Source organism: Mucilaginibacter sediminis (assembly GCF_051903035.1).
Classification (GTDB): Bacteria; Bacteroidota; Bacteroidia; order Sphingobacteriales; family Sphingobacteriaceae; genus Mucilaginibacter.
On record NZ_CP170602.1, the window covers coordinates 7,031,332 to 7,089,002 of the forward strand.

General features: G+C 43.5%; 52 protein-coding genes (2 of these 52 only partly in view). 31 read left to right on the forward strand and 21 right to left on the reverse strand.

The window, feature by feature from the left end:
* The 6 genes from lysA to ACFGVS_RS29410 all read right to left on the reverse strand — a co-directional run.
* On the reverse strand, nt 1-911 hold the 5' portion of the coding sequence (gene lysA, locus ACFGVS_RS29385) for a diaminopimelate decarboxylase (protein ID WP_439696668.1). It extends 289 nt beyond the left edge of the window; the window shows 911 of its 1,200 coding nt (coding positions 1-911); the start codon lies at nt 909-911; its stop codon lies beyond the left edge, outside the window.
* 98 nt (nt 912-1,009) lie between these two features.
* Nucleotides 1,010-2,320 (reverse strand): aspartate kinase, encoded by a 1,311-nt coding sequence (locus tag ACFGVS_RS29390; RefSeq protein WP_439696669.1) that lies wholly within the window; start codon nt 2,318-2,320, stop codon nt 1,010-1,012.
* A gap of 856 nt (nt 2,321-3,176) precedes the next feature.
* Entirely contained in the window at nt 3,177-3,968 is a 792-nt protein-coding gene (locus ACFGVS_RS29395; protein ID WP_274209037.1) for a DUF3575 domain-containing protein, read from the reverse strand.
* A gap of 314 nt (nt 3,969-4,282) precedes the next feature.
* Entirely contained in the window at nt 4,283-6,208 is a 1,926-nt protein-coding gene (locus ACFGVS_RS29400) for an ATP-binding protein (RefSeq protein WP_439696670.1), read from the reverse strand.
* A gap of 449 nt (nt 6,209-6,657) precedes the next feature.
* Complete coding sequence (locus ACFGVS_RS29405) at nt 6,658-7,359, reverse strand: NUDIX hydrolase (RefSeq protein WP_090644847.1); 702 nt, start codon at nt 7,357-7,359, stop codon at nt 6,658-6,660.
* Between the two features lie 220 nt (nt 7,360-7,579).
* On the reverse strand, nt 7,580-8,002 hold the full coding sequence (locus ACFGVS_RS29410; RefSeq protein WP_274209034.1) for a secondary thiamine-phosphate synthase enzyme YjbQ: 423 nt from the start codon (nt 8,000-8,002) through the stop codon (nt 7,580-7,582).
* A 168-nt stretch (nt 8,003-8,170) separates the two neighbouring features.
* Between ACFGVS_RS29410 and ACFGVS_RS29415 the strand changes: the two genes are divergently transcribed.
* The 6 genes from ACFGVS_RS29415 (at nt 8,171) to ACFGVS_RS29440 (ending at nt 14,927) form a co-directional block, all read left to right on the forward strand.
* Nucleotides 8,171-10,756: an ATP-binding protein gene (locus tag ACFGVS_RS29415; RefSeq protein WP_439696671.1), complete on the forward strand. Its 2,586-nt coding sequence runs from the start codon at nt 8,171-8,173 to the stop codon at nt 10,754-10,756.
* 537 nt (nt 10,757-11,293) lie between these two features.
* Complete coding sequence (locus ACFGVS_RS29420; protein ID WP_439696672.1) at nt 11,294-11,818, forward strand: RNA polymerase sigma factor; 525 nt, start codon at nt 11,294-11,296, stop codon at nt 11,816-11,818.
* A 4-nt stretch (nt 11,819-11,822) separates the two neighbouring features.
* Complete coding sequence (locus ACFGVS_RS29425) at nt 11,823-12,641, forward strand: zf-HC2 domain-containing protein (protein ID WP_439696673.1); 819 nt, start codon at nt 11,823-11,825, stop codon at nt 12,639-12,641.
* Nucleotides 12,642-12,652: 11 nt separating this feature from the next.
* Nucleotides 12,653-13,504, forward strand: a complete 852-nt coding sequence (locus ACFGVS_RS29430; RefSeq protein ID WP_439696674.1) for a hypothetical protein — start codon at nt 12,653-12,655, stop codon at nt 13,502-13,504.
* 11 nt (nt 13,505-13,515) lie between these two features.
* The gene (locus ACFGVS_RS29435; protein WP_439696675.1) at nt 13,516-14,328 is read left to right on the forward strand and encodes a DUF4097 family beta strand repeat-containing protein; all 813 of its coding nucleotides are present in this window, start codon (nt 13,516-13,518) and stop codon (nt 14,326-14,328) included.
* 332 nt (nt 14,329-14,660) lie between these two features.
* Entirely contained in the window at nt 14,661-14,927 is a 267-nt protein-coding gene (locus ACFGVS_RS29440) for a hypothetical protein (RefSeq protein ID WP_439696676.1), read from the forward strand.
* Between the two features lie 171 nt (nt 14,928-15,098).
* Here ACFGVS_RS29440 and ACFGVS_RS29445 read toward each other — a convergent pair whose 3' ends face one another.
* Nucleotides 15,099-15,416, reverse strand: coding sequence for a hypothetical protein (locus ACFGVS_RS29445; RefSeq protein WP_090644867.1), 318 nt, complete (start codon nt 15,414-15,416; stop codon nt 15,099-15,101).
* Between the two features lie 441 nt (nt 15,417-15,857).
* Complete coding sequence (locus ACFGVS_RS29450) at nt 15,858-16,670, reverse strand: 3-keto-disaccharide hydrolase (RefSeq protein ID WP_439696677.1); 813 nt, start codon at nt 16,668-16,670, stop codon at nt 15,858-15,860.
* Between the two features lie 258 nt (nt 16,671-16,928).
* Between ACFGVS_RS29450 and ACFGVS_RS29455 the strand changes: the two genes are divergently transcribed.
* From ACFGVS_RS29455 to ACFGVS_RS29475, 5 genes are all read left to right on the forward strand, one after another.
* On the forward strand, nt 16,929-17,516 hold the full coding sequence (locus ACFGVS_RS29455) for a plasmid pRiA4b ORF-3 family protein (RefSeq protein WP_439696678.1): 588 nt from the start codon (nt 16,929-16,931) through the stop codon (nt 17,514-17,516).
* Between the two features lie 152 nt (nt 17,517-17,668).
* Nucleotides 17,669-18,040 carry a hypothetical protein gene (locus tag ACFGVS_RS29460; RefSeq protein ID WP_439696679.1) on the forward strand — a complete coding sequence of 124 codons (372 nt, stop codon included), beginning with the start codon at nt 17,669-17,671 and terminating at the stop codon, nt 18,038-18,040.
* A 225-nt stretch (nt 18,041-18,265) separates the two neighbouring features.
* Nucleotides 18,266-20,605, forward strand: a complete 2,340-nt coding sequence (locus ACFGVS_RS29465) for a TonB-dependent receptor domain-containing protein (RefSeq protein ID WP_439696680.1) — start codon at nt 18,266-18,268, stop codon at nt 20,603-20,605.
* A gap of 3 nt (nt 20,606-20,608) precedes the next feature.
* On the forward strand, nt 20,609-22,054 hold the full coding sequence (locus ACFGVS_RS29470) for a PepSY-associated TM helix domain-containing protein (protein WP_439696681.1): 1,446 nt from the start codon (nt 20,609-20,611) through the stop codon (nt 22,052-22,054).
* A gap of 2 nt (nt 22,055-22,056) precedes the next feature.
* Nucleotides 22,057-22,263: a heavy metal-binding domain-containing protein gene (locus ACFGVS_RS29475; RefSeq protein ID WP_090645296.1), complete on the forward strand. Its 207-nt coding sequence runs from the start codon at nt 22,057-22,059 to the stop codon at nt 22,261-22,263.
* Nucleotides 22,264-22,718: 455 nt separating this feature from the next.
* Here ACFGVS_RS29475 and ACFGVS_RS29480 read toward each other — a convergent pair whose 3' ends face one another.
* Nucleotides 22,719-23,261: a YceI family protein gene (locus ACFGVS_RS29480; protein WP_090645299.1), complete on the reverse strand. Its 543-nt coding sequence runs from the start codon at nt 23,259-23,261 to the stop codon at nt 22,719-22,721.
* A 203-nt stretch (nt 23,262-23,464) separates the two neighbouring features.
* Between ACFGVS_RS29480 and ACFGVS_RS29485 the strand changes: the two genes are divergently transcribed.
* Nucleotides 23,465-25,114, forward strand: coding sequence for an FMN-binding glutamate synthase family protein (locus ACFGVS_RS29485; RefSeq protein WP_439696682.1), 1,650 nt, complete (start codon nt 23,465-23,467; stop codon nt 25,112-25,114).
* Between the two features lie 2,210 nt (nt 25,115-27,324).
* Nucleotides 27,325-28,476, forward strand: a complete 1,152-nt coding sequence (locus ACFGVS_RS29490) for a hypothetical protein (protein WP_439696683.1) — start codon at nt 27,325-27,327, stop codon at nt 28,474-28,476.
* 56 nt (nt 28,477-28,532) lie between these two features.
* Here ACFGVS_RS29490 and ACFGVS_RS29495 read toward each other — a convergent pair whose 3' ends face one another.
* Entirely contained in the window at nt 28,533-30,029 is a 1,497-nt protein-coding gene (locus tag ACFGVS_RS29495) for a hypothetical protein (protein ID WP_439696684.1), read from the reverse strand.
* Between the two features lie 451 nt (nt 30,030-30,480).
* On the opposite strand from ACFGVS_RS29495, the gene ACFGVS_RS29500 reads away from it, so the two are divergent.
* A complete protein-coding gene (locus tag ACFGVS_RS29500; protein WP_090645318.1) occupies nt 30,481-30,969 on the forward strand; it encodes a cytidine deaminase in 489 nt (162 codons plus the stop codon).
* A 3-nt stretch (nt 30,970-30,972) separates the two neighbouring features.
* On the forward strand, nt 30,973-31,632 hold the full coding sequence (locus tag ACFGVS_RS29505; RefSeq protein ID WP_439696685.1) for a GDSL-type esterase/lipase family protein: 660 nt from the start codon (nt 30,973-30,975) through the stop codon (nt 31,630-31,632).
* A gap of 401 nt (nt 31,633-32,033) precedes the next feature.
* Here the strand turns inward: ACFGVS_RS29505 and ACFGVS_RS29510 are convergent, their stop codons facing one another.
* The gene (locus ACFGVS_RS29510) at nt 32,034-32,462 is read right to left on the reverse strand and encodes a nuclear transport factor 2 family protein (RefSeq protein WP_090645324.1); all 429 of its coding nucleotides are present in this window, start codon (nt 32,460-32,462) and stop codon (nt 32,034-32,036) included.
* A 167-nt stretch (nt 32,463-32,629) separates the two neighbouring features.
* On the opposite strand from ACFGVS_RS29510, the gene ACFGVS_RS29515 reads away from it, so the two are divergent.
* The 4 genes from ACFGVS_RS29515 (at nt 32,630) to ACFGVS_RS29530 (ending at nt 35,175) form a co-directional block, all read left to right on the forward strand.
* Nucleotides 32,630-33,142: a YdeI/OmpD-associated family protein gene (locus ACFGVS_RS29515; protein WP_439696686.1), complete on the forward strand. Its 513-nt coding sequence runs from the start codon at nt 32,630-32,632 to the stop codon at nt 33,140-33,142.
* 130 nt (nt 33,143-33,272) lie between these two features.
* A complete protein-coding gene (locus ACFGVS_RS29520; RefSeq protein WP_439696687.1) occupies nt 33,273-33,638 on the forward strand; it encodes an RNA recognition motif domain-containing protein in 366 nt (121 codons plus the stop codon).
* Between the two features lie 111 nt (nt 33,639-33,749).
* Nucleotides 33,750-34,190 carry a hypothetical protein gene (locus tag ACFGVS_RS29525; RefSeq protein WP_439696688.1) on the forward strand — a complete coding sequence of 147 codons (441 nt, stop codon included), beginning with the start codon at nt 33,750-33,752 and terminating at the stop codon, nt 34,188-34,190.
* Nucleotides 34,191-34,209: 19 nt separating this feature from the next.
* Nucleotides 34,210-35,175: a hypothetical protein gene (locus ACFGVS_RS29530; protein ID WP_439696689.1), complete on the forward strand. Its 966-nt coding sequence runs from the start codon at nt 34,210-34,212 to the stop codon at nt 35,173-35,175.
* Between the two features lie 20 nt (nt 35,176-35,195).
* Here ACFGVS_RS29530 and ACFGVS_RS29535 read toward each other — a convergent pair whose 3' ends face one another.
* The 4 genes from ACFGVS_RS29535 to ACFGVS_RS29550 form a co-directional block, all read right to left on the reverse strand.
* Complete coding sequence (locus ACFGVS_RS29535; protein WP_439696690.1) at nt 35,196-35,603, reverse strand: DUF2251 domain-containing protein; 408 nt, start codon at nt 35,601-35,603, stop codon at nt 35,196-35,198.
* Nucleotides 35,604-36,023 (reverse strand): type II toxin-antitoxin system VapC family toxin, encoded by a 420-nt coding sequence (locus ACFGVS_RS29540; protein WP_439696691.1) that lies wholly within the window; start codon nt 36,021-36,023, stop codon nt 35,604-35,606.
* The gene (locus ACFGVS_RS29545; protein WP_439696692.1) at nt 36,013-36,255 is read right to left on the reverse strand and encodes a DUF6364 family protein; all 243 of its coding nucleotides are present in this window, start codon (nt 36,253-36,255) and stop codon (nt 36,013-36,015) included. Before ACFGVS_RS29545 ends, ACFGVS_RS29540 begins: the two co-directional genes overlap by 11 nt.
* A gap of 65 nt (nt 36,256-36,320) precedes the next feature.
* Nucleotides 36,321-38,192, reverse strand: a complete 1,872-nt coding sequence (locus tag ACFGVS_RS29550) for a patatin-like phospholipase family protein (protein ID WP_439696693.1) — start codon at nt 38,190-38,192, stop codon at nt 36,321-36,323.
* A 327-nt stretch (nt 38,193-38,519) separates the two neighbouring features.
* On the opposite strand from ACFGVS_RS29550, the gene ACFGVS_RS29555 reads away from it, so the two are divergent.
* The 6 genes from ACFGVS_RS29555 to ftcD all read left to right on the forward strand — a co-directional run bounded on the left by ACFGVS_RS29555 (nt 38,520) and on the right by ftcD (nt 46,483).
* Entirely contained in the window at nt 38,520-38,900 is a 381-nt protein-coding gene (locus ACFGVS_RS29555; protein ID WP_439696694.1) for a VOC family protein, read from the forward strand.
* A 581-nt stretch (nt 38,901-39,481) separates the two neighbouring features.
* The gene (locus ACFGVS_RS29560) at nt 39,482-39,991 is read left to right on the forward strand and encodes a MarR family winged helix-turn-helix transcriptional regulator (RefSeq protein ID WP_439696695.1); all 510 of its coding nucleotides are present in this window, start codon (nt 39,482-39,484) and stop codon (nt 39,989-39,991) included.
* Nucleotides 39,984-41,543, forward strand: coding sequence for a histidine ammonia-lyase (gene hutH, locus ACFGVS_RS29565; protein WP_439696696.1), 1,560 nt, complete (start codon nt 39,984-39,986; stop codon nt 41,541-41,543). The genes ACFGVS_RS29560 and hutH overlap by 8 nt, the downstream gene beginning before the upstream one ends.
* Nucleotides 41,521-43,194: a urocanate hydratase gene (gene hutU / locus ACFGVS_RS29570; protein WP_439696697.1), complete on the forward strand. Its 1,674-nt coding sequence runs from the start codon at nt 41,521-41,523 to the stop codon at nt 43,192-43,194. The genes hutH and hutU overlap by 23 nt, the downstream gene beginning before the upstream one ends.
* 189 nt (nt 43,195-43,383) lie before the next feature.
* Entirely contained in the window at nt 43,384-44,610 is a 1,227-nt protein-coding gene (gene hutI / locus ACFGVS_RS29575; protein WP_439696698.1) for an imidazolonepropionase, read from the forward strand.
* A gap of 187 nt (nt 44,611-44,797) precedes the next feature.
* Complete coding sequence (ftcD, locus tag ACFGVS_RS29580) at nt 44,798-46,483, forward strand: glutamate formimidoyltransferase (RefSeq protein ID WP_439696699.1); 1,686 nt, start codon at nt 44,798-44,800, stop codon at nt 46,481-46,483.
* A 51-nt stretch (nt 46,484-46,534) separates the two neighbouring features.
* Here ftcD and ACFGVS_RS29585 read toward each other — a convergent pair whose 3' ends face one another.
* From ACFGVS_RS29585 to nagB, 3 genes are all read right to left on the reverse strand, one after another.
* A complete protein-coding gene (locus tag ACFGVS_RS29585; RefSeq protein WP_439696700.1) occupies nt 46,535-46,918 on the reverse strand; it encodes a helix-turn-helix domain-containing protein in 384 nt (127 codons plus the stop codon).
* 8 nt (nt 46,919-46,926) lie between these two features.
* The gene (locus ACFGVS_RS29590; RefSeq protein ID WP_439696701.1) at nt 46,927-47,097 is read right to left on the reverse strand and encodes a hypothetical protein; all 171 of its coding nucleotides are present in this window, start codon (nt 47,095-47,097) and stop codon (nt 46,927-46,929) included.
* 142 nt (nt 47,098-47,239) lie between these two features.
* Nucleotides 47,240-49,162, reverse strand: coding sequence for a glucosamine-6-phosphate deaminase (nagB, locus tag ACFGVS_RS29595; protein ID WP_439696702.1), 1,923 nt, complete (start codon nt 49,160-49,162; stop codon nt 47,240-47,242).
* A 773-nt stretch (nt 49,163-49,935) separates the two neighbouring features.
* Here nagB and cysC point away from each other — a divergent pair.
* Complete coding sequence (gene cysC, locus ACFGVS_RS29600; RefSeq protein ID WP_090645371.1) at nt 49,936-50,487, forward strand: adenylyl-sulfate kinase; 552 nt, start codon at nt 49,936-49,938, stop codon at nt 50,485-50,487.
* A gap of 37 nt (nt 50,488-50,524) precedes the next feature.
* Entirely contained in the window at nt 50,525-51,355 is an 831-nt protein-coding gene (locus ACFGVS_RS29605) for a sulfotransferase (RefSeq protein WP_274209000.1), read from the forward strand.
* A gap of 224 nt (nt 51,356-51,579) precedes the next feature.
* Here ACFGVS_RS29605 and ACFGVS_RS29610 read toward each other — a convergent pair whose 3' ends face one another.
* Entirely contained in the window at nt 51,580-52,131 is a 552-nt protein-coding gene (locus tag ACFGVS_RS29610) for a cupin domain-containing protein (RefSeq protein WP_439696703.1), read from the reverse strand.
* A 312-nt stretch (nt 52,132-52,443) separates the two neighbouring features.
* Between ACFGVS_RS29610 and ACFGVS_RS29615 the strand changes: the two genes are divergently transcribed.
* The gene (locus tag ACFGVS_RS29615) at nt 52,444-55,296 is read left to right on the forward strand and encodes a DNA gyrase/topoisomerase IV subunit A (RefSeq protein ID WP_439696704.1); all 2,853 of its coding nucleotides are present in this window, start codon (nt 52,444-52,446) and stop codon (nt 55,294-55,296) included.
* Between the two features lie 56 nt (nt 55,297-55,352).
* Here the strand turns inward: ACFGVS_RS29615 and ACFGVS_RS29620 are convergent, their stop codons facing one another.
* Nucleotides 55,353-55,670: a hypothetical protein gene (locus ACFGVS_RS29620; RefSeq protein ID WP_439696705.1), complete on the reverse strand. Its 318-nt coding sequence runs from the start codon at nt 55,668-55,670 to the stop codon at nt 55,353-55,355.
* A complete protein-coding gene (locus ACFGVS_RS29625; RefSeq protein WP_262713487.1) occupies nt 55,670-55,792 on the reverse strand; it encodes a hypothetical protein in 123 nt (40 codons plus the stop codon). The genes ACFGVS_RS29620 and ACFGVS_RS29625 overlap by 1 nt, the downstream gene beginning before the upstream one ends.
* Before the next feature lie 200 nt (nt 55,793-55,992).
* Here ACFGVS_RS29625 and ACFGVS_RS29630 point away from each other — a divergent pair, with 200 nt between their 5' ends.
* From ACFGVS_RS29630 to ACFGVS_RS29640, 3 genes are all read left to right on the forward strand, one after another.
* Nucleotides 55,993-56,376 carry a TraR/DksA family transcriptional regulator gene (locus ACFGVS_RS29630; RefSeq protein WP_090645387.1) on the forward strand — a complete coding sequence of 128 codons (384 nt, stop codon included), beginning with the start codon at nt 55,993-55,995 and terminating at the stop codon, nt 56,374-56,376.
* Between the two features lie 229 nt (nt 56,377-56,605).
* Nucleotides 56,606-57,250 (forward strand): hypothetical protein, encoded by a 645-nt coding sequence (locus tag ACFGVS_RS29635; RefSeq protein WP_439696706.1) that lies wholly within the window; start codon nt 56,606-56,608, stop codon nt 57,248-57,250.
* Nucleotides 57,251-57,342: 92 nt separating this feature from the next.
* A protein-coding gene (locus tag ACFGVS_RS29640; protein WP_439696707.1) for a DUF1304 domain-containing protein crosses the window boundary here: on the forward strand, nt 57,343-57,671 show its 5' portion. Its footprint extends 37 nt past the window's final position; only the first 329 of its 366 coding nucleotides appear in the window; the start codon lies at nt 57,343-57,345; its stop codon lies beyond the right edge, outside the window.

The window sequence follows — 57,671 nt, forward strand, 5'->3', positions numbered from 1 at the left end:
GGGCGTATCAGTTCAGTCATGCCGGCATCCAATACCAGGAAGTTTTTCTTTTTGCCATTTTTTACATACAGTACCCTCGATATCAGCGATGCGCTTTGGGCTACCAAAGCACGGCCAAGCTCAAAGTGTACTTCCTGCCCTGGTTTTACGTTCAGGAAGTTTTTAAATACCTGGAAATAGTTTTCAAAATCGGCAATGTTGGTGTCCGGGCTGTAATAATCAACACCTAAGCCACCGCCGGTGTTTAGTACTTTAACCGGGAAACCATGATCTTCAAACCAATCCTGCATTTCGTTAATGCGTGTGCAAAGGCTTTTATAAACCTCCAGATCGGTAATTTGTGAGCCTATATGGAAGTGAATGCCTAAAAATTGCAGGCTGGCGCATTTGCGCAGGGCTGTAGCCACATCGGGCAGCTGCCATATATTAATGCCAAATTTATTTTCATCTAACCCGGTAGTAATAAAATGGTGTGTATGCGCATCAACGTTAGGGTTAATGCGGATGGCTACATTGGCCTTTTTACCTTTGGCAGCCGCCAACTCATTAATTACTTCCAGTTCCTGAACCGACTCGACATTGAAACAAAAAATATCAGCATCAAGCGCATAGTTTATTTCACGGTCTGATTTTCCTACCCCTGCAAAAACTACTTTGCCTTTGTCAAAACCATGTTCAATAGCTGCCCTAACCTCGTTGCCGCTCACACAATCGGCACCAAAACCAAAAGATTGAATCATATCCAGCACCTTCGGGTTAAAGTTTGCCTTCATGGCATAGTGCACATGAAAGCCATGTTTTGCCGAGGCATCCCGGCAGGCTTCCAACGTTTGGCGCAATACGCCCATGTCATAGTAATAAAACGGGGTATCTAATTGATTAAAGGTATTTATGGTATTGGTTGTAAACATTTTTTTAATTCAAAAGTCAAAATTCAAAAGTCAAAAAACTTGGCGGTGGCAAATTAGGAATCGAAAATAAATCCGCATCGAAATTTCCAATTCCCCAATTAAAACAGCCGGTTATGCAAGCTTCTAAGCGTTTCCACCTTATCATCTGTTTTAACCAGTAATGACAGGTTGTGGTCGCTGCCGCCGTATGATATCATTCTTAACGGGATGTGTTTTACGGCTTCCAGCACCCGTGCTGCATAGCCATGTTTTTCGGCACCAAAATCGCCTACTACGCAAATGATAGTATGGTTTACATCCAGCTCTACCGAGCCAAAAATGTTAAGCTCGCTGGTAATCTCGCCAAGGTAAGTGGTGTCGTCAATAGTTAAAGATACTGCCACCTCTGATGTGGTAATCATATCTATTGATGTTTTATATCGCTCGAAAACTTCAAATACCTTCCGCAAAAAGCCATGTGCCAGCAACATCCGGCTGCTTTGAATTTTGATGGCCGTAATGCCATCTTTGGCAGCAATAGATTTGATTTTGTCCTTTTCGCTTGTGTTGGTTATCAGCGTTCCTTTTGCCTGCGGATCCATAGTGTTTAACAGGCGTACTGGTATTTTATACTTTTGCGCCGGGAACACGCTTTGCGGGTGCAATATTTTGGCGCCAAAATACGCCAACTCGGCTGCTTCATCAAATGATAGCTGGGCTATAGGCTGCGTGCCTTTCACAATCCGCGGGTCGTTATTATGCATTCCATCAATATCTGTCCAAATCTGCACTTCTTCGCTGCGGATGCCGGCGCCTATCAACGATGCTGTGTAATCGCTGCCGCCGCGGCGCAGGTTATCAATTTCGCCAAAAGCATTCCGGCAAATAAACCCTTGTGTTATAAATAGGTTAACCTCTGGTTGTTTATCCAGTAACGGGGTTATTTTTTCGGTGATATAATCAACAATAGGTTCGTTATCCTCATCTATCTTCATAAAACTCAAAGCAGGCAGCAATGCCGATGGCACACCTATCTCTTTTAAGTAAACATGATACAATGTGGTCGATAACAGTTCGCCCTGGGCTAAAACTATTTTCTCTTCTATAGTAGTAAAATTATTATTGGCCAGGTTATTAAGTAATGCAAAGTGATAGTCAATTACTTCCTTGCCTTGCTTTAAATATTCGACGTTGGTAAAAAGTTCATTTATAAATAATTCGTATTTATCCTTTAGCGCACTTATCAGGATTATGGCTTTCTTTTTATCGCCTGTAAGATAAGCCTGTCCAATTTCAACCAGGTTGTTTGTTGTACCTGATACCGCCGAAAGCACAACGATTTGTCTTTCTGTAGGGTCTATAATGTCAAGCAGTGCTTTCATGCGGGCCGGACTGCCCACAGATGTGCCGCCAAATTTTAAAACTTTCATTGCTATTTTGTTAACCTAAAATAACGGGCGGGTAGGTGCCCTTATTTGCGGCGTTAAAAATAGGGTTTTAAAATGCTTATAGCTAATAAAATTTAGCTGGTTTTCAGAAACGCCCTTTTTTATAAAATTGGCGAAATTTGCTTATGCATTTCAATCACAATGATGAACGGTTAGTTTATTAACCACCTTGCTGTTGTTTATCAAGATTTATTACCAACTGCCGAATGTCATAAATTTTTTGCTGCAAATTTTGCAATGGTAAATCCTTATGGGCAGCCAAAACAAAAGCCACTTAACTAACAATGGGCGTTGCTTTCTTTGGCCGCCGTTACTTTTGCACTTTGGGCACAGGTGTAATTTGCGTTTTTTCTTTGGTGTATTCGTGTTTATATCTACTATGCGCATATTACAAACAAATTTTGTATGCTTATGATAGGTAGTAACGAAGTTGCATTTTTTACCGCAACTTCGTTTCAGCTAATATAGTAATTATTCTGTTTTAACCTTTCACCGCACCCGGTATAGATTGCCCGGCGCATTGGTTTTTATTAAACGGTTTAACTCTTTAACACCAATTGTTCCGTTTGGTGTTGCTAAACAGGAACAATTTGACTGGTGCCTTGCGCAATAACCATATTCATTTGCTTTAACCATTTGCACTACACCTGCAATGTTACCAGACTGATAACCGATATTTATCCGGTAGGATATAAAGTGAATATTTTACAAAGAAAAACCAAGTAAAAAAATGTCAAAAAAGGATAGGGGCGGATGTTATCATTAAAGGTTTTAGGATCACCCATAAATTTTTATGGTGTTTTGCTTAAAAAATGCCTGTAACAAGGTACAAATATAATTAAAATGAAAACCCTAAGTTAATACCCAGGCCCCTGATACCGGCAAAAGGGCCGCTGGCATGCGCGGTAACGCCGCTATTGGTAACGGTAGAACTTTTAATATAATTATGGTTTAATAAAACAAACTTGCTGTCAATATCGTCTTTAAGCTGCTGTTTATCATTGGCCGATAAGGCACTTAGGTCTGTATTACCAATTACATCGCCACTCATATTGCCGTAGTGTAAACCCAGTATATACACATCTAATGATATCTTTTGGGCTATAAGCCATTTGGCGCCAATCATGGCACCACCGCCTATTCCATTTAATGTAGTAGTTAAAGGCACATTTACATTATTGCCGTTGCCAACTGTATAAACATATGGATAGTTAACTTTCATGCTGTTATACCTGCCATATAATGAAACATAAAACCCACGGGGTCCATCGTGTTTGCCGGTATAAAAACGTGCTTCGGCGGTAAACGTTTGATTTGAGGTGCGGGTATTTTTGTAATCAATATTGTCGCCGTCATCTGATATTTTATCACCTATGGATTTTATTAAAGATACATCGCCAATGCGGGTATCTGGCATAAATTTATATCCTGCTGATATAGTGATCTTACGGGCAACCGAACGTTCATAGTTAAAACTGTAATTATGCAATACTAACGACGATAAGTTAACCTGGATATTGTTTTTTTTATAATCGCTGTTTTGAGCCGATACGTTGCCGATACAGAAGCATAGTAAAATGCTTAAAAATACAGTAGTTGTTTTTAAAAATGATGGTAAGTTTTTTTGCATACTGTTTGTGGTTAATAGTTTGGATTTGGTTGGTTTACCTGGTGAAATTACAAAAGTGTTTTAGCTTACACAATATTCATGTTAAAGTGTAATTATCTTATTTTTAAGTTATTATATTGATAGTCGACATTGATCGGTTAATTTATTATTTTTTTTCTTAAGCTTAATCAGCCACATGAATAGCCAAGGTATTTACTGAAACTGCCGAGATATACGTTTGGTGATAAACGGTCCGGAACAAAAGCCCAGCAAAATAGCTGTGGTGTTTAAGATTGATGATGTTGGATAAAACTTTTCGGGAGTAATAAAAAGGTTTATAAATCCGGAAGTGCATTGGCGGCAACAGGTGTATTTGAAATGGTTCTTTTTGATGATTTTTGAATAACTGGCAGTGCATAGCAAAATGAAGCGCCTTTGCCTTTGTTATTTTCAACCCAGATGCGTCCATTCATTTTGTCGATAAAATCGCTGCATATCATGAGGGCTACACCTGCGCCTTTTTCTTTTTCGCTGCTGTATTTCATGTCTATCTTGAAATTGAAAATCCCCGGTAGTTTTTCTGGCGAAATGCCTTTGCCCTCGTCCTGTACACAAACCGTTACCTCATCGGGGGCGCCAAAACCGGTAATTGTGATACAAGAATTCTCTGGCGAAAATTTGATTGCATTATGTATAAAATTGCGATGGATAAATTGTACAAGTTCTTTATCAGCATCAATATGAATGTTGCTATCTACATTGTTTATTAATGTAATCTTATTTTCCCGGGCTATAATAGCAAATGGCTGTAAAGCCTCGTCTATAAGTTCCCTGAGTGGTAGTGCAACGGGGCTATAGCTAAAGCCGGATAGTTGTTGCTTTATCCATTGTAAAATATTTTCAAAAATCTCCAGCGCTATGTCTGACGAACGTTCCATGGTTTCTACCAGCATCATCAATTCTTCGTGGGTAAACGCATCTGCATCCTTTAAAACAGTAGCCAGGGTTTTTAATGAGCCAAGGGGCTGCCTGAAATCATGCGCGAGGATAGATACCAGGCGGTTGTTAAATTCATGATCAACTTCCAGTTTTTGGTTGCGCAGTTGCACTGTGCGGTTCAACTCTTCCAGAGTTTCGTTATGCCGGCGTTTAAGTCTGTATAGGCGGTAAAATATGCCTACCGAAAGCCCGGTAAGCAAAAGCAAAAAACCAAAAACCAACATCAGGGTATAGCGGTTTTCGGCCCTTGTTGTTAGCGCCTCAATTTGCTGATCTTTTATGGCGTAGTCAATATAATCAAGTCCCGACGTATTGTTAAATACTTCTTCGGCTTCATACAGTTCCAGCAGTTTGCTACTATAACGTTGCGCCTCGCGCAGGTTGTCTTGCTTGTAGATATTGTACAGGCTTTTGCCAAAAACTTTGCCGTAAAAATGATAACCCTTTAACTCCGATATTGCCAGCCCCTGTTTATAGTAGTAGATAGCTTTTGTACTATCTGTAAGGATAAAAAGGTCGCCGAGGCTTTTTAGTATATCAAGGGTTACATAGTTTACATCTAATGCTATGCCCTCGGCGGCGGCCTTTTGCAATTGTATTATGCCTTGCTTGCGTTTGCCATTTTTGAGGTAAATGTTTGCCTGTACCTGGTCGGTTACCAACAATACCCGTTCATCTTTATACTTAGTAGCAATGCGGCGCGCCCGGTCAAGGTATATCCTGGCTAAATTTTCACTAACCGAATCGGGGTACAACAACAGATAGTTACAGTACAGCAAAGAGATGATCGAATCTTTTTTAAGGCCCGCTCCCCGGGCTAACGCCTGCTTTAAAGCGTCTATAGCTTTTTTGTCTTCTTTTCGTTCGTTAAAAACAAGTGCAATGTTCATTAAGGTCTGAACGATATTGGCCGAGTCGCGTAAAACCACGTAATGGTTAAAGGCATCGTTATAATACCTAAGGGATAGCTGAAGATTGCCTCGCAGGTCATAAACAATTCCTATTACGTTAAGGGCATCGGCCTCACCTTGCTTGTATTTTAACCTTGTAGAAATAGCCCTGGCAAGCTTTGCGTAGTAAAAGGAGTTATCAATGTTCCTTTCATACATCAACATCCCCAAACGGTTAAGGGCGTCAACGTATTTTATACTATCGGTTATTAAAGGAAGTTGTTTTTGGATCTTGTCAATATCTTTTAATTGGCAATAGCCAGCTTTACCCGCAAATATCAGCAACAATAAAAGGCTTAAGTGCTTCTTCATTTTATAAATCAAGCTGTGCAGGGAAATAAATCGACAGGATGAATATATGTAAAATTTTTAGTACTAAACAATATCCCGATATATAAAATACCTTGCCAATATTGTCTTTTTTTACAGTTGTTGGCTATTTATTGATAATTTTCCCTATTTTTTTGATTTTTTGCTTTAGGTACTTCAAATATTTTTTATCATCAAATTTAACTAATAATACATGGACCACTTTTTTATACCGGTAATAATTGGCATAAGCGGCAACTGTGTTTTCAAATGAGTTGTTGAAATAGCTGATGCCGAAGCAATTTGCCTGTTTTTCATAGCGCATTTGCTTAAATGCCTTAGCGGGATTATATAATCAGTTGCCTTGCCAGGAATTGCCCGGCATAATTAACCATAAAGTTTTAAACGTTGTTGCGATATTCAGCGATAAAAAACATCAAACAAATTTACCTTTACAAGCTATCAGGGTTCGGAATAAAATTCATGAACGCCTGGAATTTGGCATAATAATTTTGCATGTTAAGCTGATAGTAGTAAGCGCCTCGTTTGGAGCCGGCTTTATCTTTATCGGCCAATTTAATAAGCAGGCCTGTAGCCAGTACTCTTTTACTAAAATTACGCTTATCAATAGTGGTATTAAAAACACTCTCGTACAGGATCTGTAATTGTGGTATAGTGAATTTTGTAGGCAGCAGCTCAAACAGGATGGGATGCATAGCTGCTTTGTAACGGATACGTTTGCGCGCCTGTTCAACCATTTCCTGCTGATCGAATATCAGTTTTGGCACCCGTTTTAGCTGAAACCATTCGGCGTGATAATCAGCGCTTATCTGGGTTTCATATTTATGAATGTCAATCAAAGCAAAATAAGCTACAGAAACGGTGCGCTCCAGTGGGTCGCGGTTTGGATCGCCAAAGGTGTATAATTGTTCAAGGTACACGCCTTCAAGGCCTGTAAGCTGTTTAAGGATACGGTTGGCCGCCTGGTCAAGGCTTTCATCGTTCTGCACAAAACCACCCATTAAGCTCCAGTTGCCCTTTTCGGGCTGAAATCCTCTTTTGATCAGCAATATTTTTAAAACCTCCCCGTCAAAGCCAAAAATTATACAATCTACAGCTAATAATAACCTGGTTTGTTTCGAATACTTCTGCATTTTTATTGTAAAGGTTTATAACAAAAACAAATATATAATAACATTTGGGATATGTGAAGTCTTGGTTAATCCCTCGCTTGCGTATAAGGTTTAATTAGTGTGTTTAAGACGGTAATTTGACAAAAAATAAGGAATATTTGTATTTGATTTTTTTTAGCAACACTAAATACTCCCATACAAATCAAAAACCTTCTTCTTTGGAGAGGGTTTGGTGAGTCGTCTATTCTCCCCAGGCGGTAATTACCAAATCGCGGCTGCCGCCATAATTACGGTGTTCGCATAAATAAATACCTTGCCAGGTACCAAACGCCGGCCTGCCGTTGCGGATTGGTACTGTTACTGAACTACCCAGCATGGCGGCTTTTAAATGGGCTGGCATATCGTCTGGCCCTTCATCATCGTGCCGATAGTCAGGATCGTTCTCGGGTACGGCTTTGTTAAAATACATCTCAAAATCCATGCGTACAGTTGGATCGGCATTTTCATTAATGGTGAGCGAGGCCGAAGTATGTTGAATAAAAACCTGTAACATACCTACCCTCATACTGGCTATTTGAGGAAGCGCCTGTAGTACCTCGGCGGTAATTAAGTGAAAACCTCGTTTGCGTTCGCGTAGTCGGATAGCTTGCTGATGGATTTGCATTTTTAAAACTGTAGTTAGGTAACAAATTTAGGGAGTATTAAGTTAAGAATGTATTATTCTGAATAGCTATAATATTGTTTTGCCAAAACAAATTAATCTTTAGGTTTATTTTAATTATTACTTTAAATTTCGCAAAACGCAAAGTAAATTGCGTCTTATAACCTATTTATGTCAGCAAATATTGGTCCGTCTGCCCAAACGCTTAAAGCATTGGAAACCGTTCCGGTTTCTATAGCTATCCTGTCGCCGCAATTGCTGATACTAACCGCCAGTGATCAATATTTAAGGGAAACAGAAACCATCCGCGAAAACATAGTGGGTCGCAATGTTTTTGACGTTTTTCCGGATAATCCCGATACACCGGAGGCTATGGGGGTATTTAACTTAAATGCCTCGCTGCAATCGGTGTTGCTTAACAAGCAGCCACATAAAATGGCCATACAGCGTTATGATGTGCCGAACCCTATGGTTGCAGGGCAGTTTATAACACGATATTGGGAACCTTTAAATACACCTGTTTTTGACGATGCCCATCATATCCAGTACATTATTCATATGGTTACCAATGTAACCGATAAGGTATTGGCCGATGAGCATCTTGCACTATCAAAAGAAGAACTTATATCGCTTAATCATAAATTGAACGAGGCCAATCATGAAATACAGGCAACGGTAGAAGAGTTGGAGGCCAGTAACGAAGAGCTATCGGCAATACGGGAGCAATTGCAGCACACCAACATATTATTAGAAGAGCGGGTAACCAGGCGTACCAAACAGTTATTTGAAAGTGAATTGAATTTACGTACCCTGATAGCAACTGCACGAAACCCGCTGGCCATATTAAGGGGGCGCAACTGGACAGTTGAAATAGCAAACCAGGCAATTGCCGATATTTGGGGTAAAGTCAATGGTGACATTACGGGGAAACAGTTGCTGAAAATACTGCCCGAATTAGAAGGCCAGCCCTTTGCGGCTTTATTGGCCAGGGTTTATGATACCGGTGTTAGCTACGGCGAGGATGAGGAAATATTTTACCTGGATACGCCGGACGGTACTGTTGTTAAATATATAAGCTTTTACTACGACCCTTTGTTTGATACAGATGGAAATGTAACGGGTGTAGTAGTTGCCGCTAACGATATTACAGGGCTTGTTGAAGCCCGGCAGTTGTTAGAAAAAAGTTATGACGAACAAAAAGTGCTTAATGAAGAGATTGGCGCATCAAACGAGGAGTTAGCTGCTGCAAATGAAGAGTTGCTGGCCACCAACGAGGAACTGATACAAGCGAAGGCGAATTTAAGCGCTAACATTGTTGAACTGGCCGAGCGTGAGGCTAAGCTAAGCTATATGCTGGCCGATGCCCCTGTTGCAATTGCTGTGTTGAAAGGCCGCGACTTTATTGTTGAATCGGCCAATAAAAAGGTTTTAGCGGTATGGGGGAAAACCGACAATATTATTGGTAAGCCCCTGCAAGAAGCAATACCAGAGTGGATTGGAAGGAAGTATTTGAAGTTGCTTGAAAATGTATACGACAGCGGCAAACCTTATTATGGCAATGAAGTTAAAACCTTGTTGGAGCAGGATGGGAAAATTGAGGAAGTATACTCCAATTTTGTCTATCAGCCGTTAAAAAACCCGGCAGGTAAAACTACCAGCATTATGCTGCTTGCCCACGTAGTAACCGAGCAGGTAAAAGCCCGCAAAGCCATTGAACTGGCCGAAGAGAAGCAACGTATTGCCGTAGAGGCTGCCGATATGGGTACCTGGTATATTAATGCAACTACAAGAGAATTAGTTACAAATGGCCGGCTTAGGCAGTTGTTTGGTTTTAATGCCGACGAGGAAATGCCATACGAAGCAGCTGCCCTGCAAATACCCGAGCCATATCGCGAAAGGGTGCTCGGCTCCATCGAGCATTCTATAGCAACGGGTGCGCTGCATCAGATTGAGCATCCGATTATTGGTTATCATGATAAGCAAACAAGGTGGGTAAAAGCCACCGGTAAGTTGTACGAAGCCGAGCCTGGCAAGCCCCCGCATTTTTCGGGCGTAATGTTTGATATAACCGACCGCCGCGAGCAGGAACAACGTAAAGACGATTTTATAAGTATTGCCAGTCACGAGCTTAAAACGCCAATTACCAGCCTAAAAGCATCATTACAACTGCTGGAGCTTATGAAAGATAATCCATCGTCGCAGATGCTGCCTAAGCTAATAGAGCAATCCAGCAGGAGTATGAATAAAATAAGCGCGTTGGTTGAAGACCTACTGAATGTGAGCCGGATGAACGAAACCAAACTGCAGCTTAATAAAGCCCCGTTTAATATTGCCCAAATGCTGAATGTTTGCTGTAATCATGTACGCATTACAGGCAAGCACGAACTGGTTGTTATAGGCGACGAACAATTAGTAGTAAATGCCGATGAGCACCAGGTAGATCAGGCTGTAGTAAACCTGGTAAACAATTCAGTAAAATATGCACCCGAGTCAAAAAAGATTTACTTTGTTATTGAAAAACTGGATGGGTTTGCCAAAATATCGGTAAAAGATACCGGTCCCGGGATGTCAAAAGAAAAGATAGGCCATCTTTTTGACCGTTACTACCGGGCCGAGCCTGCCAGTTACCAAAACGCGGGCCTTGGCCTTGGGCTATACATCAGTTCAGAAATTGTAAAACGCCATGGTGGCGAAATTGGTGTAGAGAGTGAATTAGGGCAAGGGAGCACGTTTTGGTTTACATTGCCGCTGGAGTAGGTATGGCGGTAGTTAGGCGGACAAACTGAGTCGTCTTGAGTGATGAAATTTGCGAAATTATAAAGGGGGGAATGACGTATATCGCATGGCGGCTACGACTCACCCCGGCCAGCGCAGCGATGTCGGGGTGAGTCGTAGCCTGCGTTCAAGCCGTTGTTTAGTACTTTACGTTTTGGGTTAACATAACTTAACATATTTCAGATAGGATATTGGTAAATATTTGATAATCAACATTTTGTATTTTATTATGGTTAACACTGGAAAGACAATCTTTTGGCTCTTTTTATATGGATTACCAATTGCAGCTGTCAAATACTTAAAGTACCAGAAATATCCGCCGCGTTGTTTATTGACTTTTTAAGGATTGACTATTTAGACGCGTTTGCCCTGCTTTCATCTTTAACCTTTTACCTTTCGCCTTTCATCTTTTCCCTAAAAAAAGTTTAAATTCCCTGTAACCAATTAAAATTACGGCGGTCTCCAATATATAACTAACGCAACCAGGCCTTTTTGAACGCACTAAGTGATAACACGATCATGCTCCGGGTAAAGGCCGGAGATTTGGATAGGATGGGGCTGCTGTTCCAAAGGCATTACCGTGCCTTATACGGCTTCCTGTTTCACATGACTTATCAGCGCGAGGCCAGCGAGGATATGGTACAAATCGTGTTTTACAAAATGCTCAGGTATCGTAGCAGCTTTACAGGCGAGGGCGAGTTTATGGCCTGGATGTACCAGATCGCCCGCAATGTGTTAAAAGATAATGCCAAAAAAGGTGGCAAACAAGGCGTATACCAGGACATAAGTGAATTGGCCGACAGGTTGCCGGGAGGCACCAGCGCCGATGAGCACCTGGAAAAAAAGCAGGCCAATGCGGGGTTATATAACGCTATGGAAAAGTTGAGCGATGATAACCGGGAGATACTAACGCTCAGTCGTTTCCAGGAGCTGAAGTACCAGGAGATAGGGCAAATTTTAGGTATTACCGAAGGGGCCGCTAAAGTACGCGCCTTTAGGGCTATGCAGGAGTTAAAAGATATTTACGCCAAAATGGAACGTTAAACAGATGAAGATGAATTGTGCGCAATACGAAGAAAAATTTAGCGGCTATATAAGCAATGAGTTAACCGCTGCCGAGCGTGATGAGTTTGAAAAACACGTATCAGACTGCCAGGATTGTATGCGGGAACTTGCCGAAATGCAGCAGGTTTGGGCTTTAATGGGCAATATGCAGACACCGGAACCGGGTGCCCACATAGAACTAAAGTTTAAAGCCATGCTTGATACTTACAAGGAATCGGTTGAAGAAAGCAAGCCAGCCTTTAGCATAAAAGAACAAATTGCCCGCTTATGGCAATGGCAACAGCGCCGGCCGCTGGCTTATAGCCTGCTTATAGTACTGGTTAGTTTTGGCGCGGGGTACCTGGCTTTCAGGGGAAGCACCGCGGGCAAACAAGATGAGCAGTTGAAAGACCTTACATCGCAGGTACATGAGCTAAAACAAACTATGATGCTGGCAATGCTCGAAAATCCATCGGCATCTGAACGGATTAAAGCGGTAAGCTATACCAGCGAGATTAAACATGCCGATAAGGAGGTTATTGATGCTTTATTTGCCACCCTTAACAACGATCCGAATGTGAATGTACGCTTAAGTACGCTTGATGCTTTAACCCAGATGGCCGCGCACCCGGAAGTGCGGCAGGGGCTGATAGCATCCATCGTTCAGCAGGATTCGCCGCTGCTGCAATCGGCCATTGCAGATGTGATGCTGAAGCTGCAGGAAAAAAAGTCGGTTAATTCGTTTAAAGAGTTACTGAAACAAAAAGGACTAAACCCCGGTGTAAAAGACAAAATCAAACAAACCATAACACAACTCATTTAAAAACAACCATTATGAAACCAGTTTTACTTGCCGTTTTTGCGGCACTCGGGCTATGCCTTGCTCAAAACGCCGCGCAGGCACAGGAGTATAAAGAGCATATTACCAAACAATTTACAGTGAGCGGCGGCACAATAGCAGTATACAACATTTGGGGAACCATTAAGGTTGAAGGCTACAGCGGCGATAAAGTATTGATGGAGATTGACGAAACCATCAAAGGCAAAACCCAGGCCGATGTCGACGTTGCTAAAAAAGAAGTTAAGCTGGGCTTTGACCAGAAAGCTGATAGCGTGATTGCGTACACAGCCGAACCTTATGATACCCGGCCGCATACCTGGAACCGGAATGATGAAGGCCACCGGAGAGATTATATTGTACACCTGGATTATACCATCAAAGTGCCCTTTAATGCAAGCCTGGCAGTATCAACAGTAAACGATGGCCACATTACCGTTAAAGATGTATACGGATCATTAAAAGTGAACAACGTAAACGGCTCGTTAGAGATCATCAACGCTAAAGGTACCACAGTTGCCCGTACCGTAAATGGCCCGGTAACAGTGAATTATTTGGCCGTGCCTCCCGGCGAATCATCGTATCACACCATCAACGGGCAAATGAATATTACCTATCCTGCCAACCTATCGGCCGACCTGACCTTTAAAAGCATGAACGGGCAGTTTTTTACCGATTTTCCTGATGCCCAGGTAATGCCGAGCAAAGTGGTTAAAACCGAAGCAAAAAGCGGAGCCGGTACTACCTATAAACTCAGTTCAAATTCCGATGTCCGCATTGGTTCGGGCGGTAAACTATTCAAATTCGAGACCCTTAACGGGAATATTTATATCAAAAAACAACAATAACAAACGATAAGATGAAAACGATAAAATTTTTAAGTGTATTCGCGGTAGCTCTGTTGGTAACTGGCCGATTGTGGGCACAGGAGCAACTGACTGTTCCGCTAAGCGATCCTGGCAAACCCTTTAAATTAAATGTAGGTTTGATAGACGGATCCATCACGGTGATAGGCTACGAAGGTAAAAGCATTGTAGTTGAAGGCCAGGTGGACGAAAAACGTAAGGACCGTGATAAAGAAAAGGAAAAAGTAGCCGGGATGCACCGTTTAAACAGCAGTGGCATGGATATCAGCGCCCAGGAAAATAACAACCAGGTAACGGTACACAGCAGCATGGGCAAACAGGTTAACCTAATCATAAAAGTACCTAAAACCACATCCACTTTTAAAATATCAACAGTAAATGGCGGCGATATTACAGGAAGCAACCTGGATGGGGAGTTGGAAGTGAGCAACGTAAATGGTTCTATAAAACTTACAGATATCTCCGGTTCAGTGGTAGCCACAACCGTAAACGGCCCGGTAATAGTTACCTTTAAATCCATCGACCCAAAAGCAGCGATGGCATTTTCGACCCTGAATGGCAAAATAGATGTTACCTTTCCGGCAAGCCTGAAGGCCAATGTAAAGCTAAAATCAGACAGAGGTGATATTTTTACCGATTTTGATGTAGCCACCGAACAACAAAAACCCAACGTAACCCGCACCAATAAAGACGGCATGTATGGCCTGAAAATTGACGAATGGGTATACGGCAAAATAGCCGGCGGCGGCCCCGAACTAATGATGAAAACCACCTTTGGCGCGGTGTATATCAGGAAAGCGAAGTGAGGTTTTTAGTTGATTGGGTGAAAAAAGTTTAAAGCGAAAGACAAAGGGTGAAAGGCAAAAGGTATGCTTTTCACCCTTTATTTTGCCCTTTCCACAAGCAGTAGTTAAAATAAGTCATGCCGAGTGGTAAAATTTTGCGAAATTCTGAAGGGTGGATGACATTCAAAATAAAAGACTGTGATGCTGAGTGGTAAAATACGCGAATTCTGAAGGGGGAATGGCGTGTATCACCTGGTTGCTAAGACTCACCCGGCGAGGCTACGCCCGCCACCCTCTCTTCACCTGCGGTGGCTGTTGCACAACCAAGCACATAAATTGCAAGGCTTGAAATCTTGCCGATCAATCATCTGAGATTTAAATATTCAACAATTGATAGAAACAAGTTTGCCGGTATTGAAATCTCAGCATGTCAAACGACTACAAAAAGTGTATTTTTTTTCGCGGCTAAGTTGTGCAACAGCCACCTGCGGTGGAAAGAGGGCTTGAACGCGGGATATTCAATTGAAAAAGGCACAAACCAGATGATGAATTTTCAAGCCCCTCTTTCCGGCGAAGCCGAAGAGAGGGTGGCGGGCGCAGCCTCGCCGGGTGAGTCTTAGCCAGCGTTCAAAGCCAATGTTTATGTAAATATTAAACTTGTCATGCTGAGGAACGAAGCACTATTCACCAACATTTATGTCGGTTATGCATAGCTAATAGATACTTCGTTACTCAGGATAACAGGGAAATTGGATATGTCATAAGTAAAACTAATGCATGTGATTGCCGCTCTAAATCAATACCGTTTTCATACCAACAGGTTCTGTCACAAACCATCTGTTAATAAACCCGCGGATCAAATCAAGCAGCCCCTGTTTTTTTACCGGCTCAATAGCTGCTTTTTCAACAGGCAGTGCATGATCGTCAGGTGCATCGCCTTCCTGCATTTCTACCAGGATACTTTCTCGGATGGCGGGGTCGCGGTTTACAATATCGTCAAGTTCGGTAAGTTCATTAAAGGTAGCTGTACCATTCTTTTGTCGTTTAATTAAAATGTCGAAACGGTCTTGCAAAAATGTACGCCGTTCCAATTGTTTGTGGTGCTTCATGGTACTTTCACTTTATTAATCTACATGGAGCAAATCAAATGCCATGCTTTTATTTATCTGTATATCAATAATTTATGTTGATTTCGGCGTTCAATATTCGTTTCGTTTTGATACATCAGATGTACGCTTTCGGGCAGTATGATCTGCCCTGAATAGGTATACAGATTTGTGAGTAAATCCTGTGAATACTATACAAGTACATACCCACGTGTGATTGTAGGGGCAAAATTCCCCGAAACTATCGAAGGCGGAATGATGTATATCCCTGGCGGCGAAGACTTACCCCGGAAAAAGGTCTTTTAAAATTACTATTGAATAAATAGTTAATTGTCAAATTATTAACTATAAAAACCCTCTTTCCTGGCGCTTTCGTCGTTGAAGGCATTTTTGTACCCACAGCGACCTGCGGGTACAAAAATGCCTTGAAGTTCCGCTTGTTTTTTACCGGTCTGAACCGCGAAATTGTTTAATCTCTATATTCCTGAAATCAACCGGCTGACCCTCACTTTGCAGGGCAATAAAGCCGCTGCTTAATAATTTTCCATCTTGTTTGTACTTTGGATCGTAACCATTGGCTACGCCGCCTCCAATGGACGGTTTTGAATATTGTAACACAGTATCGCCGTTGATGATATGTGTAACTAATTTGTTGCCATCAACTATGAGTTCGCCCTTTACCCATTGGTCGCCATCATAAGTTTTTGAGGTCGAACTGATGCAATGGTCGGGCCAAACCCTCCCTTTGTAAACCACATCGGTACCTGGCGAGCACATATTGCCCGTCGGTCTCGGTTTTCCGTCGCCAAGGCCGCCTAATAACTGCATTTCTATTGATATTGGCCAATCCTGGTCTTTTAGCATGGTCCTGGGGTCCTGCGAATGAAACATAACGCCGCTGTTAAGCAGGGTATAGTCGGGTGCGCCTTTTTGCTGTTTACCAACAAAACGGTACTCAAACCGCAGGCGAAAGTGCGAAAACGGGGTTTTGTAATACAGGTGGCCAAATTGATTGTCAAAATCGCCATACTGATCATACCTGATCTTGATTATGCCATCTTCTACCCTAAATGTATTGCCATAGTTTTCGCCAACCAGGTGATGATTGATCTTCACAAACCAATCCTTAATGTCGGTGCCGTTAAACAGCTTTTTCCAGCCTTTACCGTCGTTACCGGCGTCGGCCAGTTTTTTTGCCCCGGTACAGCCAAGTACCAGGAAGCAGGAAAATATTAAAAAATAGTGTGTTTTTTTCATGGCAGGTATGTGTTGTGGTTTGTTAACAGGTTGCTGTAAGGGCACCAAAATAGTATTAAATTTAATAGCTATTTGTCGCCGGTTATGTTTTGGTTTGTCTAAAGATAGTATAAAAGGGTTAAATCTTTTGGTTCCCTTGGGTATCTGTTGAAATATCCCGGGCTTGGTTGTTAAAAAGTAAACGCCCGGGTATTATTAAACCGTTGTAAAGAGTTCGTTTTTTTTGTTGATGTTTGACATTTCTTAACACTACAGACCATGAAAACTTTCCAATTTAAAATCCAGCTCACTGGCACCGAAAACCCTGTAGTTTGGCGGCGGCTGCTGGTACCCGAAGACATTAGTTTTGATGAATTTCATATGGCGATACAGGCTGTATTTGGCTGGGATAGCAGTCATATGTACCAGTTTTCGGCAAAAGGATGGGGATCGAAGCCGTATTATCAATTGCTTGACCATTACAGCGATAGCGGTGATGAGCGCGACAGTGAAGATTACCTGATTGGCGAGGTGTTTAAGCGGGCCGGGCAAAAGTATACCTACATTTACGATTTCGGCGACGATTGGAAACACGAGATTTTGTTAGAAAAAACTACAGGAGAACAAGTGTTTGCACCGCATTGCATCGGCGGCGAGGGTGCCTGCCCGCCCGAAGACTGCGGCGGGGTTCACGGCTACTACCGCATGGTAGATATTGTGAACGACCCCAGCCACCAGGAACATAAAGAAATGCGCGGATGGATGGGCATACCTAAAGGTGGCAAGTGGGATGTAAACGCCTTTGACCTTGAAGCGGCCAATAAGCGTTGCGCCCGCCTGGTAGGCGATGATGACGACGAAGAATAATTTTTGGTGTCGAAATTATAATTGATCCTAACGCTTAAGTTATTGTTATTTAGATAGTTAATTGTGTTCACCTCCGAACACCCTTGCATTCCCACAAAAAACCGAACACTCTGGTTGCTTCTTAACCATACAGCGGTTACCTTTGCGGCATTATGCTGCAACGTGTAACAGCCTATTTATTGATCTTTTCGCTGGTATCGGTTAATTTTTCGCGCTTTTTTGTATACGCAGGATTTGAACTGAACAGGAATTACATTGCCACCAAGCTTTGCGAAAACCGGGCCAGGCCCTGGATGCATTGCGATGGCAAATGTTACTTCATGAAAAAGATAAAACAGGCTGAGGATAAGCAGGCCAGCGACGAAAGGCAGTCGCAAAAAAGCCTCTTCCAGGAGGTGTTTGTTATCAGTAGTACTGATGTTAAATTCCATTCCAGCCTGTTGCAAGTAATTGATACCCCGTATGATGACTGCCTGCCACCCACCCCGGCCGCAGTGATCTTCCAGCCCCCGCAGTTAGGATAAATTCCACCCGATTTTTCCCGGATGTTTTTTGATTGATAAGGCTTTGCTGCATGCTTTTGCGCAGGATAACTATGTTATTGCGAGGCACAAAGCAATGGCGAACTATGCAGTGCGCTTTGCTTCCGTGCAATTGCCTCTTGTGACTAAAGGATACTAATGCCTTCATTAAGCCTTCATCCGGTACAATCTATTTATCCACCGGAGGCAACTCCTCACACATTATACATGAAGAAATTTTTCTCTCTCTCTATACTATTTTTTATATTTAATACCTTGGCTTACAGCCAAACCAATATCCAGGTTATAGTTGTAGATGCCAATACCCATGAAGCCATGGCTGGCGCCGTTGTTGCCAAAACCAATGGCGAAAAGCTGGGCGCTACCGATGCCAAAGGCCAGTATGTTATTACATCGCCCGGAACTTTTGAAATCAAGGTAACTATGGTTGGTTATGGTACGCAGGTAGTTAGTGTTACTGAAAATAAGCTCGACGTTGCTTTGTCCCCCTCAACTTTAGATCTGGCGCCTGTGGTAGTAACCGCCAGCCGCGAGGGCCAGGCCAGGCAGGATGCGCCAATCGCTATCAGCAAAATAAACTCTACCCAGATAAAAGATACCAAACCAACTGCCCTATACCAATTGCTCAACAAAGTAGCAGGCGTTTATATGGTCGACCTGGGGAACGAGCAGCATACTATGGCCATACGCCAGCCCATTACCTATAATGCACTTTATTTGTACATGGAAGATGGTTTGCCGATACGTCCAACGGGGATTTTTAACCATAACTCGCTGTATGAAATCAACGTGTCGGGCGTTAAAGATATCGAGGTAATTAAAGGCCCGGCATCGTCGCTTTACGGCAGTAACTCCATTGGCGGTGCTGTAAACTTCATCACCCAGGGGCCACCCTCGGGCTATGCAGGCAACGTTTCTATCCGTGGCGATAACTATCACTACCGTAGGGTTGATGCGGATGGCGGCTTTAGCAAAGGCAAATTTGGCCTATACATAGGCGGCTACATCGGTCATCAAAAAGATAGCTGGCAAGATTATTCTGATTTTGATAAGTACTCGGCCAACTTTAAAACTACTTATGATTTTAACGCCGGTACACGGTTAACAACTTCTGCTGCTTATAATTACCTGAATACCCAGACGCCGGGAAGTTTGGATAGTGCCCACTTTTACAACAGAAGCTATGGCGCAAATCAGCGTTTTACCTATCGTAAGGTGGAGTCGTTCAGGGCCAGCACCAGGCTGGATCATCAGTGGAATGAAAAGAATGCGACGTTTGTTACTTTATTCTTTCGCCACAACTCAACCGCGCAGCTGCCAAGCTATTTTATATCCGACGTTAGGGATAATCCAGGCAACTACCTGAGCAGTAACGGGCAGGTGAATGATCAGCGTTTTCACAGCTATGGATTGCTGGCGCAGCACAGGGTTAACTTTGATTTTCTGCATTCCAGGCTGATAGGAGGGGTTTACGTAGATGATAGTCCAAGTTCGTACTATGCTCAATACCTTGATATTGATAAGGATGTACAGAATAACTACTACACCGGCTTTACAAACACAGGTAAATACATCGATGATTATCGTATCAAACTGTTTAACACAGCTACTTACATGCAATATGAAGTAAAGCCCACCGATGCGCTGCGCATAGTGGCCGGTTTGCGGTACGATAGGGTGCATTACGATTTTACCAATGGCCTGCCTGCCGGCAGCACAAAATACAAACAGCGGGAAACCAATAACTTTAACATTGTGGCGCCTAAACTGGGCCTGACATATGATTTAGGCCATAACAAAGGTTTTTACGCCAATTACAGTGTAGGCTTCCAGCCCCCAGAGACAGGCGACTTGTATAGTTCAAGGCAGCTAACTCCCTTAAGGCAAGCTACTTTTGATAACTACGAAGTAGGTGGCTGGTTCTCGGCCTTTAACAAAATGCTGTACTTTGAAATGAGTTTGTTTGACCTGGAAGGCCGTAACGAAATCATCAGCCAGCTTTTGCCAGATAACACTACGCAGAACCAGAATGCGGGTGCTACCCGCCATCGTGGCATTGAGTACTCTTTAACACTGGCACCAGTTAATGAGCTAACCTTCAGGTTTAGCGGCACCAATGCCAGGCATACGTATGTGCATTATAGCGAGGTGGTTGCAAACTATAGCACAGGCAGCAACACTGTGATTAAATACGATGGCAATCGCATGAGTAACGCGCCTGCCTGGATTGCCAATTCCGAACTTACCTACAAGCCGGCCTATCTGCAGGGCTTCAGGATAGCAGGCGAGTGGCAACACATTAACCAGTACTATACCAACCCGGCAAATACCAAAACTTATAGCGGTTATAATATTTGTAACCTGCGTTTAGGTTACGATGTTAAAAGCAGTGTGCTAAAAGGGGCGGGCATCTGGTTTAATGTATTAAATTTAACCAATAAACTGTACGCCACCACGGTAACCAGCAACCGGTATGGCGATACCTATAATGCCGCGGCACCGCGTACTTATACCCTGGGTATCAGTTATTCATTTTCAAAATATTGACCCATGGCATCATCATCAGTAAAAAGCAACTTTTATAAATGGCACCGGGTGCTGGGTTTAACTTCCCTTATCCCGGTTATCTTCTGGACGTTGAGCGGGTTATCGCATCCGTTCATGTCCAACTGGTTCAGACCGTCGATTGCGCGTGAGATCTTTAACCCTTTGCCGCAAAGCAAAATGAAGCCGGTACTTACCATTCAGCAGGTGATGGACCGCAATCATATCACCGCGTTGAGGAACTTTGGCCTCATCAACTTTAAAAAAGGCACCTTTTACCAGGTACTTGGGGTAGATAGTACATATAATTACTATTCGGCAACCGATGGCGTATTATTACCGCATGGCGATACCGACTATGCCGAATACCTGGCCCGCTATTTTGTGCAGGACAGCACAACGGCCATACAAATTAGCCCTCAGCGTAGTTTTGATAGCGAGTATCAGCCTATTAACCATTTACTGCCCGTATTGAAAGTGTCTTTCGACCGGCCCGATGGTATGGATGTTTATGTAGAGACCGGGCAAAGCCGCATGGGTACATTTAATAACAACACCCGCAAGGCGTTTTTATCCTTGTTTGAGGAGTTTCATACCTGGGAGTTTTTGGCCCGGTGGGGTGGCGATACTTTCCGTAACGTGGTATTACTCGTTATCATGAGTATCATGCTGTTTGCGCTTATTAGCGGGTTAACAGTTTATGGTTTGATGTGGAAGAAGTTTAAAACCAGCGCTCAAAAACGAAAAACCAGGGGAGATGACGACAAACGATTCCTGCACCGGTTTCACAGGCAGATAGGGCTCATGGTATCCTTTGTAATGTTCACCTTCGTGATTAGCGGTGCGTTTCACCTGGCCGTGAAGCTACGCAACAGTGGGCCGGTTAAGGCAGATTACGGGCAGGTGATTAAACGCGGACAATTGGGCATATCCAACTTAACACTACCCCTGGCCGATAGCCTTATCCGCAAAGTGGGGGTGGTTAGTTTCGGCGGCAATACCTATTACCAGGCGACCGATGACCAAAAGGAGATAGTCTATTTTAACACCATCACTGGTAAAGAGCAGCTTAATGCCGATGAGGATTATGCCCGGTTCCTGAGTACCTACTATCAGCCCCGGTTAGAAGCTGGGAAGTATTATGGTCGGGTTACGGTGCACCAGGTGACGCAATTTGATAACGAATATGGTTTTATCAATAAACGCCTGCCCGTTGAGCGGGTGAGCTATCCTAATGGCGATAACTGGTACATCGAGACCTCCACATCTAAACTAGCCACCAAAGTAACGGGTGTAGATAGGGCAGAGGGACTTTCCTTTATCTTTCTGCATAAATACTTCGGGATGACCTGGGCCGGCAAAAATATCCGCGATATCGTGAGTATGCTTGCCGCTTTAGGGGTGCTGGTGGTATCTTTATTTGGCTTTGCTTCATTTATAAACAATAAATAACCATGAAAAAATTAATCATCATATTGGCACTGTCCGCATTTGGTTTAAGCAGCATTACGTCGTGCAGCAGCCCGGATACTAAAACCGGAGTAAAAACGAAGAGTAAATATACCTGCACCATGCACCCCGATTTAGCTTTTGATAAACCTGGCACGTGCACCAAATGCGGTATGGAGTTGGTGGAGCGGGATACAACGGCGGGGAAGTAAGTTTATCTTTTTGTATAATAAGATACTGTCATGCTGAGGTACGAAGCATCTACTCTAAGCCAAGCGTAACACCAGAAATGTTCGCGAATAGATGCTGCGTACCTCAGCATGACAGTCTTTTACTTTTTTGTCATTCCCATTCATAGTTTGGCGAAATTTTACAACTCAGCAAGACAAGTTTATTTTAAAGGAGGGTAGGCCTGTCCTCCTGAGCCTGTCGAAGGACGCGTGGAGAGGCCTTTGCCCGCAATGCTTCCGCGGAGCTCAGCATGCCAGCGCTGTTTGTTGCATCGAATATTGATCCTCCCTCCAACGCAAAAAAGCCATCCTTTTCCGGGATGGCTTTTTATTTAAAGTTTGTATTGCTTTGCTGTTTTCAATAATGCCGTGCTGTTACGTATACTTAACAACAGCGGCATTTTAATTATTAAAACACAGCAACAGCATTCAAACAATTAAGCTTGTTTGGCAAACTGAACGTTAATTAACAGTTTGATATCTTCGCCTACTACAATTGAGCCGGCTTCGGTAACTCCATCCCAGGTAAGGCCGAAATCTTTACGGTTAATTTTACCGCTGATTTCGAAACCAGCTTTGGTGTTACCATAAAAATCAGCAGCCGAACCGCCAAATTCTACATCTAACGATACCGGTTTGGTTACGTCTTTGATGGTTAAATCGCCTTTTAAAGCATATTCATCATCACCGGTTTTGGTAAATGAAGTTGATTTGAAGCTGATTTTTGGATAGGTTGCCGCATCAAAAAACTCAGCCGATTTCAAGTGCTCGTCGCGTTGAGTTTGGTTGGTATCGATGCTGTCGATATCTAACGTAAAGTCTATCTCGGCATTTTCAAAATCGTCGTTATCTGTGATTAACTCACCGGCAAAGCTTTTGAAAAAACCGCTCACGGTTGATATAACTAAATGTTTTACTTTAAATTGTACTTCTGAATGCATTGGGTCGATAACCCATTTTGTTGCTGTTTGTGTTGACATGATATTTGTTTTTTTTGTTGAGACAAAGATAATACAAAATTAGATGTTTAAACATCTATTATTACTAATTTACAATTCTCAGACATTGAATTACAATTTGCCGACGTTGAATTACCAGTTTAACCATACAATTGCGCCATTGTTTAAATTAAAATCTACTTTTATATAATATAACACCAGCTTCATACCAATTTAACCGTCCAATGAGAAAGCTCTTTATCGTTTCATTCTTTATCATATTTGCCGCCCTTGCCGGGTGGACTATCATCTGGAGACCCGCGGCCTGGTCGTTTGTGATTATGGTGCCTGTTTATGCCGTCGGTTTTTATGACCTGGTGCAAAAGAAGCACAGCATCGTGCGCAATTTTCCGGTGTTTGGCCACCTTCGGTTTTTGATGGAGGATTTGCGCCCCAAAATATACCAGTACTTTGTGGAAAGTGATACCAACGGTACCCCGTTCAACCGTCAAAACCGCAGTGTAGTTTACCAGCGTGCCAAAATGGTTGATGATACCCGCCCCTTTGGTACCGAGCTTGACGTTTACGAGAACGGCTACGAATGGCTTAACCACAGCATCGGGGCTATTGATCACCATAAACTGGATATGGCCCCGCGCGTAAAAGTTGGCGGGCCCGATTGTAAGCAGCCTTATATGGCCAGCGTATTCAACATATCAGCCATGAGTTTTGGTTCGTTGAGCGAGAACGCTATACTGGCCCTTAACGGTGGCGCAAAACTGGATAACTTTGCCCATAACACCGGCGAAGGCGGCCTGAGCGATCACCACCTGCAGCCCGGCGGCGATATTATCTGGCAAATAGGTACCGGCTATTTCAGTTGTCGCCATAAGGATGGTACTATTGATTACGATGCCTTTGCCCAGCGCGCCGTGCTTCCGCAGGTAAAAATGATCGAGATCAAACTTTCGCAAGGCGCAAAGCCGGGTCACGGCGGTATTTTACCGGCAGCCAAGGTAACGCCCGAGATTGCCCGGATCCGTTTGGTAGAGATGGGGCAGGATGTAGTATCGCCGCCATATCATACCGCTTTTAGCGATCCTATTGGTTTAACCACTTTTATCAAAAAACTGCGCGACTTATCCGGCGGCAAGCCCATCGGTTTTAAACTGTGCGTGGGGCATAAAAGCGAATTTCTGGCTATTTGCAAGGCCATGGTTAAAACGGGCATCTACCCCGATTTTATTACTGTTGATGGGGGAGAGGGCGGTACCGGCGCAGCGCCGCTGGAGTTTTCTAACTCGGTAGGTATGCCCCTGCGCGAGGCTCTGGCCTTTGTATATGATGCCCTTACCGGGTTCGATATTAAAAAACATATTAAGCTCATCGCATCGGGCAAGGTAGCTACCGGTTTCGACCTGGTGAAAAACTTTGCCATCGGCGCCGATATGTGTAACAGCGCCCGCGGCATGATGTTCGCCCTGGGATGCATCCAGGCGCTGGAGTGTAACATGAATACCTGCCCAACCGGCGTAGCTACCCAGGATAAAAGCCTGATGCGCGGCCTGGTGGTAGATGATAAAAAGGTACGGGTAGCCAACTTCCACAAGGCAACGGTAGGCAGCGCTATCCAGATGATAGGTGCCGCCGGCCTCACCAAGCCCTGCGATCTGCACCGCATGTTCATTTACCGGCGCATTAACCACAGCCAGATACAAACTTATGCCGAACTGTTCCCCTATATCCCCAAAGGCAGCCTGCTGAACACCCCATATCCCGCCAATTTTGAACTGGACATGGCCCTGAGCAGTGAAAATACTTTTTTACCGGATTATAGCGTGGTAACTAATATTGATTATAGTAATGTGAGTTCTTATACAGTATCAAGTAATTAATATCAGGAACAAAAACAAGTCACGGAGAAATATGTCTCTCCTCCCTGTCATAGGCAGGTACGAAGCATCTAATCACGGGGCGCTATGTGTGGCTATTGGAGCTAATAAACACTCAACTTAACCGCCTACTCAAATATAATAAATAAAATAACGAGGTGCAAATGCAGTGCGGTATTTGCATTTGTATTTAGCTATAGGTTTGTATATAAAAAAGGGACGTGTTGAAAAATAACTCTATTGATAATCAGATTGTTATATAAAAACACTCTCCCTTCAAATGCACCTGCCGCACCCTTGCCAGCCCCTTGTCAACCCTCGCCGGCACCTTCCGGCACCCTGTTAAGCACCTGCCAAACGTGGTTTATTTTTTTCAATAAGTCAACAAATTTAAAACTGAATTTTTGTTTTGGAACAATAGTTCTAAAATATTCATTAACTCTTTTTGAAGAGGTGATTTTTACTGACAAGGAAACGCTGTTTTGGGAAAAAAACGGCGACCGGCCCGGGTAAACGAGCCGATAGTTATGGGAGGAGGGCAATCAAATGCATTTTGTTGCATGGGTTGCTTTTTGTTGAAAAAACGATTTAGCAATTTGTGTCCCTTGTTTGCGAAATTCAACGCGCACCGCTTTGAAATTAACGGTAAACAGGGAGCACCTACGGAGCCAATTTGCGGGAGGGTGCAAACGCTATAAACACGTGACTCCGCTATAATCGGTGGGTGCTAAATCGTTCTGAAAAGGCTTCCAGGGTTTAGAACAATCTTGCTATGCATTTACAGATTTTTATAATTCCGGCGGAGTACCGTGTTTGTGGTAAAAAAAGCAATAGTTTTTGGGCTCCCGTAGGTGCCTCCTGTTTTAAAGTGAATTCCCTGGCTTAAACCCTAATCACCTAAATTCAATTATTATATTTATTACCCCCATATTTGCATTAAATGGAGAAGTTAAGAAATTTTTACGCCCTGTTTTGGATCCTGGGTTTAACCCTGCTGATTTACGCCTTCTTTAGGATCAAGCAGGAGATTTTCCGGCATCGAAAACCAGCTACAGAAATAAAAAAGCCCATCTCCTGACCATCATTTGGATGAATAAAGCAATTCCCTCCCTCGGGAGGGGCGCGATAGAAATGGGCGCAAAAGGCAGGGAGGGGTTTAATGAACTATTTACGTTTCAGGGAACGATTTAGCTGAGCGAAAACTATGTCATTGCGAGTATCCATCAGCTTCGGCTGAAAAAACAGTAATGACATGGTTGCAAATGGGGTTATTCTGGGACCATCAGATTTGCGCTTCCTTTTAAAAAGCGGTGGAAAAGTGCGATTCCCCTCTTGAGAGGGGCGGAGGGGTGTGTTATGCATGCGCAATGAAACGCGGAAAAACACACCCCTGCCAACGCACCTCCTACCGCGCCCCCTCTCGAGAGGGGAATAAAAAATAAATTTGATAATCAACGTATTATAATCATGTCATTATAAGGCACGAAGCAATCGCTGAACTATGCCCGATGTTTTGTGGGTTGCGAAATTACCTTGTAGAAGCTACAACATCGGCCCGCTCATGGCCGCGGGAGGGCCTAGTCCTTTTTGTCTTGAAACAAAAAGGACCAAAAGACCGAGCGTAGCGAGATAATGAGCACCTATAAAAAACAAACGACAGCGAATAATTCAAGTCAGCAGAAATGCTTCTTTGCGCTTGGGGCCTTTGCCCTGCAAAACGGCCAAAACCTGGGCTGGAATTATTTTGCCCCGGTGCGCTTTATCCCCCGCACTTGCAAAAACTTCCTATGCCCTGCCACCGCACTACCCACCATCGTTTTGGCCGTTTTCGCCCGAAGCTGTTCTGCTGACGCTTTGGGGAAGACGAGAGCTTTCGAATTCCGAAGTCACTTTTTCCAGTTCCCTCCCTCGGGAGGGGCGCGATAGAAATGAGCGCAAAGGCAGGGAGGGGTTTAATGAACTATTTACTTTTCGGGGAACGATTTAGCCGAACAAAAACTATGGTATACGAGGTACTAAGCAATCTCTTAACTTAGCTTTTCCAAAGTCACAGGTCAGCCCTGCTCAATCAACTTCACAAGACTTGCGCTAAAGGGGGGGCTGGGAAGGTTGGAAATGAGTTATCACTCATTTCCACTACACAAGCGCTGCGAGGGGGCAAGTGTATGAAAATTTAAGAATATTAATAATATTGTATATAGCTTTATAAAACCATGGCCAATCATAATATCGATAGTTTAGAACTGTATAAAAAACATATAGACTCGTTAAATAAAGTTATAGCAGTATTGCATAACAGCAAAAGTGTTTTTAAGATTGGCGAAGCGTCTGTGCAAGCAGCGTTAATTGTTGCGTCCGCAACAATATTCACAGTTATGATTGGCTTTATTTTCAAAGATTATTTAATCCCAGGTTGGATCGAAAAGAGAACCGCCAGCCGGACGGGCCAGGCCCTATTCCAGCTCTATAAGGTCAACCTTTTCCGGTCAGCCAATGCAATTAATAACCGACTGCATGAAATTTACCGGACTAGGTCACATTATCTATGGAGTAATGCACCACTGAATACCTTTTACGATTACAAATACAAAAGCTCCATTTACAGGCTATGCGTTCTCATGGGCTGGATCAGGGCTTACCGCATACTGGAATCGTCGATGATTATTCCCAAAAGCGATGCAAAATTTCATGAAATATCTGGATGTATCAGCGCCATAGAATCCGCACTGGCCGACGGCCAGCGCATTGAAATGTATGTCGCCCAAGCTCTTTTTACGATTGCGAAGGTCAAATCAGATACCGTTCCAGCCGATATCCTGGAGAAGTTTTCGGTCGAAGTAGATCACTTGATCAACCAGTATTTGCAGGACGATTTATTGGATTATATTGCAGATCTCACACCAGATCAGCAAGAGTCTTTTATCGTCGATCTGGAAAAACTCCTGGCCGCGCTCAAAATCAAACATGAACCGCTGGCGACTAGTAAGGAATTAATTATCAAAGAAGTGTCCGTTAAACTAGGTCTGATCTACCGCGACTGGCAGCAGGGTATCGGCGACCTTATGTTGGAAAAGGATGAGCAAATCTATAATACTATCAGTTACAAAACCTTTGAAGAGTACTGGGGAATGAAGGAAGATACCTCGGAAAAGAAATGGCTGAAACGAGCCGAGGTAATGTTCGAAAACCTAGACTTGCGCGTCGATCAGCAAAGCGATTCCCGTATCGAACAACTCAAACTGGTTTACGCTAGTATTTACAGTCTGTTAAATGCCTTGTACACTACGGAAACCGGTGTAAGCCCGGTCAGTCAGCAAGATTTTAATAAAATCCCAAATACCATTGATAGTACTAGGAAACCATAGAAAATATGATACTTTTAATTTAAAAGCTAAAATAAAAATGTTTTATTGCTGAGGATCTATTCCCATATAATGTGGCCAGTATCTGTAATATTCCATGTTTCCCGATAATTTTTAATTTCCGCAACTGATATGCTATAAGTACTTAACGATTGAACGGGTGTTCTGTCGTAATGTGCTTTCATAACTTCAAATTCAATGGCCTGTACGATCCTAAACTCCGTATCAGCTACATTAGGTTTTACTGCTAAATTTCTCGTGAAAAAATTGTTGCCTACACTCGGATAGGAAATGCAGTCATAATTAAAGTTGGAATTGTCGTCATCAAGCTCAAATATCCTGTCGGAGAGAATTGCTGATAGCATATATTCAAAATGATTTTCGTCGGTAACAGATTTTGAATACTCCCGTGCAAGTAAATTGAAATAATTTGTCATGTATCGTGCTAAAAGTGGGTCTTGACCGTCATTTAAAAGTTTTAACGCCTGCAATCCTTGCGCTATTTGTGAGTTTGCTTTTGCTGCACATTCGCTATGCTCAATCGGGTATTGGGTAAATGTTCGAGTTCGCTTTGGTGCCCAAACACCAATTGTGACAATTTGATTTTCAGGGGGACGGATTTCTTTTAAAGCTGTATCAACAGTTTCGGTAAGATATAATAGAGTATTGTTACAAGTACTGGCTCTATTATATCTATTCTTCTCCTTTAAAGTTTCTAATGGCGGATAGGTTAAAAATTTCACATCGGCTATCGATTCATTTTTATCAGTGACTTTTTCATTAACAACTAGTCGAAATAAATTGCCCGCAATGGTAACTTGATTTGTGATCAGGCAGTGAGAATTAAAAGCGTAATGAATATAATTTTTAAAATCTTGAATATCTTGGGCTGTGAATGATTTATAATTCAATTCTGTAAGTTGTGCATTCAGTTCGTTATAGAATTGTCCTAAATCCTCAAACGCCTTTCGTTCTTCTACACTCACATCTTGGCCTGTTTCCAATTTACGCAGAATCTTTTGCTCCATTGTTACGTTATTACCACCATAGCTTTTATATTCAGGAATTGTTGGCAAATTTTTAAACTGGCTTAAACGCTCACCGCCACTCGCTTTGAATTTCTTCGCTGGCTTGTCCCAATGATCGATAACCTCTTGTATGCTTTCTTGTAAATCACTTATTTTAGGTTTAAGTATTTTATGATACATTAAATTTGTTCCTTGTAATCTTGAATGGAAAATTTTCTCAAATTCGAAGGTAGCGTTGTCAACCAACTCAAATAGGAATTCGACCGTGGGCGCATCATGGTAGTAGCGAACGTCAAAGTTTGTTTCTGTTTTTGCTTTGAATACTTCACCGTTGAATTGATGTAAGTAGGTCATAATAACCCCTACCGAAAAGCGAAAGACGCTATTAAAAATATCTGGTTTAGTAATACCTAACTCGTAGCGAATGTCACTTTTAAAACTTCCTAAGAATTTTTCAAACGGCTCATGTTTCCATTGCAAAATAATTGTTGGATATGCCGTTTTTAGTTCTGAAGCAATTGTATCCATTCGAGTTCATCCGTTATTTTATTATATCCAAATTTAACAATTAGCAGCATGTTTTTTGATGGAATACATGTTAATAGCTTGATTAACAAATTTAATGAAATTATTAAAAATGAGTTGTGGAATTAGTAGATTGGAACCGGTTCAAGCAGAGAAGGAATTAAAAAGAATCGCTTACCCCCAATTCCTCCAAACTCCCCCGCGATAGGGATGGAAACGGATACCGGCCCGCGCCTAATGCCTTGTGCACGTATGAGTGCACAGCCCGGGCCAAAGGCATCGCCATGATTAGATATGAGATATTAGATTTGAGATTTGAGACAGGAAGAAACAGGTTTAACCTTGTACGAGGCAGACGCAGGAGGATTTTCTACACACTTTCCCACCCAAACCAAACTTATTTCGCAAATAATTCTTATCTTGTTTCCCCTTCTTTTTTTGAGGGGCTATAATTATGACTAACCACGAAATTAAAATAGCTTTCGACGAATACGATTCTATTGAACAATTGGATAAAACAGATTACAGGCTGTGTCTTGAAGCAGCCGAAGCATTAAAAAACTCCCATTCGCCATACTCAAAGTTCAGGGTAGGGGCGGCGTTGCGGTTGCAAAGCGGCAAAATTATTTATGGCAGCAACCAGGAAAACGTAGCCTATCCTTCGGGATTATGCGCCGAGCGGGTCGCGTTGTTTTATTGGGGCGCCAACCACCCCAACGATCCGGTGGAAGCCATGGCCGTAACCGCCCAGACTGATGAATTTGAGCTTACCCGCCCGGTAACATCATGCGGATCGTGCCTGCAGGTATTGGCCGAAGTTGAAAAAAAACAGAACAAGCCCATCAAAATTATATTATATGCACAGCAGGGGCCTGTTTGGGTAATACAAGGCATTGAAAACCAACTGCCCTTTTTGTTTTTTGAAGAGCGCCTTACTACATAAACCATGAAATTAAAACTGCTTTTATTGCTGATGGGCTGTGCTTTTACAGCTAATTTGTTTGCGCAGCAAGGGTTTCCGTTTGATAACGAGATCAGAGCCTTTAAGCACCAGGATAGCATCAGCTTCCCTAAAAAGAACGGCATTTTATTTATAGGCAGCTCATCCATCCGCCTTTGGGCCGACCTGGAACAACGCTTTGCCGGTAAGCCCATTATTAAACGCGGCGTTGGCGGCAGCACCATTGAGCAATTGGTTGATTATTATACGCCCTATATCATGATGCCATATCGTCCCCGAAAAATATTTATCTATGCCGGTGAAAATGACATCGCAGCCGGGAAATCCGGGCAGTTTGTAGCCGATGAGCTTAGTAAGCTATGGATGCTGGTACACAGGGAGCTGCCCAAAGCCGAGGTTTATTATATGTCGGTAAAGCCAAGCCCATCGCGCGCCAAATATTACGGCGAAGTGTATAAAGCTAATGACCTGATCAAAACCTACCTGAAGAATAAGCCTAAGAGCCATTATGTAGATTTAGTGCCGGCCATCTACAAGCCCGGCACCACCCAGCCCGATAGTAGCCTGTTTAAAAGCGATTACCTGCATTTGAACCCGAAAGGCTATGATAAATGGGAAAAGGTGCTGAGGCCATTGGTGCGGTAAAAAAGTTACCCTAAGGGACAATGAAGTAATCGCATGGCGGCAACTACTCACCCGGTCGAGGCTACGCCCGACCACCCTCTCTCCGGCTGCGCCGCAAAGAGGGTTTTAGAGTTGTTACTAAAATAAATATTTGATTATCAATTATTTAAAAATAAACCCTCTTTCCACCGCAGGTGAAGAGAGGGTGGTCGGGCGTAGCCTCGACCGGGTGAGTTTTAGCCAGCGTTTAAGCGAATGTTTATGTAAATTCCAATACATGATGCACAGGCAATTCGTGCAATTCGAATAAATTCGTGCCATTCGTGTTTATAAATTCGCCTCATTCGTGTGCAATAAAAAAGGCCCCGCCTGGCGGGGCCTATACTTACTTACATTATAAACACTAAACTAAAACTCTCTTTTTATTTAAAAACGCTGTATACGTTGGTAATTTTCCAGCCTTTGCCGGTATTGGCAACGGTTACGTAGTTGGTGCGCACAAAGCCGTCAAACTGCATATCTACTTTTACAACGGCCATGTCGGAGTTACTTTCCATAATGGTGGTGCTGGTGGTGCAATTTTGCTCGATATTTTTGTTTGATTTTATCGACTCAATCATTTCGTTTTTGGTAAAGCTTAATACGTTTTTACCACGTAACATATTAAATTTGGCCGATTGGTCAACCACATCGCCAAGGCCCTGAATTTTGCCGCGGGTCATGGCATCTACATAAGTATTTATTGCGAAATTGCGGGTCAGGTTGTCGCCTTCGGCATTTACGTTTGCTTTGGCTGCGCCACATACTATTACTAAAGCTACTGCTGCGATTATTGATTTTAAGGTTTTCATATTGTTGTTGTTTGGAGGTTATTTGTTTTTTAATTTATATCTATAAGACAGCGGCACTATTCCTTTCGTTACAGCTAAATCAATAGATTTGTACGATTTAACAAACATTTAACAATTGGTATTTTTTATTAAATATTTAGCAACAGAAATATAATATATACCACGCTATGGTTGATTTTACTACCATTATTTTGCAATTTGCTGAACAGGGCGAAAAAACCGGCTGGACTTATATTGAAATTCCGGCCGATATTGCGCAGGAAATGAAGCCCGGGAATAAAAAATCTTTCCGGGTGAAGGGCAAACTCGATAACCTGGACGTGCGCGGCATGGCCCTGATGCCCATGGGCGAGGGCAACTTTATTATGGCGCTGAAAAAAGATGTTTGCAAAGCCCTGCACAAAAGCCGCGGCGCCATGCTGCGCGTGCAGCTTGAACCCGATGATGATTTTAAATTTGCGATACCTGCCGATCTGCTGGAATGTTTTGAATACGAACCCGAAGGCGAGGCTTTTTTTAACAGCCTTGCCGAAAGCCACCGCGGCTATTTTATAAAATGGATAGATAGCGCCAAAACCGACGCCACCCGCGCCAACCGGATAGCCAGCACCATAAACGCCATGGTAAGGCGAATGGATTACGGAATGATGCTGCGGGAACTGAAAAGGGCGAGGGAATAATGACACCTTATTAATGACGAGAATAAATTTAAATTGCCAGTTAAAAAAAGCAATATTTAATGGCATTGCTTTAACAAAATGCATAAACGATAATAGCAATACATAGATTTGTAATTCATCAATAAAAAGAATGGTTAAATTATTTATTGTGGGTATACCCCGCGATATGGAGGAGATCGAATTACTTGAGATATTTACCCTGTACGGCCAGGTTGAACAAGTAAAGATCATTACCGACATTGATACAGGCCAAAGCAAAGGGTATGGCTTTATTAATATGGCAGACGAGCCCGGTGCAATCAGGGCTATTGATGCATTAAACGGCGCAACAATTGACGATCGTGAAATCAGCGTACGCTTAGCCGACGACAAACGGCCCGCTCCGGAACCTCCAAAGCAACCTTTTAAAAAATCCTTTACACCCAAAAATCAATATCAAAAGGTAAACCCGCATACATCAAACGAAAAACAGAAAAGACCGAGGAGGCCGTTTTGATGCTTTAGGCCGTTTTTTTACTGCTGCTGTTTAGGAATAACGTTTTTTGCATCAGGCTAAATTTTAATATATTAGCGTGATATAAATAAACCACACCAATTCCTAAACCGCATGGAAATCCTTGAACAGGAAGAAAAATCACTCTTCGTAGATGTAACTACACAAAAGATATATACGCTCCGGTCTATCCAGGTGGCTACCTTTTTGGGCGGGCCAATAATTGCCGGCTACCTCATATCCGAAAATTATCGGGCTTTTGACGAAGACAAAAAGTCAAAAATAGCCATTGTGCTTGGCGTTCTTGCAACAATAGTATTATTCGGCGTGGTATTCATGCTGCCCGATACTAAGAAGGTACCAACATATATAATTCCCCTGGCTTATAGCTGGGCTGCCTATATATTGGCGCAACAGCTCATAGGAGCACAAATGAAGGCTCATTTTGCCGCCGGCGGTGGCGTATATACCATATGGCGGGCGCTGCTTGCAGCGCTTATAGGTGGTGCAGTTACGGTGACCGGTGTTTTTGTGACGCTTTTGTTAGTAGGGTAGACCACGAAAATTATACATCATGACGAGAACTACACTTACGGCCGAACGCTTAAATACTATTTCATGGCTAAATGATAAGATTGTTGATTGGGCCGCTGGCGGCAATCAATATTCGATGGATGGAAGTACAAAAAGAAGCAGCTCATATTTTCCATTTAATTTTGATGGTTCTATTAATACTACCGACGGCCAATATGCTTTTATCTATCAAAAGCTTGGCACCAAAGGGTTGTTATTAAAAAATGGAGAACTTTTAAGGGAAATAAACAGATCTTATTACTTTGCCGAAGCTTATGAATATCCTGCTGCATTTGTGACAGTAGATGAAGTGACCTATCTTGTTCATTGCCCGAAAGAATATTGCAGGCTTGATTTTGAAAATGTGGAAACCGGTGAACTAATAACCGAGGTTCCGGGCAGAGAGGCTGAGGATTTTTTCCATTCAAGATTGGAAGTAAGTCCCGATGGCAAACATTTATTGAGTAAAGGCTGGCTTTGGCATCCTATGGATGAAGTTTATATTTACAAGGTTAATGACTGTCTTAAAAATCCTTTATTGTTAGATCAACTAATATCGTTCACCCATATTAGTGTTGAAATGGAAACAGCAAGTTTTATTAACAATACAGAAATCCTTATTGGATCTGGCGATGAGGTATACGATGTTGAAAATATTATTTTTCCATCCAAGCATATCGCAGTTTGGGATATAGCCACCCAGCAATTATCAACCCCCGTAAAAATAAATGTAGAATTTGGCAACCTGTTTGCCATTGATGGCGAGCGTTCCTGGGATACCTATCTGTATCCTAAAATTATTAACATCAATACCGGAGAAGTTATAGATAAAGATGAATCGGTTTACAGTGGCAAACAAAATTCAAGTATTGTAAACAAAGAGAACTTGGTGCAGATTGTGTTTAACAGGGATACGAAACAACTTGCAATAGCTGGTAAAGAAGTGATTGACGTTTTTACACCATAAATTACCTGCAATTAAAGGTGTTATTTCCCCATCAACAACTCATCTATCAACTCATCCGTCAAAACAGTTCGGTCATTATCAGTTCTCCAGTTGCCATTACTCGGTGGGAAGGCATTGCGCGAATAGCCAACTTTGTTTTTAAAATCAAATATGGCGTGGCAGTAGTTATTGATTAATAACGAGGCTAATTGCCAGTCGTCGGTCCAGGCTATTTTAATATTACATGGGATTGCTTTATCTGTAACGTCGGCTACATTATAAATATGCACGGCATCCAGGATTGCCTGGCCGGGCATTTTTCCTATCGCGTAAAAATATCCTGTTGTAAGGTCATCCTCAAAAACAACACCATGCGATGAATCGGGGACAACGCTATCCAGAAATGTATCCTCGCCAACAATAAATTCTTCTTCTACCTCTAAAATCATTTAATAAAAACTTAAAAATTCATGGGGCATATAAACAGGCAATATAGTAATACTGTCTGTTTGCAGCTTTTTATCCCTGGATATAAAGTAGTTTAACTTGTGATGAATTGCCGTATAGTATTGGAGCGCATCTTCTATATCATCGATTTTAGAGTGCAGGGCAGACAGTGCAACCTCGTGCGGAATATCAATAACTTCAACGTCAATTAACAAAGTTAAAAGGAGTTCTTTTGCTTTGATATTACCGTAGGCTTTCCCGATCCAATATCCTGCAATATGTAAAACTGACGACGTTATAAATGCCTGAACCTTGTTATTGACAACCAAATCCATGACTTTTGCAGCCTCTCTGTAATGATCTTCGCGTTTGAGGATAAAGTCGAGCAATATATTGGCATCCAGGAATATTTTAGATGCCATATTTTTTTGACTGGTTTTGGTAATAAAGTTCTTTTAAATCCGCATTGGGATCAATATTTGAAGGAGCGAGTTGCTCAACAAGATCAACAATGTTTTTTTGTTTTGGAGTTTTGGTCAAATTTTTAAAATAACCTTCCACTAATTCGGAGATACTGATATGCTGTTTTTGTGCATATATTTTTGTCTGTTCCAGCAAACTCTCTTCTATTGTCAAATTAAGTCTTGTTTTCATAAAGTAAATATACGCATATTTTAAATAAGTGCGTATTGTATTGAATTTGCTAAAATTAGTACGAGTTAATTTTGATCCACCTTCCAATCATCCGGAAACGGAATTTCTTTCATTGTAACCTGCTTAAAGCCCGGCACCTTAAAATCCAATCCCGATTGGTTGTAATAAAAAAACGGATCGATTTTAAATGCTTCGTAATCTGCCAGCATTTGCTGTTCTAATTTTATTAAGCGGCTGCGGTATTTACTGTCAAAAGGGGCATCTTCCAGTTTTATGGCCAACAGCCTCATAATATGTTGCAGCAGGTTATAACAGGTGGTAAACTGCCCGCAGGCTATGATACAGGCTTCGCTATGCTCTTGCTCGGTAGATTGTTTGTCAAACCACAACGTGGTACCCATATCGAAGGCCACCTGGGCAACAATCTGGATATCGCGGCTGGGGTTGAGTATAGGAGGCGTTGGCGAATGGTAGCCATCATTGGCTTCGCGGTTAATGTTGTTTGAAAAAGAAAGGTCATAAATATGGTTACCCTTGCCCCGGTTTTTCCACTGCGGCGAAAAGTAAAATTTATTGTAAAGCAGTTGTCTTATCCGCTTTAAAAATATACTCAGGTTAAGCATCAGCACCGATTGTACTCTTGCGCTTATCATTTGTTTAATGATGCTTAAGGGTGTTTTTGCAAAATAGCCAACCAGCACGGTAATTATCCGTTCGGTAAAATTCTTTTTAAAGTTTAATATCAATGCCGAATTGGCAACGCCCAACAACTGCTGCCTCAAATAAAGCGTTGCTACCAAAAAAATTAGAGGTACGGTAGTGAGTAACGAGCAACCTATTGTTAATAAAGCACAATTGTGTTTTACACCGTACCAGGCGCCCACCGATAATATGGCAATAACCGCCGCGGCTATCAGCATCAATCCCCTTATGGATAGCTCCCAGCCCTTTTTTACTTCGGGCATTACATAAGGGTTAATAAAATGGCTGCCCACATCGTTAACCATCAGGAAGTCAAAACCCCGCAGGTCGGTTTCGTGCCGGGTGCGGCGGCCATCGGCATACATCATACTTTGCAGGCCCTGGTTGTCGGTAATGCCGCCATCCATCAGCCCAAAGTTTTTCTTGCTTATAAATTCCTTTTCCTGTTTATCGCCGGTTTGCGGCAGCATGGTAAGTGCCTTTTTTAGGTCCGCCGGGTACAGGCCGGGATACGTAAAATCATCTGGAAAAACTATAGGCTCAAAACCTGCCGGAAAACACGACGATGCGGCCAGTATATCGCCCAGTTTTAATTTACCTGCTGTTTTTTCATCCAGGTATATAACCATATTGCCGTAGGTAAAATAGGGGTCTTTACCGGCATCGGGCACCAGTTTGATATCCTGCCTGAAAGATTGGCCTGTAAAAAACTCGGTGGCATTAAAGCAAACTTCCTGTAAATGCTTACCGGGCGCCCCGTCATGGCAAAGCGATTCAAGGTTGGCATGATCAAATAAATATTTATCATAAGCCAGCGCAAACGCGTTGATGATATTACGGCTTTTAAGCTCCCTGGTTTTCCAGTACTTTTTATCGGCCAGCATTTCCATCGCGTGTTTTAACAGTTCATCGCCGGTTAGCGCTGTTAAAAGTTTGCTATAATAATCGCCAAAGCTTTTGCCCTTACTGTTGTACAATGCATACAGCGTGGTTGCTATGGTGCCGCCCGATGCCGACGACATGTAGCTAACTTTTTGCAACAGGCTTTGTCCAAAAAGCTCATCGGCGGAATCATCAAATTTTACTTTGTCGAGGTATGATAATACACCTAACGCGAAGGAAGCCGCCCGAAAGCCACCGCCCGAAAATGCAAGCGCGATGCTATCAAACGGTTTAATTAAGGCAACCTCCAGCTTGTTTTCTGATAGAGGTTCAGGAGCGGCTATCTTATCCATAATAACATAGGTTTTTGGTTATATAAAATTAGTTAAATATTATGCGGAGTAAAAAAGAATTGACAGGAAAGTTTTTAGACAAATGGCCTGTAGCCAGCATTTTGAGCCTTCACAATCAGTTGTTTTTTAAAACTAACATCGCCATGGGCATTAGCAGCGGATTTTAAAACAGATTTGGTAATGTGCCGGAATAGAAGGAAATTGCCTTGAAGGTTGCATATACCAAAATACTTAACCGGCGTTAACTGGTTTTAATGTATAGACTGATAGTGCAATACCTGATTTTATTCCATTTTGTACCGGCATAATCTTATAACACATTTAAATATGAAAAAAGTAACAGGCATAGGCGGCGTATTTTTTAAATGCGAGAATCCGCAAAGTATGAATGAATGGTATGCCAAAAACCTTGGATTGCCTAAAAGTGAATACGGAACAACCTTTGAGTGGCGCGAGGCCGATGATCCGTCGAAAACAGGATCAACATCCTGGTGTACGTTTCCGCAGGATACCAAATATTTCAATCCCTCGGCAAAGCCGTTTATGATTAATTACCGGGTAGAAAACCTGGTTGCGCTGGTTGAGGAGCTAAAAAAGGACAACGTGACTATTGTAGATGAGATTGCCGAATATGACTACGGCAAATTCGTCCATGTACTGGATCCGGAAGGCAACATTATTGAGCTTTGGCAACCGGCAGATGAATAGGGGCAGATAACGAGGCCTGGGCAAAATTTAGTTTAGGTATCAGTATGGACCTTTCGAAGAATCGTGCGGCAAAGCTTTTGTCAGCTTTGGTTCGACAGGCTCACCATCACAAGTTGAAAAACGGAAGTCATCCCGAACTTGTTTCCGGATCCCACAGGACAGGTGACTCGCATGCAGTATACTTAGCATGTGGGGTACCGAAACAAGTTCGGCATGACATTGGTGATTAAATGGTTGTCATTCTTCTTCAGAGTTTCGAAAAATTTTACCACTACCCATGACATGTTTGGTTTTACATGAACATTGGCTTTGAACGCTGGCTACGACACCCGACCGACGCTGTGCTGGACCACCCGTTATTCACCTGCGATGTAACGAGGGTGATTTATTGTATTTTGTTGTTAGCCAGTTATTTAATAATTTGAAATTTTCAAGCCCCTCTTTCCGGCGAAGCCGAAGAGAGGGTGGCGGGCGCAGCCTCGCCGGGTGAGTCTTCGCCTTCATGCGATATGCGTCATCCCCCCCAAAAAAATCTTTCCTAAAACACTTGCAATTATATAAGCACTTATATAAATTGCGCTATGAATTTATATCAAAGCCTGGGTTATTTGGTATTGGGGAGTAGGTTGCGGCGATTAAGCGAAGCTTTTTTGGCCGAAATTAACCGTGCCTACCAAAATGAGGGGATAGATTTTGATGCCAGCTGGTTTCCGGTGTTTTATTTACTCTCTAAAAACGATGCTTTATCCATCAAGGAACTGAGCGAGCAGATCGAGGTTTCGCACCCGGCGGCAAGCCAGCTGATTACCAATTTAAAAAACCGGGGCTTGGTTACCAGCGCAACCTGTACCGACGATGGCCGCAGGCAACTGGTTACGTTAACCGATAGCGGCCGCGCATTACTAAAGCAGATATTGCCCGTTTGGGATGCCATCAGCCAGGCCATGACCCAACTGGTGGATAGCGATGCCATATCGCAACAACTGTTGCCTGCTATTACGGCCGTTGAAAATACCTTTCGTTCAAGCAACCTGTCTGCCGTTATCGGCGAAAAGTTAACAGCTAATTTAAAACCCGCCGATCATGAATAGCATTTTCAACTACGGCACAAACCATTTAACCATTGGCATTTGCCTTGATATTGCAGCAGGCAAAACCGGGGGGATTATCGATGCAGATGCTGATAAAGCTATCCGCGCCTCCTGGGGCGAGGTTGCAAAAATTGTTCATGCGCAAAAGCCGGTTTATGGCATTAATACAGGTTTTGGCCCGCTATGCGATACCCATATATCCGAGGCCGATACCAGTTTGCTGCAAAGTAATATCCTTAAAAGTCATAGTGTAGGGGTGGGCAAGCCTATCCCGCAGGAAATAGCCAAGTTGATGCTGATAACCAAAGTACATGCTTTGGCACAAGGTTTCTCGGGAGTTGCGCCGGATACCTTAATACGTATCATCTGGCATATTGACAATGATATTGTGCCGGTCGTGCCCGAAAAAGGATCTGTAGGTGCTTCGGGCGATCTGGCCCCCTTATCGCACCTGTTTTTACCTTTAATAGGTTTAGGCGAGGTGTATGAAAATGGCGAGCGCAAACCTGCGGCGCAGGTACTGCAAAAACATAACCTGGCCCCATTGGTTTTAGGCCCTAAAGAAGGGCTTGCCTTAATCAACGGCACACAATTTATATTAGCTTTCGCGATAAAAGCAGTTGAGCGCTTGGATGATGCCCTGAACCGTGCCGACCTGATTGGCGCCATGTCGTTAGAAGGGTTAATGGGTTCGGTAAGGCCTTTTGACGCCCGCATCCATGCTTTACGCCCCTTTAAAGGCACTAAAATGGTTGCCGACCGCCTGTTTACTTTATTAAACGGATCAGAGATCAACTCCTCGCACATCAATTGTAATAGGGTGCAGGACCCTTATTCGTTGCGCTGTATGCCGCAGGTACACGGTGCGTCGCGTAACGCCTGGCTGCATTTAAAAGAACTTACTGAAATTGAACTGAACTCGGTTACCGATAACCCCGTTATTTTTAGTGCCGATGATACCATCAGCGGCGGCAACTTTCACGGCCAGCCGCTGGCTTTACCGTTGGACTATGCCACCGTGGCCGCTGCCGAACTGGGCAATATAGCCGACAGGCGTTGTTACCTCATGAGCGAAGGCCGTTACGGTTTGCCCAAGCTGCTTACTCATGATGCAGGGTTAAACTCGGGCCTGATGATACCGCAATACACCACCGCGGCCTTGGTTACCGAAAATAAAACCCTGTGCTTCCCGGCAAGCGCCGATAGTGTGCCTACTTCATTAGGGCAGGAAGATCATGTATCCATGGGTTCCATCAGCGGGCGCAAGCTGCATACGGTGTTAGATAATATAGAATTCATCCAGGCCATCGAGCTGCTTTACGCGGCGCAGGCCATGGACTTTCGCAGGCCATTAAAATCGACCCCGGTTGTTGAGGCGTTGCATGATTATGTGCGCCAATATGTTCCGTTTATAAACGACGATCGTGTTTTTGCGGACGATATTAACCGTTTACATCAAATTATTACCGATGGCTCTTTTTTGGCGACTGCCAATAACGCTGCTAATCATCACCATATAAACCTCAGCCATGACGAGTTCGGAATTTATTAATACCTACGCCAATCATCCGGTGTACAAAGCGCCCCGTGGTATGCAGCTGCATGCCAAAAGCTGGCAAACCGAAGCTCCTTTGCGGATGCTGCTTAACAACCTTGATGACGAAGTTGCCGAAAACCCTGCCGAACTGGTGGTATACGGCGGCATTGGCCAGGCTGCCCGCAACCCGGAATCGCTGCGGAAAATTATTGAGTTGTTGCTGGAACTGGATGAGTATCACTCTTTATTAGTGCAGTCGGGCAAGCCTGTTGGCATTATCCGTAGCCATCCCCAGGCTCCACGTGTTTTAATAGCCAACAGCAACCTGGTGCCTGCCTGGGCCAACTGGGAGCATTTTAATGATTTGCGCGCCAAAGGCCTGATGATGTACGGCCAGATGACCGCCGGCAGCTGGATATATATAGGTACACAAGGTATTTTGCAGGGCACCTACGAAACCTTTGTAGAGTGTGGCAACCAGCACTTTAATGGCGATTTGACCGGCAAGCTGGTTGTAAGCGCCGGTTTAGGCGGTATGGGCGGGGCTCAGCCATTGGCGGCAACTATGGCAGGCGGGGTATTTTTAGGTGCGGATGTGGATGCAACGCGTATCCAAAAAAGGCTGGATTCACAATATATCGACCGCATGACCTACTCCTACGAAGAGGCCATAACCTGGATAAAAGAGGCTATCGACAAAAAAGAAACCCTGTCTGTAGGCCTGGTAAGCGATGCCGGCGATCTGCTGCAAAGATTACTGGATGACAAGCTTATTCCCGATATTTTAACCGACCAGACATCGGCACATGATCCGTTGAACGGGTATATCCCGAATGGTCTGTCGTTAACGGAAGCTTTGGATTTACGCAAGAGCGATCCGGTAGAATATAAGCGCCTATCGTTAAAAAGTATGGCCAGGCATGTAGGCCTGATGCTGGAATTACAAAAACACGGTGCTATAACTTTTGACTATGGCAACAACCTGCGCGAGTTTGCCCGCCAGGGTGGTGAGCCGGATGCCTTTAACTTTCCCGGATTTACGCCTGCTTATATCCGTCCGCTGTTTTGCGAGGGAAAGGGGCCGTTCAGGTGGGTTGCCCTTTCCGGCGATCCTGAAGATATTTATACTACCGATAGGGCCTTGATGGAACTGTTCCCGGACGATAAACCCCTGGCCAAATGGCTGACTAATGCACGGGAAAAAATCTCGTTCCAGGGCTTGCCTGCCCGTATTTGCTGGCTGGGTATGGGCGATAGGGAAAAGGCCGGCCTGTTGTTTAATGAGCTGGTAAAATCAGGCAAAGTAAAAGGCCCGATAGTAATAGGCCGCGACCATTTGGATTGCGGCTCGGTAGCATCGCCCAACCGCGAAACCGAATCCATGAAAGATGGCTCGGATGCCGTGTCTGATTGGCCGCTGCTTAACCTGATGGCCAATGCATCCGGCGGCGCTACCTGGATCTCGTTTCACCACGGCGGCGGCGTAGGCATGGGGTACTCCCAGCATGCCGGCATGGTTGTTTTGGCCGATGGTACCGAACGAGCCGCCACCTGCCTCAAACGCGTATTATATAACGACCCGGCCATGGGGATATTCCGGCATACCGATGCAGGGTACGATAAGGCTGAAGAGTGGGCAGAGAAGTTTGGGTTGAAGGTGTGGTAGGTGGGCTGAAAGCTCAAGGCGTAAGGCCGAAAGCAACAAGATAATCGTGAAATATGAGATACGATATCAAACTATGTCATTGCGAGGAACGAAGCAATCTCATAACTATGCATAACCGATACGCAAGTCCGACATGCGTGGCGACGAGATTGCCGCGCTATCGCTCGCAATGACATATTTACCAACTAAATGAAAAAACTAATCGGTCCATTCACGCAAATCCTTCCTTTAACAGGGCTGCCAATAAAGGGCGCTCTAAAGGACGAGCAGTTACACATCATCCCCAACGGAGGTGTATTGATTGAGGATGGACTAATACTTGCTGTTGATGACTTTGAAAAACTCCGGTCAAACTATCCGTCGGCACAAATAGAAGAAATTATTGGCGATAGCGTACTATTGCCCGGTTTTGTAGATTGCCATACCCACATTTGCTTTGCCGGCAGCCGTGCAAAGGACTACGCCATGCGTAACGGTGGTAAAACTTATTTGGAGATAGCGCAATCAGGCGGGGGCATCTGGGATTCAGTCACCCAAACCCGAGCGGCGGATGAGGCGACGCTCACGAGTCTGCTTTTGAAACGTATAAAACGTCATGTAAGTGAAGGTGTTACCACTATTGAAATTAAAAGCGGATACGGCTTAAGTGTCGAGGGCGAGTTAAAACAGTTAAACGCGATAAAAGCGGCGGCAGATAAAACGAATGCCAGTTTAATATCAACCTGCCTTGCCGCCCATATACTGCCTAAGGACTTTAATGGTAATCACCAGGAATATCTTAATCACGTTTTAAATAACTTATTGCCTGTTATCAAACAAAAGGGACTAAGCAACCGGGTTGATGTTTTCATTGAGCAAAGTGCCTTCAATACCAGCGATGCTTTAAACTACCTTGCCAAGGCCAAGCAAATGGGCTTCGAGGCAACGATACATGCCGATCAGTTTACCACGGGCGGTAGCGAGGTTGCCATTAAGGCCCGCGCAGCATCGGCCGATCACCTGGAAGCCAGTGGCGACTATGAAATAAAATTATTGGCAAATTCTGATACCGTAGCTGTAACTTTACCCGGTGCATCCTTAGGTTTAGGTATACCTTACGCTCCAGCCCGAAAGTTACTGGATGCCGGCGCCTGCCTGGCTATAGCCAGCGACTGGAACCCCGGCTCGGCACCAATGGGCGACCTGCTGATGCAAGCCGCTGTAATGGCGGCTGCCGAAAAACTAAGCGCAGCCGAAGTATTTACGGGCCTGACAGCCCGCGCGGCCCAGGCCCTGAAACTAAACGACCGTGGTGTTTTAAGCAAAGGTAAACTTGCCGATATGCAGGCCTACCCATGCGATGACTACCGCGAGATATTATACCACCAAGGGAAATTAAAGCCTGATATGGTATGGATGGAGGGTTTGAAAAATTAAAAGGTGGGGGAATGTGCGATTCCCCTCTTGAGCGGGGCGGAGGGGGGGGGGTATAAAAGCAGGCGATTGAACGCGGGCGAACACACCCCTGCCACCGCGCTTCCCATCCCACCCCCTCTCGAGAGGGGAACTTAAAAAGTGGCAGGCTTCGCCGCCATAACCAATGAACTAATGAACCAGTGAACCAATGAACAAACTAATAGAATGCGTACCCAATTTTAGCGAAGGTGTAAACCTTGATATCATTAAACAAATAACCAACGAGGTGGAATCGGTTGAGGGGGTAAGGTTACTGAATGTCGATCCCGGCAAGGCTACCAATCGCACCGTAGTGACTTTTGTGGGTGAACCTTCGCGGGTGATTGAAGCGGCCTTCCTCGCCATAAAAAAAGCGGGTGAGCTGATTGACATGAGCAAACAGAAAGGCGAACACCCGAGGATGGGCGCAACGGATGTTTGTCCGCTGATACCCATTAGCAATATCAGCATGGAAGAAACCGCTGAGTATGCCCGGCAACTGGCAAAGCGTGTAGGGGAGGAGTTGCAAATCCCGGTTTATTTGTACGAAAATGCACAGCCCAATAAAAGCAGGAGCAACCTGTCGGTGATTCGTGCCGGCGAGTATGAAGGCTTTTTTAAGAAGATAAAATTGCCCGAATGGGTGCCCGACTATGGCCCGGCAGAAAATGATGTTAAGCGGGGGGCAACCGTGATAGGTGCCCGTGATTTCCTGGTAGCTTACAATGTAAACCTTAACACCACATCAACCCGCAGGGCAAATGCTATTGCGTTTGATGTGCGCGAGGCTGGCCGAACTTTGCGCGAAGGCGACCCGGTTACAGGCAAAATCGTAACAGACGAGAATGGTAAACCCAAATCAATCCCCGGCTCATTAAAAGCGGTTAAAGCCATCGGCTGGTATATCGAGGAATATGGTGTCGCCCAAATTTCGATGAACCTGACCAATATCGAAATAACCCCTGTCCACGTTGCTTTTGACGAGGTTTGTACCAAAGCCAATGAGCGCGGCATTCGGGTAACGGGCAGCGAATTGGTGGGTTTGATCCCTTTAAAGGCGATGTTGGCTGCCGGTAAATATTTCCTGCGCAAGCAACAACGCTCTGTTGGCGTTAGCGAAAAAGAACTGATCAAAATAGCCATCAAATCGATGGGGCTTGATGAACTTGGTCCATTTGTTCCCGAAGAGCGCATTATTGAATATTTATTGAAAGATAAGGCTGATAGTAAGCTCATATCGATGAGTCTTGCTGATTTTGCCGATGAAACAGCAAGCGAAAGCCCGGCACCCGGTGGTGGTTCTATCTCGGCCTATATAGGCTCGTTAGGCGCTTCATTGGCTGGCATGGTGGCCAACCTAAGCTCGCACAAAAAAGGATGGGACAGCCGCTGGCTGGAGTTTAGCGACTGGGCTGAGCAGGCGCAGCGATATAAAGATGAGTTACTTGCTTTGGTTGATTTTGATACTACAGCTTTCAATAAGATCATGGAGTCTTTCAGCCTGCCCAAATCTACCGATGAAGAAAAGGTTGCAAGGGATCAGGCAATACAGGATGCCACCAAGTATGCCATTGAAATCCCTTTTAAGGTGATGCAGGCCGCGCTGAACAGTATGGAAGTGATTAAAGCAATGGTGGAGATTGGTAACCCCAACTCCGTAACTGATGCCGGTGTAGCTGCCCTTTGCGCCCGTACGGCCGTTTTGGGTGCATTTATGAACGTGAAGATCAACGCTTCGGGGTATAAGGATAAGGATTACGTTTTGGATATTATTTACCGGGGCAACGAGATTGAACGGCAGGCTGTTGCTTTGGAAGCAGAGATTATTGAGATGGTAAATGGGAAGATAGGGTGAGCCCCCCGGCCCTAAAGGGGGAGGTAAAAGAAAATGTGATGGGCGTGATCGCTATTCTGCCAATTGGTACTCTTTGATCAATGCCGAGGCAGGAATGTGCAATAATTCGCTAAACTTCCTGATCATGGTTAAAGATAAGGCCTGTTTGTAGTTTAAAACTTTACTAACGGTGCCTTTATCACCATATTCCTTTGCCAGGTCTGCAGATTTATAACCAAAATCCTCCATGCGGATTTTTATTAATTCGATAGGATCAACTTCGGGCAGATCACTGTTTACTTTTTCATACGCTGAAATAAAAAGAACAAGCAGTTGTTTTTCTTTATGCTCCTCAGAGCCTTTTTTTGAACGCTTAACTTTTTCATAGCGTTCAAGAGCCTGAATGTATTCCTCCTCAGTTTCGATTACGAACCACTGTGATCTTACATCATACATAAACTCGGTTAGCTTTCTGCCTCCTCAAGTTTGCTGTATACTTTCATGAATTTGCCCTTTTTGGTCAAAATCCCCGCTTTATTAAGGGAAAGAATGGCTTCTTTTTTTGACATATGCTTTGCCTCTTCCAGTTTTACTTTGGCGAGTTCAATTAGCATTTCTATGTCTTTATCACTCATGTTATTGCGGTATGATCAAATATAATTAGCTTAACTGAAATAATAAAGACCGAAATTAAATAGGCGATAAGTTTTACACCTATCGCCTATTAATATCCTTTGCAGCTATGAACCATCAACTATGATCCATGAACAAATGAAACTAAAACCTATACCTCACAAATGCCTCCATAGCTTCGTACTCAGCCAATCCTAACCTGTCGTATTTTTTAGCGGTATCACTTGTCCTGTCTTCAGCACGTACCCAGAATTCCCTTGCATCATCACCTGGGAATACCGGCCTGTCTTTTTGGGATTGGTGTTTGAAGATGGCATTACGCTTGCGGATAACCTCCTGTGGTGAAAGCGGCACAGCCATCTCAATTTCATGAGTTTCAAACTCGTGCCATGCACCGCGGTACATCCATAACCAGCAATCTTTTACCCACTCTTCGGTAGCTTTTAAACGGTCAAGGGCGGCAAGGATAATGTTGAAACACACCAGGTGGGTGCCATTAGGATCAGCAAAATCGCCGGCAGCGAAGATCTGGTGTGGTTTTATTTTCTGAAGCAGTTCGATGGTTAACAGGATATCCTCCTCGCCAACGGTGTTCTTTTTGATCTTGCCGGTTTCATAAAAAGGCAGGGCCATAAAGTGGATATGATCGTCCTGCAAGCCGGCATAACGGGCTCCCGAGATGGCTTCTGTTTTGCGGATAAAACCCTTTACATTCCGTATCTCACGGGTATCAATCTGGTTGGGTTGTTTTTTGGGGAAGAAGGCACGCATTTCTTCGTATAAGGAAGTCAGATGTGCGCTGTCCTCACCAATGCTGTTGGTAAAATCGATAGCGAATTCCATGTAACGCAGTACGTCATCGTCCCAAACTGCGGTATTGCCCGATGTTTGGTAAGCTACATGCACATCATGTCCCTGGTCAACCAGGCGGATGAAGGTACCACCCATCGAAATCACATCATCATCCGGGTGCGGGGAGAAGATAACCGAGCGTTTTTTTGCCGGTAAAGCCCTTTCCGGGCGTTGTGAATCATCAGCATTCGGTTTGCCGCCCGGCCAGCCGGTAATGGTATGCTGTATCTGGTTAAAAATATCAATATTGATGTTGTAAACAGGGCCTTGCTCTACAGCAAGCTGCGCCATACCGTGGTTGTTGTAATCTTCTTCGGTAAGTTTTAATACCGGTTTGCCAATGGTATCAGCCAGCCAGATCACGGCTTTCTTTTTCAGCGTATTATCATCCCATGAACAATCTTTAACCAGCCAGGGGGTATCAAAGCGGGTTAGTTCAGATGCAGCCGCTTCGTCAAGCACAAATTCAACATGCTCTGATAATTGCAGGTAGGTAGCAGGAACTTCACCGGATATTTCACCTTCAACCGCTTTTTTTACAATCGGGGCTTTTTTGGCGCTCCAGGCCATCAGGATAATTTCTCTTGCTTTAAAAATGGTGCCAATACCCATGGTGATGGCTTTGGTGGGCACATTGGCCTTGCCGCCAAAATCACGGGCGGCATCACTGCGGGTCAAATCATCCAGGGTAACCAAACGGGTACCCGAGTTCGGTGCAGAGCCCGGCTCGTTAAATCCGATGTGGCCGGTACGGCCGATACCTAATATTTGCAGGTCTAAACCGCCTAATTCTTCAATTTGCTTTTCATAGTCCAGGCAGAAAGCTACCACGTCTTCTTTATCCAAAGTACCATCGGGGATATGGACATTGGCTTTATCAATATCAACATGACTGAAAAGGTTCTCATACATGAAAGTAACATAGCTTTGGGCGGCGTCGGGTTTCATGGGATAGTACTCATCCAAATTAAAGGTGATAACATCTTTAAACGACAAGCCTTCTTCCTTATGCAAGCGTACCAGTTCGGCATAAACACGGATGGGGGTAACACCGGTTGCCAGGCCAAGCACTGCCTGCTCGCCTTTTGCCTGCTTATCGCGGATAAGTTTGGCTATCCTGCCTGCTACGGCAATGGATGCCTCCTGCTGGTTGCCATAAACGCTTACCGGCAGCTTCTCGTACCGGGTCTCTTCCAATAAATTTAATCGGGCCATAATTTTCTAAAGAACCTTTGTTATATATATGTTGAATAAAAAAAAGCGTGTTAAAAAAAATCCCCGCCGAAACGAGGATTTATCAAACCAATTAACAAAAACTGTTTTAACCTCACCGACATAAGGCTAAAAAGAATTCTATTTAATAACAAGTTGTGCATTACTGGTACAAACATAATAAAACTTATTTTCAATAAAAAGAACTTTTTAAATTATTTTAATAAGTGTCATCGTACGAATTGTCACGAATTAAATCGAATTCCCAATGGCGGTCACGCGAATTTTAGGACGATAGGTGTCGATAGCGACATTAACTTTCTAATTCGTGTAATTCGTAAAGATTCGTGAGCATTGGTGTGTAACAAGAAAAGAGCTCCTGATGGGCAGGAGCTCAGATTCTAACCAATTATAAAACATAAATATGAGAAGAGAAGAGATGCAGGGGATGGGGTCGAACCATCCGCTTGCTGCCAGCCAGCGCCTGCGTTATAGTTAAAAATGCACCCATTTATAAACTATCTGCTGCAAATATATAATTAATCTATAATATCTATCTATTTAGTAGATAAAATATTGAAATATTTTTTAAGTTTATAAAATTTCCTTCAACAAAAACTCCTGGTCTGCGTTATTAATGGGTTCGTCGATACAAAACTACTCTCTGTCGATGCACACTGTGTTAACTACAATTTAAGCTGAAAATTTGTCGTTAAGTAAATAATTAATTAAGGGTTCAATCAGCCCTGTTTACGTTAACCAAAACTATTAATTGTATGATCTTACTACTTTGCGGCCTGTCTGGCGCCGGGAAAACCACCCTCGCTCAAAAAGTTAAAGTAAGCCTCAGCCGGATAGAAATCCCAACAGAGGTAATTGATGCCGACGAATACCGGCAGCAGCTATTCCCCGATCTTAAATATTCAAAGGAAGATAGGTTTGAAAACATCAGGCGGCTGGGCTTTATAGCCAATAAGTTTAGCAACCAGGGCATCGTTACCGTCATCAGCGCCATAATGCCCTATAACGCTATGCGGAGCCAGCTGGTTAACAATTACGATGATGTTAAAGTAGTTTATGTAGACTGCCCTTTACCCATTTTAAAGGCAAGGGATACCAAAGGGCTTTATCAAAAAGCGCAATTGCCAGCCGGCCATCCCGAACGCGTTGGCAACTTAACAGGCGTGAACGACCCGTTTGAAGCACCGGCATCGCCCCACCTGCATATTAATACCTATACCCATAATATTACCGAATGCACAGCTATGCTGCTGGCTTTTATACAACACGAGCATCAATTATTAAAACAGCAGGTTATTGCCTGTTGAATATTTCAAAATCAATCACAGTTAAATTAATACCCCCATGCAACACCAAACTTTAATTATAGCCGGAATGCACCGCTCAGGCACATCGTTAATAACAAACTGGCTTAACCGGTGCGGACTGCAAATTGGCGAAAACCTGGCAGCGGGTAACAATGGAAACATTGACGGGCATTTTGAGGATGTTGAATTTTTAAAGCTGCATGAGGAGATTTTGAATAACAACAGCCTCCATATTTCGGGCCTGGTAGATGCCAAAAAGATAGAATTATCGCCTTACCAGCTGGCCAAATTGCAAGGCATTATTAATATAAAACAGCAACTGTATGAGCAATGGGCATGGAAAGACCCACGCACCTGCCTTTTCCTTGATACCTACAGTAGGTTACTGCCCGAAGCCAAATACCTGGTAATTATGCGCGATTACCAGGCTGTTATCAGTTCGTTGATAAACAGGGAGTTTGCGCATATTGATAAAAAATACATGGGCCGCAATTGCCTGCAACGGATGCTCTGGAAACACTGGCGACGCAGCCGCCGCGAAGAAAAGTTTTACGCCGAACATGCCGAAACTTATTTAAAGGTGTGGATAAACTATAATGAAGAAATATTAAAGACCTTAAAAAAGCTGCCCGCAGATGACTACCTGGTTGTTAATTACCGGCTTTTACTGGAGAAGGACACGGAGGTTATTGATTTTTTAAAGAATAAATGGAAATTTGATTTAAACTACTTTAATTTTGGCCTGGTTTACAAAAGCAATTTAATGAGCGCCGCCCGCGATATTGAACGTTTTATACAAACAAAAACGCTACTGGTAAAGGCACAATATTTGCAGATGCGGTTGAGTCACTATGTGAGGCTGGGGTAGGAAGATGTGCAGATTTCAGATGCGCAGATGATTGTATGAACCCGGATTGCTAAGCAGATTGATCAGGTTATTTTGATTTAGATTTTCAAAAAATCCTGTAATCCTTTAGTCTGACGAATCCCGGTTCAGACATCTTTTAACCAGACAGGAATTTGTGAAATTCGAGTCAATTCGTGCTATGCGTGTTAAATAAGAATCGGCACATCTGAAATCTGCACATCAGTTTAAAACTGAACATACTTTTCAATAAGGGCCTTATCAATACCTTTTGCGCGGGCTTTTTTTGCCTGTTTTCTGAGTATAAACTCAAAAATGCTCATCCAGCCGGGGAGGTTGCTTTCGCTGATATCAAACAGCCAGGCTAATGCCAGCTTATCTCTTGGGAAGCCTTTTTTATTGGTGAGGCCATCTGATGCCAGGCCATATCCTATTTGAAGCGATTGCTCAAAGCCCCTGCTTGCGGGCCTCAGTTCTACGCTGAATTTGCAGGGTTTGCCGCTTCTGTTCCTGAACAGGTGGTTAACGTTGGGTTCGGCCAGGGCTTGCTGGCCGGGTTTTAACTTATATGCATTTTTGCCTAATGCTACCTCTACTTCACCATCAATACAGCTAAATTTTTCGCTGTATGTTTTGTGGTAATGCAGGCCCACACCGCCGCCATCGGCCAGTTCAACTTCTACTAAAGTGTATTCGCCGTTTGTTTCGGCGGCTGTTTTCAAGAATACCACGGTGTCTTTCTGGATAGGATTATAAATGCTCCTGCGGTTATCGGTCATGATTGCTTGCGATTATCACTATATACGGTCAGTTAAACAATATGGATTTTTGTCTGAACCCGGATTGCAGATTCTTCAGATTTTTTTGATTTGATTTGCAGGGGATGAATGGTCAAAGTTCTGAAATCTGTGTAATCTGAAGAATCTGCTTAATCCGAGCTCAGACCAATCACTAACCAGACAAGAATTTGTGAAATTCGAATCAATCCGCACCATTCGTGTTAAAAAAATCATCTGCACATCTGAAATTTGAAATCTGCACATCTGCACTTTAATTTTTATCTTTACCCATCCAAAAGTTTTTAGCGAATAATGAGTGAAGATCTGAATCAAAACGAGATACCTGACAATAACGACGACAAATTACATAACGTTACCTCACTCGACGGGTTATACGAAAACTGGTTTCTTGATTATGCCTCCTACGTTATCCTCGACCGGGCCGTACCACACATCAATGACGGTTTAAAACCCGTGCAGCGCCGTATACTGCATTCATTAAAGGAAATGGACGACGGGCGTTTTAACAAGGCCGCCAACGTAATTGGCAACACCATGAAGTATCACCCCCACGGTGATGCATCCATAGGTGATGCCATGGTACAAATAGGGCAAAAAAACCTGCTGATTGACTGCCAGGGCAACTGGGGTGACCCGGTAACCGGTGACTCGGCTGCAGCGCCACGTTATATCGAGGCCCGCTTATCCAAATTCGCGCTGGATGTGGTGTTTAATGCTGATACTACCATTTGGCAGGCCAGCTATGATGGGCGTAATAAAGAACCTATTACCCTGCCTGTAAAATTTCCTTTGCTGCTTGCCCAGGGCGCCGAAGGTATCGCGGTAGGTTTGGCTACCAAAATATTACCGCATAATTTTATCGAACTGATTGATGCATCCATAGCCGCCCTTAAAGGTATCAGGCCTAATTTATTGCCCGATTTCCCTACCGGAGGTATGGCCGATGCATCTGCCTATAACGAAGGGCAGCGCGGCGGTAAGATAAGGGTACGCGCCCGCATTGCCGAAAAGGATAAGAAAACGCTGGTGATATCCGAAATTCCGTTCAGCACTACTACCGGGGGGCTGATGGAAAGTATTGTGAATGCCAACGAAAAAGGCAAGATCAAGATTAAGAAGATTGAAGATAATACGTCAAAGGATGTAGAGATTGTAGTGCACCTTGCGCCGGGTATATCGCCCGATGTAACTATCGATGCGCTATATGCCTTTACCGACTGCGAGGTATCTATATCGCCCAATACCTGCGTTATCCAATCGGATAAGCCACGCTTTATGAGCGTGAACGATATGCTTACCGAAAGCACGTTTTTTACCAAGGAACTGTTAAAACAGGAGCTGGAGATAAGGCTAAAGGAACTGATGGAGAAGATTTTCTTCAGTTCGCTGCTTAAAATATTTATACAGGAGGGGATGTACAAACACCCCGACTATGAAACATCGGGCAATTTTGAAACTGTATTGGAGGTATTGAACCGCTTGTTCGAGCCATTCTTCCCGCAGTTTTACCGTACCATAATGCCCGATGATTATAAAAAGCTGATAGATAAACCTATGAGCAGCATCACCCGCTTTGACGTTAAAAAAGCGGATGAGCAGATGAAGGCCCTGGAAAATGAAATAAAACAGGTAAAACATCACCTGAAACACCTTACCGATTACACCATTGCCTGGTTTGAAAAACTGCGCGAAAAATATGGAAAGGACAGGGGTCGCAAAACCGAACTGCGCACCTTTGATAAGGTAGAGGCTGCACAGGTAGCATTGGCCAACATTAAATTATATGTGAATAAAACCGACGGCTTTGTGGGCTCGGGCCTCAAGCGCGATGACTCGGTTGAGTATGTTGGCGATTGCTCGGATATCGACGAGATTATCGTTTTCCGCGCCGATGGCCGGTGCCTGATCACCAAAGTGCAGGATAAGGTTTTTGTGGGTAAAGACATCATCCACGTTGCCGTATTTAAAAAGAACGATGAGCGTACCGTTTACAACATGATATACAAGGATGGCGAAAGCGGCATTGCGTATATCAAACGGTTCTCGGTAGTAGGGGTAACCCGCGATAAGGAATACGACCTTACCAAGGGCACCAAAGGTACCAAAGTGTTGTATTTTACGGCCAACTCCAACGGTGAGGCCGAAATAGTAAATGTGCAGCTTAAGCCGCATTCCAAACTCAAGAAACTGCAGTTTGATGAAGACTTTGCTTCGATAGCTATTAAAGGCCGTGGATCGATGGGTAACATCATTACCAAATACCCGGTTAAAAAAATTGTGCTGAAATCAAAAGGCGTATCAACCCTGGCCGGCAGAAAGATTTGGTATGATGAGATCCTGAAACGCCTTAACGCCGATGGCCGCGGCAAATACCTGGGCGAGTTTGACGGCGACGACCGTATCCTGAACGTATTAAGTACCGGTGTATATGAGCTTACCAATTTTGATCTGAACAATCATTTTGATGATAAAATGATCCTGATTGAAAAGTATGATCCTAAAAAAGTTTTCTCGGCAATCCACCTGGATGGAAAATCCAAAAACTACATGGTTAAACGCTTCATGTTTGAAACCATAGCTATAGGTAAACAGGTAAGCATCATCAGCGATGAGCCCGGATCAAAACTTATTTACATTGCCAAAGCAAACCAATTGGTAAAAATTGTACAACTTAAAGGTAAAGAGCAAACACCCGAAACCATTGAGGTAAACCTGGCCGACCTGATAGATGTAAAAGGCATGAAGGCCATGGGCAACCGCCTGTCGCAATTACCCATCAAATCTGTCGAGCTGATAGCTACCGAGGATGTTGCGGAGGAGGCCATTGAGCAAGAAGCTGATAGCGAAGCAGAAGAATTGGATGGGGCAGCCGCGGAGGCAGATGAAACTGAGACTGAGAATGAACCGGTGAAACCGGAAGCACCGGCAATGAAATCGGCCGCAAAGCCGGTTGAACCTCCAAAAGAAGAATCACCCAAAACAGAATCGGAAAAATCAAATGAACCTGAAGTAAAGGAAGCCTCAAATGAATCATCGGATTCGCCCCCAAAACCGGCGCAAATCCAAACAAAGAAAATTGATTTTGAGATTACCAACCCGGATGATATTGATATAGATGACAAAGGCCAGTTAGGGCTGTTTTAAATTATTAAGCCATCGGTTGAATTTGCAACCGGTGGCTTTTTTTCAATAGTAGCTTATTACATTTTCCTTGTAGCCACATAGGCCACCAGGTATTGTGGTTCGGCCTTGGGGCCTGCTTTAAGCACGCTTTGTTCTGCGCCGGCAATTACGGTATTTAACCGGGTAGCTACAAGGCCGGGCACGGTGGCAAGTACATCGGGTGCAAGCAGGGCCGATATTACAGGGTAATATTTCTTTTCGATAGCTGCTTTTTGTTTATCGGCGACTATGCTTACATTCCACAATTCGTCTTTAGCAAACCCGTACTCGCTGGCGCAGTTTGTTAACTCATATAAAAAATCCCTGGCCTGGGCCTCGGCAGATTTAGCGGCCATTATTTGGCTTTTTTATTGGGTGTTATAATTTCTGGTTTGGCTTTGCTGGTTTTACCGGCCTGGTAGTCAGACGGGGCTTTTTTACCTACCGGATTAGGCATGCTTTTTTTGTCTTTGCTCATGGTAGTATGGGTTTTATAACCTGCCGGATGTATTTCTGGCTGTGTGTAGTAATCAAAGATGAACTAATAAAACGATGTTTGCGCTATGTTAAAATAATAATTAAATAATTGCGGTATATTTACTTTTTGATTAAAAAACAACAAAACTAATTTGTACTTGATGTGTTGTTTGGTTCAATAATAAAAGGTAAACTGCACTCATGAACGCTGAACAAGAAAAGACAAGATATAACGAAACCGAATTACTGGAATTTAAAACGCTGATACAGGGCAAAATTAAATCGGCCCGTGAAGAACTGCTCGATCTGACATCTTCAATCAGTAATCCCAACGCCAATGGCACCGATGATACGGCCAGTTCGCACAACACTTTAGAGGATGGATCGGCTACGCTGGAGAAAGAATCTATCAACCAACTGGCATCGCGCCAAAAGAAATTTATCGATCAGCTGGAAGCAGCCCTGGTACGTATAGAAAACCGTACTTACGGCATTTGCCGCGAAACGGGCAAACTTATCCAACGCGAACGTTTATTAGCCGTACCCCATACTACACTGAGTATGGCGGCCAAGCTAAAGCAGTAAGGTTGTTGTAAGTTATTTGAAAAATCAAAGCCCGGATGGATAAACATTCGGGCTTTATTTTTTGGTCAATTTCTCCCGTTTGGTATCCATATAATTTTCGGATGTTTATTGAAATCAAATATTTTGACATCATTCCGGAATTGCCATATATTTATCAGCAAAGAAATCATTATCACAATACCTGCTTAATAGTTTGCCTTAACGTATAAAACAAACCTAACCTTACCCGATGAAAAAATGGCCAATAATTATTGTATGCTTTTCTTGTTTATTTATAGGCTCCATTTGGTATGCCGAATTTAAATATAAATTAGAATCGCTCGATTGGTTATTAACCAAATTGGCAGGTATGACGTTGATATCGGTAGCTTTAATTTTTGTAATTGTTACCAATAAGGAATCAACCGGGAGTAAAATTTTAAGGATATGTAATTTGCTTTTTTGGATGATATTTATGGGGTATAAAGATATATCCAAATACAACAATAATGTCCATCTGAATAAGTTTGGCTTAGTGTTTAATGATACCAGGCGGAGGTTGGGCGTACCCGAAATTCCAATTGATTGGAATGTAAAATACAAGTGGAACAGGTTTGTAGAATGGCAGGCGAAGGATACAACGATTGGGCACCAATCTAAAGAGATTTATATTGATTCAGTTTATAATGTTGATTTTGAAGATGATCGCTATAAACTTAAATCAATTGACAGCGTATCCAGGAGTATCTCTATTACTAGTCGATACGCGCGTGGTAAAGCCAAAGACTCCATTTTTTATAATTTTAACCCGGGCGATAGCACCCGGTTAATTTCAAGGCAACAGGCCGACAGTGTCTTTGCTGCCGAAAAAATAAAAAAGGATTATCAGCGCTAAAGGGACCAGGTAGCTTCGAAGCATTATTCGCCATGCTTTTAATATTAATCGATATTTAACTTAGTTTTATAAACCATTAGCCTGATACCATCATGAAAATTATAGCATCAATATTAATAGCCCTGGTTGCCATTGAACACATTTATATTTTATGGATAGAAATGTTTGCCTGGACAACCAAAGGCCGTGCAACTTTTAAAAGCTTCCCTGCCGAACTGTTTGAACCAACCAAAAATCTTGCAGCCAACCAGGGGCTTTACAACGGTTTTTTGGCCGCCGGGCTGATATGGGCGCTACTCATTGGCGATGTGGTATGGGCCAAAAATGTGGCCATGTTTTTTTTAGGCTGTGTGGTGGTAGCAGGCTTATATGGCGGCTTTACGGCAGGCAAAGCTATTTTTGTAAAGCAAATGCTTCCTGC

What these genes read in the sequence shown, in the direction of transcription:
- ACFGVS_RS29390 (WP_439696669.1), bottom strand. Translation starts at nt 2,320, where the DNA reads ATGAAAGTTTTAAAATTTGGCGGCACATCTGTGGGCAGTCCGGCCCGC.
- ACFGVS_RS29395 (WP_274209037.1), bottom strand. Translation starts at nt 3,968, where the DNA reads ATGCAAAAAAACTTACCATCATTTTTAAAAACAACTACTGTATTTTTA.
- ACFGVS_RS29400 (WP_439696670.1), bottom strand. Translation starts at nt 6,208, where the DNA reads ATGAAGAAGCACTTAAGCCTTTTATTGTTGCTGATATTTGCGGGTAAA.
- ACFGVS_RS29405 (WP_090644847.1), bottom strand. Translation starts at nt 7,359, where the DNA reads ATGCAGAAGTATTCGAAACAAACCAGGTTATTATTAGCTGTAGATTGT.
- ACFGVS_RS29410 (WP_274209034.1), bottom strand. Translation starts at nt 8,002, where the DNA reads ATGCAAATCCATCAGCAAGCTATCCGACTACGCGAACGCAAACGAGGT.
- ACFGVS_RS29415 (WP_439696671.1), top strand. Translation starts at nt 8,171, where the DNA reads ATGTCAGCAAATATTGGTCCGTCTGCCCAAACGCTTAAAGCATTGGAA.
- ACFGVS_RS29420 (WP_439696672.1), top strand. Translation starts at nt 11,294, where the DNA reads ATGCTCCGGGTAAAGGCCGGAGATTTGGATAGGATGGGGCTGCTGTTC.
- ACFGVS_RS29425 (WP_439696673.1), top strand. Translation starts at nt 11,823, where the DNA reads ATGAAGATGAATTGTGCGCAATACGAAGAAAAATTTAGCGGCTATATA.
- ACFGVS_RS29430 (WP_439696674.1), top strand. Translation starts at nt 12,653, where the DNA reads ATGAAACCAGTTTTACTTGCCGTTTTTGCGGCACTCGGGCTATGCCTT.
- ACFGVS_RS29435 (WP_439696675.1), top strand. Translation starts at nt 13,516, where the DNA reads ATGAAAACGATAAAATTTTTAAGTGTATTCGCGGTAGCTCTGTTGGTA.
- ACFGVS_RS29445 (WP_090644867.1), bottom strand. Translation starts at nt 15,416, where the DNA reads ATGAAGCACCACAAACAATTGGAACGGCGTACATTTTTGCAAGACCGT.
- ACFGVS_RS29450 (WP_439696677.1), bottom strand. Translation starts at nt 16,670, where the DNA reads ATGAAAAAAACACACTATTTTTTAATATTTTCCTGCTTCCTGGTACTT.
- ACFGVS_RS29455 (WP_439696678.1), top strand. Translation starts at nt 16,929, where the DNA reads ATGAAAACTTTCCAATTTAAAATCCAGCTCACTGGCACCGAAAACCCT.
- ACFGVS_RS29460 (WP_439696679.1), top strand. Translation starts at nt 17,669, where the DNA reads ATGCTGCAACGTGTAACAGCCTATTTATTGATCTTTTCGCTGGTATCG.
- ACFGVS_RS29465 (WP_439696680.1), top strand. Translation starts at nt 18,266, where the DNA reads ATGAAGAAATTTTTCTCTCTCTCTATACTATTTTTTATATTTAATACC.
- ACFGVS_RS29470 (WP_439696681.1), top strand. Translation starts at nt 20,609, where the DNA reads ATGGCATCATCATCAGTAAAAAGCAACTTTTATAAATGGCACCGGGTG.
- ACFGVS_RS29475 (WP_090645296.1), top strand. Translation starts at nt 22,057, where the DNA reads ATGAAAAAATTAATCATCATATTGGCACTGTCCGCATTTGGTTTAAGC.
- ACFGVS_RS29480 (WP_090645299.1), bottom strand. Translation starts at nt 23,261, where the DNA reads ATGTCAACACAAACAGCAACAAAATGGGTTATCGACCCAATGCATTCA.
- ACFGVS_RS29485 (WP_439696682.1), top strand. Translation starts at nt 23,465, where the DNA reads ATGAGAAAGCTCTTTATCGTTTCATTCTTTATCATATTTGCCGCCCTT.
- ACFGVS_RS29490 (WP_439696683.1), top strand. Translation starts at nt 27,325, where the DNA reads ATGGCCAATCATAATATCGATAGTTTAGAACTGTATAAAAAACATATA.
- ACFGVS_RS29495 (WP_439696684.1), bottom strand. Translation starts at nt 30,029, where the DNA reads ATGGATACAATTGCTTCAGAACTAAAAACGGCATATCCAACAATTATT.
- ACFGVS_RS29500 (WP_090645318.1), top strand. Translation starts at nt 30,481, where the DNA reads ATGACTAACCACGAAATTAAAATAGCTTTCGACGAATACGATTCTATT.
- ACFGVS_RS29505 (WP_439696685.1), top strand. Translation starts at nt 30,973, where the DNA reads ATGAAATTAAAACTGCTTTTATTGCTGATGGGCTGTGCTTTTACAGCT.
- ACFGVS_RS29510 (WP_090645324.1), bottom strand. Translation starts at nt 32,462, where the DNA reads ATGAAAACCTTAAAATCAATAATCGCAGCAGTAGCTTTAGTAATAGTA.
- ACFGVS_RS29515 (WP_439696686.1), top strand. Translation starts at nt 32,630, where the DNA reads ATGGTTGATTTTACTACCATTATTTTGCAATTTGCTGAACAGGGCGAA.
- ACFGVS_RS29520 (WP_439696687.1), top strand. Translation starts at nt 33,273, where the DNA reads ATGGTTAAATTATTTATTGTGGGTATACCCCGCGATATGGAGGAGATC.
- ACFGVS_RS29525 (WP_439696688.1), top strand. Translation starts at nt 33,750, where the DNA reads ATGGAAATCCTTGAACAGGAAGAAAAATCACTCTTCGTAGATGTAACT.
- ACFGVS_RS29530 (WP_439696689.1), top strand. Translation starts at nt 34,210, where the DNA reads ATGACGAGAACTACACTTACGGCCGAACGCTTAAATACTATTTCATGG.
- ACFGVS_RS29535 (WP_439696690.1), bottom strand. Translation starts at nt 35,603, where the DNA reads ATGATTTTAGAGGTAGAAGAAGAATTTATTGTTGGCGAGGATACATTT.
- ACFGVS_RS29540 (WP_439696691.1), bottom strand. Translation starts at nt 36,023, where the DNA reads ATGGCATCTAAAATATTCCTGGATGCCAATATATTGCTCGACTTTATC.
- ACFGVS_RS29545 (WP_439696692.1), bottom strand. Translation starts at nt 36,255, where the DNA reads ATGAAAACAAGACTTAATTTGACAATAGAAGAGAGTTTGCTGGAACAG.
- ACFGVS_RS29550 (WP_439696693.1), bottom strand. Translation starts at nt 38,192, where the DNA reads ATGGATAAGATAGCCGCTCCTGAACCTCTATCAGAAAACAAGCTGGAG.
- ACFGVS_RS29555 (WP_439696694.1), top strand. Translation starts at nt 38,520, where the DNA reads ATGAAAAAAGTAACAGGCATAGGCGGCGTATTTTTTAAATGCGAGAAT.
- ACFGVS_RS29560 (WP_439696695.1), top strand. Translation starts at nt 39,482, where the DNA reads ATGAATTTATATCAAAGCCTGGGTTATTTGGTATTGGGGAGTAGGTTG.
- hutH (WP_439696696.1), top strand. Translation starts at nt 39,984, where the DNA reads ATGAATAGCATTTTCAACTACGGCACAAACCATTTAACCATTGGCATT.
- hutU (WP_439696697.1), top strand. Translation starts at nt 41,521, where the DNA reads ATGACGAGTTCGGAATTTATTAATACCTACGCCAATCATCCGGTGTAC.
- hutI (WP_439696698.1), top strand. Translation starts at nt 43,384, where the DNA reads ATGAAAAAACTAATCGGTCCATTCACGCAAATCCTTCCTTTAACAGGG.
- ftcD (WP_439696699.1), top strand. Translation starts at nt 44,798, where the DNA reads ATGAACAAACTAATAGAATGCGTACCCAATTTTAGCGAAGGTGTAAAC.
- ACFGVS_RS29585 (WP_439696700.1), bottom strand. Translation starts at nt 46,918, where the DNA reads ATGTATGATGTAAGATCACAGTGGTTCGTAATCGAAACTGAGGAGGAA.
- ACFGVS_RS29590 (WP_439696701.1), bottom strand. Translation starts at nt 47,097, where the DNA reads ATGAGTGATAAAGACATAGAAATGCTAATTGAACTCGCCAAAGTAAAA.
- nagB (WP_439696702.1), bottom strand. Translation starts at nt 49,162, where the DNA reads ATGGCCCGATTAAATTTATTGGAAGAGACCCGGTACGAGAAGCTGCCG.
- cysC (WP_090645371.1), top strand. Translation starts at nt 49,936, where the DNA reads ATGATCTTACTACTTTGCGGCCTGTCTGGCGCCGGGAAAACCACCCTC.
- ACFGVS_RS29605 (WP_274209000.1), top strand. Translation starts at nt 50,525, where the DNA reads ATGCAACACCAAACTTTAATTATAGCCGGAATGCACCGCTCAGGCACA.
- ACFGVS_RS29610 (WP_439696703.1), bottom strand. Translation starts at nt 52,131, where the DNA reads ATGACCGATAACCGCAGGAGCATTTATAATCCTATCCAGAAAGACACC.
- ACFGVS_RS29615 (WP_439696704.1), top strand. Translation starts at nt 52,444, where the DNA reads ATGAGTGAAGATCTGAATCAAAACGAGATACCTGACAATAACGACGAC.
- ACFGVS_RS29620 (WP_439696705.1), bottom strand. Translation starts at nt 55,670, where the DNA reads ATGGCCGCTAAATCTGCCGAGGCCCAGGCCAGGGATTTTTTATATGAG.
- ACFGVS_RS29625 (WP_262713487.1), bottom strand. Translation starts at nt 55,792, where the DNA reads ATGAGCAAAGACAAAAAAAGCATGCCTAATCCGGTAGGTAAAAAAGCC.
- ACFGVS_RS29630 (WP_090645387.1), top strand. Translation starts at nt 55,993, where the DNA reads ATGAACGCTGAACAAGAAAAGACAAGATATAACGAAACCGAATTACTG.
- ACFGVS_RS29635 (WP_439696706.1), top strand. Translation starts at nt 56,606, where the DNA reads ATGAAAAAATGGCCAATAATTATTGTATGCTTTTCTTGTTTATTTATA.